The organism is Marinomonas sp. PE14-40, assembly GCF_051623805.1.
Lineage (GTDB): Bacteria > Pseudomonadota > Gammaproteobacteria > Pseudomonadales > Marinomonadaceae > Marinomonas.
In genome coordinates this window covers 2,759,545-2,814,956 of record NZ_CP130700.1, presented here as the reverse complement: position 1 = coordinate 2,814,956, position 55,412 = coordinate 2,759,545, and the positions used below count along the sequence as shown (strand labels likewise).

Here is a 55,412-nt window from a genome sequence, read left to right as displayed (position 1 = left end):
TGCTAATAAATATAAAACAATAATGAGGTTGGCAATGGCCGCCTCAGCAAATGTATGAGATAGGAGAAAGAGTATGGCAATGCCAACTATGGCAGATAGAGATGGTTTCATCTGGTTAGACGGTGAAATGGTTGATTGGCGTGATGCTAAAATACATGTGTTAACACATACTTTGCATTATGGTATGGGTGTGTTTGAAGGTGTCCGTGCCTATGAAACACCAAAAGGTCCTGCCATTTTTAGACTAGAAGAGCATACTGATCGTTTGTTCCGCTCAGCTCATATTCTTAACATGCCTATGCCTTGCACTAAGGAAGAGGTTAACCAAGCTCACGTCAAATCTATTCAAGAGAATAAATTGGCTTCTGCTTATATTCGCCCTATGTGTTTTTACGGTTCTGAAGGCATGGGTTTACGTGCAGATAATTTGCAAACTCATACCATGGTTGCCGCTTGGGAGTGGCCTTCTTATATGGGCGAAGAGAATCTAGCGAAAGGTATTCGCATCCGTACTTCTTCTTATACCCGTCACCATGTCAACATTACCATGTGTAAAGCAAAAGCAAATGGTAACTACATGAACTCTATGTTGGCTTTGCAAGAAGCATTGCAGTCTGGTTGTGAAGAAGCCTTGTTGCTTGATAACGAAGGTTATGTGGCTGAAGGCTCGGGTGAAAATATCTTCGTTATTCGTGAAGGTATTATTTACACGCCTGAACTGACATCTTGCCTAGACGGTATTACACGTCGCACCATAATGCAGTTGGCTGAAGAGCTAGGTTATACGGTTAAAGAAAAACGTTTAACTCGTGACGAAGTTTATGTGGCGGATGAAGCCTTCTTTACTGGCACAGCAGCAGAAGTTATGCCAATTAGAGAGCTAGATAACCGTCAGATTGGTAGTGGTGCCCGTGGCCCTATTACTGAGAAATTACAAACCTTGTACTTTGATATCGTAAAAGGTCGTAACAGTAAATATGAGCACTGGTTAACTTACTGTTAATTAAGCTAAAAGCGAGTCTATGACGGGCTGGCTTAAAATGATGCGTATGAAGAAACCAGCCAACAGGCTGGTTTTTTTTGTGCCAAGCAAAAGTGCTGAGATTAAGGGGTGTATAAAAAACATACAAAAAATAAAGTGAATACCTTTCAGTTTTTTAGTTTATGAATCATATTTAGGGAGTTTGCAAAAAAATATAAGCAGGTTCAGCTTTCCTTTTAGCTGACAATCAGGATGTCTCTATGCAATGGAATCGCAATAAGCGTCAGTCTTATGTGGAATTTCGCTTATGAATGCGGTGATGTTGCGATTAAAAGAGCGTCATATATTCGACTTCGATGCTTTTCAGAAAATCGTTCGTCAATGGCTACCTAATGCCGTTTCCTCCATTGGCTTGCAAAGCCTCACCCTAGTAGACCTTTTGATTATTAGTTCTTTGGGAGCAGAAGCCCTGGGTGCAGCCTCTAGCATGAGCTTTGTCTTCCTACTGCTGCAATCTATCTTTATTGGTTTTTTTATTGTGGTGAGAACGGAATGTTCTCAAGCCATGGGAGCTAAAAACCTAAAAAAAGCCCATATTTGTTTTTCTACCTCAGTGCTGACTTGTACCTGTATTAGCTTGGTTCTAATGACTCTGTTACTTAGCTTAGCTAGCTATATTGCCCAAGGTTATGTGTCTGATATTTCTCACTCAGGCTTTGCTGAAGATTATCTTGTTTCTCGTATTTGGGGCTTACCTTTTATGGCATTAGGCTTGTGCTTATCTGGTTATCTGGTTTCTTGCGGCCTTTCCTCTGTAAACATGTATCGCAATATTTCGATTAACTTGTTTAATCTAGTTACCACTTACATGGCTGTTGATATGGGCTATGGCGTAGCAGGTGCCGGATTTGCTACTGCCTTTAGTCATATTCTGGGCAACGTTATCTTTGCTCTGTATTCCGTGATGCGCTTTATCCGCTTAGAAAAAATTCAGCTTGAAGGGGTCAAGCCCATGCTAATGAAGGCTGTCATGGTGGGGTTAAGCCAATTTCTATTTATTGGCTACAGTGTAGTGTTACTTGCTATGTTTGCCAATATCTCTGCCACAAGCCTATTAATCGCAAGTTTGGTTATGCGCATCTCACGTATTTATGTGATTCCGATTAGAGGGTTAGGAAGCGTTACGGGAGCGGTAACAGGTAAGGCAGTAGGTGCTGGTGATACTCATGCAATACGCAGTATATTATATACGGCGCTAACCACAGGCGTTCTCACATACTTTTTATTAGCCTTAGTTCTTTGGCCTTTTCTAGGCACAATTTCTATTTTATTTGTTGAGAGTATTAGCTTGGCAGATGAAATACGACAGTTGTTGTTATTAGTTTTATTAGAAGCTCCGCTAGCTGTATTTATGTCACTTTTTACTCAAACTTTGTTTGGGATGGGGTTACATCAAACCGTATTGAAATACACAGGGGTTTATCACTGGCTGATTCTATTGCCTATTATGGGATTTTTTATTTATTTAGGCGTGGAAGATTTAGTCTTACTTTGGAGTGTGCAGCTGGTGGCGGGTGTGGGCTATTGCGTTTATCTATTTTCGCGAATTAAAGGGCATATTTTTGCTCAATCGCACGATTGATCTACTCATTTATTATCTCATTGATAGATGAATATTGAGTAGATCAAGCATGCAAAACGAGAAACTAACTGTTGTCAGCGGCTTTTGTAGGTCGACGACGTCGAGGCTTACGTTTTGGTGCTAAAGGTTGTGTTCTAAGGCCTGGTTCAAGCTTGATAGGACCTTGGCTTTTTGCTGCCGGCTTCTTACCTGAATCATTTGCATGTTGAGGATGATCTTTTTTTGGTTTTTTGGGTTTCTTCGCTTTAATCGGTCTTGTATCCAATTGTGTTTCTGGCACCACATGGTTGGGATCAAAGCCGACTAAGGTTTCTCTTGGAATAAGCTTTTTAATGAGGCGCTCAATGTCTCTTAATTGATCTACTTCATCTGCACTTACTAAAGAGACCGCTTTACCCGTCGCGCCAGCACGGCCAGTACGGCCAATACGGTGGACATAATCTTCGGCAACATTAGGCAGGTCAAAGTTTACAACTTGTGGAAGTTGCTCAATATCTATGCCTCGAGCCGCAATATCCGTCGCTACTAGAATCTTAATATCGCTATTTTTAAAGTCTGCTAAGGCTTTTGTTCTTGCCCCCTGGCTTTTATTACCATGGATAGCAGCGGCGCTGATGCCTGCATCATTTAGTTTTTGGACAATTTTATTAGCACCATGTTTAGTGCGGCTAAAGACTAAAGCTTGTTGCCAATTTTGGCTCATAATTAAATGAATAAGTAAGGCCGTTTTTTCTTTTTTATCAACTGGGTGAAGTAGGTGATGTACCGTTGGTGTTGCTGCATTCGCCGGTGAAACAGAGACTTCAACAGGGTTGTTCATTAAGCCTTTTGCGAGCTTTCTAATATCATCAGAAAAAGTTGCTGAGAATAATAAGCTTTGGCGGCGTTTAGGCAATAATGCCAACACCTTTTTAATATCGTGAATAAAGCCCATATCCAGCATACGGTCTGCTTCATCAAGCACTAATACTTCAAGTTGATCAAAACGAATGGCTTTTTGATTATAAAGATCAAGCAAGCGTCCTGGGGTTGCCACAAGGATGTCCGTACCTTTACGAAGGCGCATCATTTGTGGGTTAATTTTTACACCACCAAAAACAACATCAGACCTTAGATTAAGGTTTTTGCCATAGGTTGCCACACTGTCTGCTACTTGAGCTGCCAATTCCCTTGTAGGGGTCAATACGAGAGCTCTAACTTGGTTTGGATTTGCCTTAGCGCCACGGCTTAATATCTCAAGCAGGGGTAAGGTAAAGCCTGCCGTCTTGCCTGTGCCGGTTTGTGCAGCCGCCATGATGTCATTGTTCTCTAGAATGGCAGGGATAGCTTGCTTCTGAATTGGAGAAGGCTTGCTATAACCTGAATCTTTGATGGCAGAGAGAATCGGTTTGGAAAGGCCAAGTTCGGCAAAACTCATAGTGCTTACTCGTAATGATTGATATGGATTACTAACGCTTATGTTAGAAAGCGCGGAGCTTAACTTATAAGTGGCTATAGTGCCATGGAAACTAGAGCCACTAGTGTGAAAAGAGTAAGACAGAGTGGCGCTTTTACAGCTTAGACAATGTTTGTTGTGGGAAGGGGTGAATCACTTAAACGTTACTCTTTCTGATTCATTGTTATCTTTATCTTTTAATTCAGTTGGGATATTAATCGTAAAACAGGTCCCTTGGTCTAATTCGCTGCTGACAGCGATTCTACCATTTAGCGTTTGTGTCACAATATTGAAGACGATGTTAAGACCCAAACCTGTGCCTCCTTTTCCTTGTTTCGTGGTAAAAAAAGGATCGAATATTTTACTCAGAGTAACTTGGTCTATCCCCACACCATCATCTTTTACCTTTATTTCGACATTTTTATCTATGGCAGTGACTGTAATTGTAATCTGCCCTGTTTGTTTATCTTCGTAAGCGTGAAGAATGGCATTTAATACAAGGTTAGTCATAACCTGAGATAACGCGCCAGGATAAGAGTTCATTGGGATGACTGCGGTACAATTAAACTCAACTTGAATCGGTGTTATTTTAATTTTGGGGTTTAGACTGTGAAGTACTTCTTTTAAATAATCACACAAGAAAAACTCTCGCTTAATTTGACTGGATTGGTCCACTGCAATTTGTTTAAAACTTTGAATTAGCTCAGATGCTCGTTGTGTATTGGAGAAAATAAGGCCACTAGATTCAGTGGCAAGCTCCAAATATTCATCTAAATCACTTTTTTTGAGGGCATTACCACTTACTTTTTTATCAAGTTTAGTTGTTTCAACATCTAAATGAGAGGCAACCGTTAGGGCGATGCCAATAGGCGTATTGATTTCATGGGCTATCCCCGCAACTAACCTTCCAAGAGCCGCCATTTTCTCTGTTTGAACGAGAGAGTTTTTAGTTTTCACAAGTTCGTTGTATGCAGTTTCAGCATTGTTTTTTTCTAATAAAGCATCAATTTCGGCAAATTGCCGGTTATGAAGTTCTTGAATGATCTTATTAATAATGGCATTTACCCTATCGACTAATGCATTCCACTCTAGATAATTTGATGTCGGTAAATCGTAATCTTTGTTCTCATCATCGGATTCAAAATCGAGGTTGTTTGCTTTTGCTAAAGCAGATTCTAATGAGTTGATCGGGGTGAAAATGTAACGGTTCATTGCAAAGAAAAGGATGGAACCAATGGTGAAAATAGTAATAAATTCGATTAAAAGTAAAGTAATTAAAAATGCTTCGATACGTTGTATAAAAGGACTATCTGTGAAGAAGATTTCGACAACCCCAATGGCTAGGTCTTCGTGAGTAAAGTTGATGGTTAGTTTATCGTTATGATTGGGTTGAAAGTCAGGCTGTAACTCAACAAGCGTGCCATCTTCGGCTTTAAGAATGCCGACAGACAGATTTCCTTGGTCTTGTGCTCTAATAGCGACGATGAATTCATTTTGCATATTAGATTTAATAACCGCATTGATATATTTGCTATCGAGTTGCCAAAAGCCATTTAAGAGAGAGATTTCTAACTGCTTTTTAAGAGAAATTGTGCTTTTTTGATAATGCTCGTATTCATACTCTTTTTTATCTTTATATAAGAAGAAGCTTGATGTTGAAAGAATGACGAATAATGTTCCAGTAATCCAAATTATGAGTTTAAAACGAATACTGTTCTTCATATATTTTTTTACTCTTTAATGTCTTTAATCATCCACTCTTCAAGCTGCCTTAGTGATAGCGGTTGAGATAAAAAATACCCTTGATATTCATTGCAGCCATAGCTGCTTAGCTTTTTATGTTGCTCCAACGTTTCAATGCCTTCTGCTAGCACCTGCATACCTAAATGACTTCCTAGATCAATAATCATCTTGATGATGCTTTTACCTGACTTTGTATCGATTTTATTAACAAAGGATCGATCGATCTTCAAACAGTCAGCATTTAAATTATCGATAGAAGATAAGTTTGAGTAACCTGTACCAAAGTCATCAATTGAAATTGTGATGCCTAACATTCTTAGCTTTTGCAGTTTTGTTTTGATCTCTTCGCTGTCTACTACACCAACGGATTCAGTGATTTCTATGTTCAGGTTTTTGCCATCAACCCCTTGCTCTTTTAGCGCTGATTCCACGATTTCAATAAAATTATCTTGTTCAAACTGAATAGGAGAGACATTAACGCCAACTCTAAAATGCGGGTGGTCTTGGAAGAACTGCTTAGTTTCATTCAGGGCTTTTCTTAATATCCATTCACCTAGCTTTATAATGAGGCCTGAGTTTTCTGCTAATTCGATAAAAACTTCAGGTGAAATCATATGTCCCGAAGGATCTTGCCAACGAATTAATGACTCAACGCCTATCATACGGTGAGTGTTGATATCTACTTGGGGCTGATAAACGAGGAAGAGTTTGTCTTTGAGAAAGTCCTGCTGTAAAGATGTTAGCATTTCAGAGCGTGCATGCAGTGCTTTAAGCATAATCTCACTAAAGGCTACTGCCTCATATGAATTGGAATCTTTAGCCTTTTTCAAGGCTATGGTGGAATGGGTGAGGTGCTCAAGCGCTGTCGCTCTTGGGTTCCAGCTGGAGTAGCCCGCGTGAAATTGAATTTGATGAATAGTGCCATTCACTTCAAGCTCACATTTAAGTGCTACTAATTTTTCTAATAACTCTGCTTCTGTGATTTCAAGGAATAAAGCAAACTGATCTGCTCCAAGCCTTGCCAGCGAAATCATATTTAAATTTTCTTTTAATAAGAATGAGAAGTTGATTAGAAAATCATCGCCATGTTTGGTGCCAAAGTGATCATTGAGTAAAGCAAATTGATCTATATTAATGAGGACTAAATAATTTCCTTTCTCTCTGTTTATTTCATGTTGCCCAATAGACTTTAAAAAACCATTTCTATTGTAGAGCTTGGTAAGTTCATCATGAAATGCTAGTTTTTCTAACTTTTCCAATTGATGGTGGCTTCTTAAGGCTGTCATGATACAGCCATAGAGTCTCTCTCTTGTTAGTTCTGTTTTAACCCTATAATCGTTTATATCGTATTGCTCTATCGTTTCTAATTCAGGTGCGTAACCTGCCTGGCCTGTACGTAATATAATTCTGACTTTATCAAAAAAGAGTTCATTACGGATTTTTCTAACGAGTTCTAATCCTGCAAACTCACTTTCCATCACCACATCAAGCAAAATAACGGCAATATCACTTTGCTCTTCTAGTGTTTTATATGCTTCTACCCCTGAGTAAGCGTGAATGATTTCTAATTGGTATTTTTCAAATGATAGGCCTTTAAGTGCAAGTTTAGTCATAGCATGCATATCATCATCGTCATCAACAATGAGTACTTTACGCTTTGTTTTTTCTATATGGGGTACGAACTCTCCATGGTCTTCATCCATAAAAACGAGTAAATCATCTGACATGGTATTTTCCTGATGAGAAAGTCAATTTGTTCACATTCAGTTTAGATGACAAGTGACTCTTTTATCTGGGGGGTCGTTTGAGTTTGCGTATATTTTGTTGGCAAATGTGCTTCTAAAGAAAAAATAAGCAGACCATATACAAAAGTTTAAGTAACAGATTAAAGCGCTAGCTAGTTGATCTAAATGTGCTTTATGAAAGAAATTAACTAGCTCAAAGGCTTTTTATGTCGTTCTTATGTATCTCTTTTATAATTTGTATTGAAAAGTAAACACTTGATAACTAAGTGTTTTTGTTCTCTTTTTTATGCAGTAGCAAGAGATTTATCTCTATTAAGATAGATAAAAAGGATAATTAAAAATCAAAATTATTTATGATAATGATTCTCATTTGTTTTTATGTTTGATATTATGACCTCCATCAACTCATAAGTGATGGTTAACGAGAAAAATGTCTAATTACTCTGTCTCTATACCTGAAAATAAACTCGCTTTACGTTCATGTTTATTGTCTTTATTACAGGGCGTGAATGATCTCGATGAGCAAGAGAATTTGGTTTATTACGGTTTGGGTTCTTTGCAGATTATGAATTTAAGTATCTATTGGCGAAATGCAGGCTTAGCCGTTAATTTCATCGATTTAGTGAAAACGCCCACCTTAGCTGCTTGGTGGCAATTGATCGAAGAAAAGCATTAACCCAATTTTGTTTTTGTCAGGCCCCCTGTGTTCTATCTGCCGATAGGGGGGCGTGGCACTTTTAATAACTCTCCCGACAAGACTTAAGTCTTCTGTCTTTTATTTCTTTATCTTAGATCTTGCTTTTAAATCTCTGCTTGGATTGTGTATCTGCTCAAGATCAGCGAAAATAGCGCCCATTCAAATTTAATGCTCAGATGGCCTACTTAATACAGCCCTCTTGAAACCAAAGAAGATACTTATTCATGTCTAATGCCGAGTTTATAAAGGAAGTCGATCAAAGACGTACCTTTGCGATTATTTCCCACCCCGATATAGGTATATAAACCATCCTCGGCGACCTGACCCCATAAAACGGCCTGAAACCCTCTAAATTACTGCTTCTAGGTTAGTAGCGTAAAAATACCACACGACATCACTAGCCATCATATGCCATCTTATGTCAGACTTTTGTGTACAGTGGCTTGTACAAAAAACGTGATTTTTGTTGGGTCAAAAAATATGTACACAAATTGCGGGGGCTAGGTATGGCGCTGTCTGAGGCGTGGTTGAAATCAAAGCACAAGAAGTTAAGCGAGAAGTCAGAAGAAAAGACAGACCGTGATGGTATGAGTGTTCGTGTTTCACCAAAGGGTAAGATCACCTTTCAAATGCGCTTTAGGTACGAAGGCAAAGCCGCCCGTTTAGATTTAGGTTCCTATCCGCTGATCAGCTTAAAAGAGGCTAGAGAAAAAGCCTTAGAAATGCGAGCCAAGCTTGAACAAGGCTATGATCCACGCATAGTGAAAAAGATAGAGCGCCAATCTATTTCTCAGGCGGTATCTTTAGAAGGGCTTTTTACTCAGTGGTACAACTCATACTGCATTAAAAATAAAAAGAACCATCATGAGATAAAGCGTTCTTTTGAGCTATACGTATTTAAAGAAATCGGCATGCTACCACTTGGTGATATAAGTATTCACCAGTGGCTAACCATCTTAGAAAAATTAGTGGAATCGGGTAGGCCTTCAATCTCTGCCAGAATACTGACCAATACAAAACAAATGACTAATTGGGGGATTCGCCGCCAGCTTGTTGTAAGTAATGTACTTGCAAATATTAATGCCAAGCAAGACTTGCAAATTACTAAAAACAAAACCGATAGAACCCTATCAGATGAAGAAATACACTATGTGCTAAAAGCCATAGATCATTCACGTATGGCGCCTAAAAACAAAATCTTCCTTAAGCTCTGCCTTTGCTTTGCCTGTCGTAATGGTGAATTAAGGTTAAGTAAAAAAGAGCACTTTGATTTTGATAAGCGTATTTGGACAGTCCCACCAGAAAATCACAAGTCAGGTCAAAGCACAGGGAAACCATTATTAAGGCCCATCATTCCAGAGTTTGAACCACTAATAAAAGAAGCCTTCGACCTAAGTGGTAAAAGCCAATATCTATTTAATAACTCAGGTACTAACGAACCAATGGGCACGTCTTCACCTCTAGCTTTGCCTTACAACGTGATGCAGTGGCTTAGGAAGAACGAAGGTTACGATATGATGCATTGGACAGTACACGACCTTAGACGAACAGCCAGAACCAATTTATCAACCCTAGCGCCACCGCATATCGCAGAAATCATATTGGGCCATAAGCTCCCAGGTGAATGGGCGACATATGATAGACACGATTATTTAGAAGAGCAGGCAGAGGCCTATAGGAAATGGTGGGATAGATTAGAGGGGATTATTGTCAAATGAGTATCTGTACCTTTAACGGTTGTTGCAACTGTACCCGTAACTACTATTAAGAAAATGAATGCGATAGATTTTTACAATTAGATGTCAAGGTAGTTTGACACGATAATGAGGCTTGCAATAACTTAAAAAATATTTAGCCCTATTTAGTCAGGGAAGTGAGTCTCAAAATGGCAACAGTATCATTCGATAAAAACTTTGTTGTAGAGGATAAGGAATCTTCTGATATGTTTTTACGCGCCATGTCTGCACCTCGTAAAGTAGTGATTGTAGATAAGGATCTTAAGGCTGAAAACTCTAAAGGATTATCACTATTAGCACGACGCTTCTCCAACTCTCAGAAATCTTAGCAGAAGAAAACGGAGAAGCTAACGCTTCTAGTTTAATATCTGATTTCACAAGCCCGCTAAACAACGATGTCGAAAACTTCTTAAAGAAAAACGCTATACGTTTCGAAAAAGAAGATAAAGCTCGTACCTACTTTATTATTGATGATGATGCCAATCTATTGGCTTATTTTACTTTGTCTTTTAAAGATGTTGTGTTGCATGAAAACGCAACAAAAAGTCAAAAAAGAAAGCTTAAGGTCAATAATAATACTGTCAGTGCTCATCTAATTGGTCAAATTGGGAAGAATCAGTCTATCCAAGATAACCCATTAAACCTAGAGTTAATTTTGATTGAAATTTATACTATTATCAATAAGGCAAAAGCTTTGATGGGTGGTAGAGCAATTATTCTAGAGTGTGAAAACAGTGAACGACTGATGAAGCTATATAATGAGCATGGCTTTAATTATCTCAAAATTGCTAATGATGATCATGAGTTAGTAACAATGTTTACCATCATTAAATAAGCGAGTACTAATAGACTTAAATTTTGAAGTTTATATAGCCAGATTTATGATTAACTAATTACTAAGAAGCCGCTTTTGAATAAGAGCGGTTTTTTTATGTCTTAAACTCATTAATGCAAGGAAGTAATTTACAAGTGAAAAACTTAATACCTAAGTGGGATACTCTTAGAATTATAGGGAAATCGAAGGTTGCAAACCTGACAATACTAATGCCATTTATTGGTTATTTAATATTGTTTAATCAGGAACTTGTTAACTATTTGGAGCTGTCTAAAGCTGTATTAAATATTGCTGATGATAATGTTGAAGTCTCAAATACATCAATATCAAGGCTATACTATTTATACTTTGGTTTAACGTTTGTTGGAGCAAGCTCAATACTGTTTTCACTCGTATGTCCTTCCATAATAAAAGCTAACAGTACTGAATATGAGTTTAGTGATCATGAGCTTAAGGTAATGACACACGAAAGACTATTTATGTTGATTAGATCATTTGAATATAAGTTGGTTAGAGAATCGGATCTTATTAAATCTTTGGAAAAATCATATAGTAATTTTATAGATGCAAGAAACATAGCAGCAATTGAAGCGACTAAAACTGGAGTAGATGTTGATGAGAGAGAAAAAGATATTGAACTGGTAGAAAGTAAAAATATTCTTCGTAAAGCTTGGAGGTATCATAGGTATAGTAGTCCCACTTGGAGGTTTATTATATCAATCGGTTATTTAGTTGGTTTTGCTTTGGTTTTAATACCTTCTGCACAAGTATTTATAAAAGTAATCAATATTATAGTATTGAAGTTTTAACCAAACCCTAAAAAGGGGCTTAAGCCCCTTTTTAGTGTTGTGTTTCCAATTCTTTATGCATTGCCTCTTCCCACCTGTCTATCTCTTCCTTTGAGTACAAATAGAATTGGCCGCTTGGTCTCATCTTTGGCGCTGGCATAGGGTTTACTTTTCTTTCCTGCCACCTTTTTAGTGTTCTAGGTGTGCATCTAAAATAAGCACAAAGCTCAACTGTGGTTGTGTATGGTGATTCTTCGTTAAGCATGTTTGATTCTCCCTAAAGTGCTATAGCTTTAATCTGTTAACCTTGAGTGATAACTTTTGACAACTCTAGTGATAAAAAAATATTCTGTCAACTCGGGTTAACAAAATATCTTTAATAAAGTTATCAATTTGATGTTAAAGCTTAAGCTTTAGTTCGGTTACAACGCCAATAATTTGGCAATTGTCACCTATTTCTATTGCTCTATAGGAAGGATTTAGTGGTTTAAGGTATTTTTGGCCAGCATCAATTGCTAGCTTTTTGAATGTAACTTCTTCTGTTCCATCTAGCTTAGCTATGACAAATTTACCGCTTTCAGGTGTGATGTCTGGATCAACAAGAATGAGCATTCCTTCGGTGATGCTTAGGCCTATTGGTGCGGCCATGCTATCACCAGCAACTCTAAGCCAAAAGCCATTTGAGCTGGTTGAATATGGCGCATCTTCCCATTCTGTGGTGTTTCCATCGGTATAAAGCTCTATTGAATTCTCCCAGTTGCCAGCGTGTAAGTTGCTGATAATAGGTAGTTTTCTGGTATCTGGTTGTTTTGCTGTTGGTTCTGAATTGTAGAGGTGTTTGCTTTCCCTGACACCTTGTCCGTGTTGTAGCCATTCGGGCGTAGTGCTTAATGCCTTTGCTAGCTTAAGAAGGTTTTCACCGTTGGGGTAGTTCCTGTCGGATTCCCATAGAGATATTGTCGCGCCGGATATGGTTAAGCGTCTGCCTAATTCCCGTTGTGACATTTTCAATTCTTTCCTTCTATGAAGGATTCTGTCTGCAATAGTTTTCATTTGATAAATGTTAATTCCTATTGACATAGGTTTACTTGGCAATTAAGGTTGTCAAAAGTTAACACTACGGAGCAAAAAAATGCTTAAAGCAAATGTTATTGAGTTTTTTAAGTCAAAAGACATAAACCAAACCCGTGTAGCAAAAATGTTAGGTATGGGTCGTGCGTCTGTTTCGGCATGGGGTGATGTCATTCCCGAAGTTCACGCATTGAAGCTTGAACGCCTAACCGAAGGCGCGTTGAAGTACGACCCTTCACTTTATGAATCTAAGAATAGTTCACAGACCAAACACTAAAAACGGTTAAGTATAAGGAGATAAAACGGATGGACAGTTTAGATCAAGCAATATACGACATCGTTCATAAGTCAGATATCAAAGCCAAAGGGATTGCAGATAGATTAGGGATGACACACCAAATCTTAATCAACAAAGCCAACCCCAATAGCGACTACCACAAAATGACAGTGCGAGAAGCGCACGCCATTCAACTAATCACGGGTAACCATGCTGTGGTTCGTGCAATGCAAACCGAGCTAAACCTACATGAACGTAAAACAGCCCCAGCCAGTGTGCTTGCTTCGGTACTTAATGCCGGAAAAGAACACGGTGATGTACTCGCCACCATTCAAGATGCCATGGCGGATGGAAAAATTACTGAAAGAGAAAAGTCCCAGGTATTCAAAGAGATTGATGAAGCAGAAGCCGCGCTAAAGCTATTACGCGAATCAGTCATGTCTCACGGGAAAGACTTAGGCCTATCAACTCACTAGTGGTTTTAGTTCGTTCATCGAAAGGGAGATAAATCATGGTTGCCTGTAAAAAAATGCACTGTACAGAATGCGGATGGGGTGGCACAGAATGTGAGCTAAAAAGAGATGATTTCTCTAATGCTTATTGTCCTGAGTGTTGTCACTTTGATTTTCTGATTGATGATGCCGAGCTGATCAGGAAGAAAATAATTAAGCCTGTATATAACCGCCAAGCAATGGCTGAATCTCTTAAATCTAAGCACGCCCAATACCTTGAAACCCTAAGAGGACTATTAAAAAACGTATCTGATAGTCATGCCAGAACAAGGTTAGAACGTCTAATTGAAAAAGAAGCTTCTGTCTCAATTGAGCCGATTATTTTGGAGCAAAGTGATTGGGGATTGAAATGCTTTTTAGACTCTTTTGACTCTTCCGCCATTGCTGCGGTTAAAGCTATTGAAAGTCGTTTTAGTTCGTTCATCGAAAGGGAGAGTTAACCATGTGCAATTCAAACCAAACACAATGCATTAACTGCAACTGGAAAGGGCACGTTCATGAGCTGGGGAAATCGAGGTCTCATATTTCAGATGCTTATGAAACCTATTGCCCTAACTGCGGCTTGTTCGACTTTCTCATAAATGATGACGAACTAGACCAGATGATATTAGACGAACCCTTGCCCTCTCTGGGCGAGTTGTTGAGGTTGTCATGTCTGGGTTAGCGCTGTCTTACCAGCAGCTAAAAGCCATTTTAAACCACATGCCGCCACCGCCTCTGCGTTACCAAATTTGGGACGCATGGAAAGAAGAAAAGAAAGTAATAGAGGGAGCTAACCACAATGACTGCCCAGCCTGTAAAAGTGAAAGTACCACAAACGTTTCTCTTCACATTCACCACCACTGATCTAAACCTAATGACAGAAATTGCTAACCATTGGATGAAGATGTACGCATGCCATGAAATAGAACGTGGTGAAGTAGTCGGTTATCACTTTCTCACGGTTTGGAACCCTATTGTTACCCTGCAAAAGCTAAGAGAAAAACCCACCTTCAAAACCGACTCAATCCAAAAGGGCGGTTATGAATGGGGGATAGGCGCGCAACATGATGTGCCTTTATGCGTTTACGAAATACAAATGCTGTGCGAGATGGTAAAGGCGGCGATTGAATGCAGGCTTAACAAGTTCTTGCTGATCGACAAAGGGGTAATGGCCGAAGTAGTAGAGCGCCGGTTAACTTGGTCTTGGGCGAATAGTGCCGTGACTATCGCGCTTTCTCGAAAACTGGAACTACTCGAAAACTTTGCGGGTTTATTTGCTGGCCATAGCGCTTATCAAACAAGTTGCTTAACCCTTGAAAGGCTAAGTGGGGTGGCATATGCATAAGCCTACTGAGCAGTGTATAGAATGGCGCAATGATTTACTTAGCAATGTGAGCAATGAAGACGATACTTTCTTGCGAATAAAGCTCGTTGAGTTAGACCAAAGCGAAGGTTATGTAAAAGCCAATTCTTGGTTACGTGGCGTGATTGAGCGTTACGAGCTTTTAGCTAAGGTTTCCGTTTTACGCCCCCTTGTTGGTAAAGAAGCAACCCGTCTTGCCAAGTATGAAGGCCAAGCCGCCGCGCTTGATTGGATGCGTGGCGTGGTAGAGCGTTTGCAGTTCTGCGACAAGATGATAACTGAGTTAGACGGCCAAGAGCTTTCCCAATGGGCATGGCAAAAGAGCAATGATTTCGAAGTAAAGCTCTATGCCATTGGCACACAGCACAACCCACAAGCAGTAAAAGACTTCATTAAATTAGAGTTAATGAATATTGGCCAAACGTTCGGTGATTGGAAAGATAATGACAAGGTGGTTGGCCTTGCCGCTAGGATGATCACAACCGAATGGTGGATAAGACAAGCAAAGCGACAATGGGTAGTGGTCGAGCAAATATTAAGAGAGTGTGGCCAAGTAAACCGCTTTGCTTCACCTTATCTTTCTGACTGGGCACTCCGTAAAGAAGAACAGAAACAAGAGAATAACAAGGCCTTTCTTGAAGGTTGGGAAGCCACCAACGACAAAGGCCAAACTTACACTTTGGCTCAATTATCTGATTTGGGTATTTCTAACCCTGATCACCGTTTTGCAGAGCTGATAGTGAGAATCAAAGGCCTAGAAGAAGTGGCCGAAGAGCAAGGGCATGAAGGCTGGTTTATTACTTTAACGTGTCCGTCTAAATTTCATGCTTATTCTGGGAGTCGCCGAAATAACAAATGGTGGAAAGAAGGGTGTCCAACCATTCAAGATGCTCATAACCACCTTAACCATGTTTGGGGGTTGTTTCGTGCTTGGTGCAACAATCACGGAATCCAATTTTACGGCCTGCGAACGGTTGAACCCCATCATGATGGTGCACCTCACTGGCACCTCATGCTTTTTCTAAAACCTGAAGATTCCAAAGCATTCTTGGCCAAATTTGAAGCTTATGCGCTTCAAGTAGACGGTAAAGAAAGGGGCGCTAAAAAGCACCGTTTTGTAACAAGGAAAATTGACCGTGAGATAGGATCGGCCACGGGCTATATCGTCAAATACATTTCCAAAAACGTACACGGTAAAAATATTGATACCGACCACGAGACAGGCCGAAGCGGAACAGATGCCGCCAAGCGCATAGTGGGCTGGGCCAGACTAAACCGCATAAGACAATTTCAATTTATAGGTGGGGCATCCGTTACCGTTTGGCGCGAACTAAGGCGCTTGGGTATGGATGCCGCCCCCAAAGCTTTTGCTGATATTTACCATGCTGCCAACCGTGCCGACTTTAGCGGCTTTGTTAAATTAATGGGTGGTGTTTTCGCGGGTAAAGACCAGACACTCAAAACCTATTACAGCGAACCAGAAGAAAACCAATATGGTGAACTCGTTAAATCAGTAAAGGGCGTGGCTAATGGTATAGAAGTTGTCATTACCCGCATTTACGAATGGACAATACAGCGCAAAGGGGCTGGCTCTAAAGAGGACGGCGAAGCCGCTCCTCCTTGGACTCGTGTCAATAACTGTACGCCAGCTCATTTGCTGGAAGAAATACCCATTGAAAGTTATCAGGATGAAAGAGGTGGTGCCAATGTCTTTTAGAGTGGAATGTCCAAACTGTGGCAGTAAGGCGGTTATCCATAATAACGCCAATGTGGGCAAGGAAATTGAAGGTGTTTTTATGAAAGACCTGTATTGCCGTTGTACCAATTTAAAAGACTGCGGTTGCACCTTTGTTGTGTCTGCCTCTTTTTCTCATTACCTAAACCCACCACAACGGGACGTAGTGGATTTGGCAAAAGAAATACTCAGGAAAGAAAACCAACTTACGTTAGGGGGTATGGGGTCATGAAAGAATTAATCGTTGATAACTTCGCAGGTGGTGGCGGTGCCAGCACAGGTTTAGAGCTTGGCTTAGGTCGTCATATTGATATTGCTATTAATCATGATCCTGCGGCCATTGATATGCATAAGCTTAACCATCCTGAAACAGAGCATTATTGTGAATCTGTTTGGGATGTTGACCCAGTAAGCGCCTGCAAAGGCCATCCTGTTGGCTTCGCTTGGTTCTCACCTGACTGTAAATATTTCTCAAAAGCAAAAGGTGGTAAACCTGTAGACAATAATATTAGAGGCCTTGCTTGGGTCGCGGTGCGCTGGGCGGCTTTGGTGCCTGTGCGCATGTTTGCCCTAGAAAATGTTGAAGAGTTTAAAGACTGGGGGCCACTCGTAGATGGAAGGCCATGTAAAAAGCGCAAAGGGGAAACTTTTAAAGCCTTTATTGATGCACTTACCACGGGCTTGTCATTAGATCACCCAGCCATTGAAGATGTTAAAAATGCACTAGGTGAAGGCTTTGATTTAGGTGCCATTGAAAAAGGGCTTGGGTACCAGGTGGAATGGAAAATATTAAAAGCCAGTGACTATGGTGTGCCAACAATCCGTAAACGCCTTTTCTTAATTGCTCGTAAAGATGGTGAGCCAATCGTATGGCCAAAGCCAACCCATGGGGAAGGCTTGCAACCCTTCAAAACCGTGGCCGATATTATAGATTGGAGTCAGCCGGTTAAATCCATTTTTAATAGAAAAAAGCCAATAGCAAAAAGCACATTAAAGCGTTTGGGCATGGGCCTAGATAAATATGCTTTTATTGATAACCCATACATGGTGCCTGATCAGCAATCCATTAGTTTTATCACTGAGTTTGCTAATGCGAGTAATGCTAGAAACATGCCGATTGATGAGCCAATGCGTACATTATGCGCCCAAGTAAAAGGGGGGCATTTTGGCTTAGTGACTAGCCACATAGTGAAGTTTCGCGGGGATAATGTCGGCCATGGTGTTGATGAGCCATTGCATACTATTTCATCCGGTGGCAACCACCTTGGGGAAGTTCGCGCCTTCCTCGTTGAATACTACGGAAACGGCGTGGCCCATTCTCTAGAAAAGCCTTTGCACACACTCACCACAAGAGACCGTTTTGCCTTAGTCATGGTAAAAGGCGTGGCTTATCAAATCGTCGATATCGGCATAAGAATGTTACAACCTCATGAGCTTTTCTTAGCCATGGGCTTTCCGGCTGATTACAAAATATCTCATGACTCACAAGGCAAAAAACTATCGAAAGCCAGCCAAGTTGCCCGTTGTGGTAATGCGGTTTGTCCACCACTGGCCGAAGCTTTGGTGATTGCCAATTATCAAGAACCAAGCCAAGTGCAAGTGGCAGCATGACCGCCAAATCTAAGTGGGCTGAATCTGTGTTCAGTTTTAGATTGCTGATAGGATGCGGGGTTGTATATAGATCAATGGATTAGAGCTTAAGTGTTGGTTTTAACTTAGGTGAGGAAGTAGTTTATAAGACGTCTTTTTTTAAGTATGTGCAACGTGTTTCTTGTAGAAAGTCTATCTTACAACATAACTATGGCACTTTAAAATTGTCAGCTTACATTTAAAATTTAAGGAGCGCGTGTGAAAATATTTACTCAAATGGTAGTTGTAATCGGTCGAGTTAGAGCAGGAGTTGTTAATATGTTGGGAACAGGCTTTTGTGTACAAAACGATGGATTAATAGCTACGCCTAGACATGTTGTTGGTGATAGTGATGAAGGTCTGGTTATTATAATGCCACATATTAATGATTTTTCTCAGTATCAAGATGTAAGTGATAACCGTTGCCAAAGTATCCCCGTAACTATTATTGAGAGTGATCCAATAAAAGATATTGCTGTGCTAAAAATTCAAATGCCATTTCAAGGTTTAAATTTCATTAATGAAACTCTTCCAAAATTGGGAAGTTTTGATTCATTGGATGTTTCTGAAAATGTACATGTTTATGGTTACCCTCATTGTGTTCAAGGACGAAGGGTTTTAACTTATCAAGGGGCTGAAATTGGATCTAAAGTTTTACTAGAATCAAATGGAATTAAAAGTAAATATGCAGTTATAAATATTCAATCACGCCCTGGGCAGTCAGGGTCAGTTATATATTCACCTAAGAGTCAGGAAATTGTTGGTATGTTAAATGGAGCTTATGTACCTGAAGGTGCTGGAGCCTCAATTGCAGGAATTAATCCTCATGAATTAAATCAAACAACACAATGCATATCAGCTCACTATATTAAGGAAATGCTTTAATGAACATTGAAAACGCTTCATTTGAAGAGTGGCTAGAGCCACTAAAATCTTATCAAAAAAATACAATTTTAGAACTATCAAGCAAGCATGGTGTGGAAGAAGCGGTTAAGCTCTGGATATCTGCCCAAGGGCCAAAGTCTACAGTTGGTTTCGGCGGAGGTTCCAGCCCAGAGCCATTTTACGATAGGTTTTTAGAAGAGTTTCGAAAATTTATGTGCGGTGATTCTTCGTATGAAGAAGTTCGTCAACAACTTGGAATGGAATCTAACTTAGTAAAAAATGTTTGTATTATTACAATATCAGCTGCAATTGGGGCTACTTTAGGTTTTGCCGCTACGATACTGGCACCAGCAGTTGCGGCTTTACTTTTTTTAGTCGGTCAAATGGGTGTCAATGCTTGGTGTGCAGTGTAAGTCTACAAACAAGAATTTCATATCCTTGATTGACACAATGAGAAAACAACCGCTACCATTACTGTGCGCTGGCAAAATCCAGCGTCGGGATTCTCACCCCGTTTTACCGTAGCGGCCTAAAACACGCACCGCGTGTTTTTTTGTGGCCGAGATTCGCCTGTTATGGTGGATCTTTATTAGGCTAGCCTTGGCTAGGCCGTTCCTACGGGCGGTTGTGAGAACCTAGTTTAGATCCGCCACCCTTTATGATATCTCACAGTCATATGGTGGTTTTTAACAGACCGTAGGAGGCCAATGATGGCTATGCAATCCGAAAACCAAGTAGAACGCTTGAACTCAAACGAAATCCTTTCTCTACATTCTCATGTAATCAATGAACAAACTTGCGATGCCGTTAATGCCAAAGATCTTCATATCTTTTTAGAAGTTGGTCGTCACTTTGCTGCATGGATTAAAGCTAGAATTACTCAGTATCAATTCGTTGAAAATGAAGACTTTATTTTGATTACCCCAAACGGGGTAACCAAAAGTCAGGGTGGTGATAGACGCTCTTTGAACTATTTCATTACCTTAGACATGGCGAAAGAACTGGCCATGGTCGAACGGAACGATAAAGGCAGACAAGCAAGACGCTACTTTATCGACTGCGAACGCCAACTTAAAAACAATACCTCGCCAGCCATAACAGGCACCCAAGATACCGACAAACTCCAACTTTTAAATACCATGGTCCGCTCTATGAAGTTGCGCCAGCCCGTTGTCATCATCCCCCAAGCAGACGCCATGGACATGGTAAGACTCATCCGAGGCTATCAAAACCAAATCAGCCAACTACAACGGCACCCAGTCTGGGTAGACGGCGTCATCAACAACATAAAACAAGCCACTGGACTGACACTAGGTGAGTAAACAAAAACGCCCCTAAGCTGGGGCGTTAGTTGTTGATACAAATACAAAAGTACGTAGAATCAAGCGAAATAGCCAAGGAAGGGCACAGTAGATATGTAACCCTTCCTTATGTAATTAATCAAATGTGATGTTCTTAATGCGGTGATAAACTGGATAAAAGAACGAGGTGGTTCGTGAATATGGATAGACAGTTTTGGGCTTTAAGTATTGGTCATTTTATAATCTCTATGAACGAAATCGATCATCTAACTAGTATTATCCGTTTAGATATTCTCGAAGAAGATCTTAGTAAAAACTGGAACAAAACGGCCTTAACCGTAAAGCTTAAAAAACAGATTACAGCTCTTTCTGAAGCTGATAACAATTACCCAGAACTCATTAAATTACTTAATGAGGCTCTAGAGTTATGTGGTATGAGAAATTTAGCTGCCCATGGGACTTTTGCTTTGGATGGTCGACTCCCTCCAACGGAAGGAAAAGAGTCTCAATATAGTTTGTATTCGATCAAGCATGAGCATCCAGTAACAAAAGAAGAGATCGAAATGATTACCAAAAAAGCTATTCAGTTGTCTGATAGTATTGCTGAAAGAATAGCTTTGATCTCAATGAGTAAGAATAGAGAGAAACGAGCTAGTAAGGGGGCAGCCTAGGAACATATAACCTGTAACTTAAATTGCTTACGTTGCATAAGAGCAAGGTTGAAGGCGTGGATCTTGGGTTAACTCGCAGCTAAAATTGAACCATTATAAAAAATCACTATACTGTGTATATGTACAGTTGTTATTTTTATGGTTTAAATATGAACGTTACCTTTATCAATCCCCCAGACCCAACCAAGCCAGATTACAAAATCCCTTTCATGGCTGATTTGGTGCCTGCTGGCTTTCCTTCCCCCGCTCAAGACTTTGTTGAAAAGCGCCTAGACGTGAATGACCTATGTATCCCTGATCCGCCTAATACCTTCTTGGTGACAGTGGATGGGGAATCCATGGTAAACGCAGGCATTCATGATGGTGATACGTTAGTGGTTAACCGTGCCTTAAAACCTCGCCATGGTGATTTCGTGGTGGCAACGATATACGGAGAGCAAACCGTAAAAGAGCTACACACAAAGCCAAGAGTGAGATTGATGCCACACAACAAAGCATTCAAACCAATTTACATCAATGCAGAGTCAGAGCTGATCATAAACGGCGTCGTCACCAGCGTGGTGAGGGTGTTGAAGTGAGAAAACTATAGATACAAAAGCCGCTCATATAGAGCGGCTTTTGTATTGCAAAGGCTAAGTTACCAGAAACGGTTTATTAGCCAGTTAACCAAAAGTAGAACAACAGATTGCGCTATCTTTTTGGCTAACTCCTTGATGAAATTCATCATGACAATATCCTATAAAATTTGGATTAAATACCCCTTAGAAAAGGGGAGGAATTCTCATCAATAAAAATCAATTCATTTGATGATGTAGACGATAGGGCGCATAAAAGCGGTAATCAAGGTTAGAAAATGAAAATAATCACAAAAAATTATTTTTTAGATGTATATCTATAAAGTTAAACATTTTCTATTGAAGTGATTTTGCCCGATACTCCAATGCCTGATTAAGCTCTTCTTGCAACTGCTCAAGGCGCAACGCCACATTGTGTTGATTTTCATCAGGTAGGTCAGAAAGGTCTTTCAATGACACCGCTTTTAGATCCATTAATAGCAGTAAAATTTGTTCCATCGTAACGCTCCTTGTTGATGGTTGATCAGTAACCCATTCCTTGGGTACACATAAGTTAGTTGATCTGGCAAGTTATGCAAATATTTCTTTTAAATTACCTATAGGACAATGACATAACTAGTATTGATTATTGCGCCAGAAATAAAATGTTGTAAAATTAATATAGTACACTGCATGGGATAATAACGAATTTTGTATCTTGACAACGAAGGTGGTGGTTAAATTTTCTTCCCCTTTTTTAGTAATAAAAATTTGTCGTTTTTTGCCGTGAATAAATCCAACAATATGTTCGTAATTTTTAGAAGAAGTGGAGAGTGAAAGTTGTTCAGCCAAGTAATTAAGCATCCATTAACGATATTTCTTGCAGGTACATTAATTGCCATAATTCTATATTTTTTGGCTAAATCGGAAGCTGAGCCAAAATATTCGGTTCAAGTACCGAGGTTGTTAGCTGAAGTGACAGATAAAGCTGAAGATCTAACTCTTCTTTGGAAGAAACGTGAAATTGCTAATTTATATACCACAGACATATTAATTTGGAATGATGGAAATGACTTTATTGATAAGTTGATGCTTTCAGAAACAGATAGGTTAAGAATATGTCCAAATGAAAATACAAATATTCTTCAAGCAAGGTTTACAAAAACATCCAGAGAAAATTTGAAATTTACTTTGGATAAAAGTGAAACAGGAAATTGTTTATATATTAATATAGTGGGTGATGAGGCTATAGAATCAGGAGGTTTAATTAATGTGTTATTTAGCGGAAATCAGGACAGTGAATTTACTATTTATGGTCGAATAAAAGGTTATAAGGATGGGTTTCAAGCAGTCCAATGGGTTAATAGTTCAAAAAATGAATTTTTATATAATTATGGTTTATATATAAACATATTTTTGGTTGGTTTAGTGTTAATTTATGGATTTTCTATTATTGTAAGATTGTATAGAAAACTAAGGAGATCATCAAATATACACAATAAATTTAAGTTTTATATTTTGAATTTTATGAGTTTAATTATTGGAGTGTTTTTTATTACAATGGGACTCTATTCAACGTATGAAATATATAATTTTATTTTAATGGATATCGATTGGGCTAAGGGTTAGCAAGTTTTTTAAAGCATTTTTAAGCGTAGCCTTTTTACTCAATTTTAATTAAATGTAACATGTTGTTGTACTTATAAATTATTAAAATAACTCCACCAAATCCCCCATCTCAAAATGACTCAATAGCACTTGGGTGATTTCTGGGTTAGCCAAACCCACTAAAAACGGCCTGACACAATCATCATCTAGTAAGGCACTAAACCCCATCGACTTAGCCATTTGCATGTGTTGTTTGTACATCTTATCAAGCATCATGACTTCGTTCGAAATCATCCCCACTATCCCTGCCAAGCTGCTGGCCAGTTCTGCGGTGACTCTATCAAGCAAGGCTTCAAACGCTTCAAGGGTTATGGTGTCTGCATCATAGTTAGTTATGCCTTGGTCTAGTTCATCCATGCTAGTGCTGGCGGCTTCTAAAAGCGAATCCGTGGCACCATCCAAGGTACCTGCTATGGTGTTGATATTGGTACAAGATGCGGGAACGTTACTTATATAACTATCAACCTCTTTAACGGCTGATGCCACTTGCATATCGTTGATTAAATTATCTAATCGTGCGCTTACGTGAGCGTTTAAATTGTTGGCCCCTTGGCCGTAATTACCTAAAGCGGTTTGGCAGTTTTTAACCTTGGTTTCATCCGGCAAAATCTCAGTACTTGGAATGGCTGGCGGTGGGTCAGGTGGCAAGTAATTATTTAACCTAAGTATCAATTGATTGGCTTGGCTGTTGGCGGCGGTTGCTTTGCTCATGGTCGCACTCTGAAAGCCCGACCCAGCACCAAAAGCATCAAATAACCCTTTGTTAAAATTTAAGCTCATTAGGATGCTCCCTTATTCAGTAACCAACGAGGTTCATTAAAAGAAATCTTGCCCCTGCTTGGGAGTCTGTCGTTTAGCTCTTTCCAAATGGCTTGGGCGGGTAAGGTTTCGCAGTCGTAATAGACTTCTCGAATATTTTTTAAATCCCCATGCCCTGCGGCATTGAGTGGCATTATTGACGATAATGCAGCGGGTACCCTGTGCATGTTGAGTATGTCTTGCTGGGTGACTTCTTTAATTTTGTCGTACTCATCTTTATTGCCAAAGTCCCCCACGGGGATTAATTGAATGCGGTCTTTGGTGTAGCCCGGTTTACCCCCGATTGTGGATTCCATATTTAAATACAGGCTTCGGTGGTTACCAGGTCCTTTTGTTTGTTTAATGGAATCTTCTAAGTCCTGTGCTTCTTCATCATCTAAATCAAAGGTCACTAAAATATAACCAGAATGGGCGCCATTAAGGTAATAACGGCGGCGGTAAAGGGTGGCGGCTTCGCCCAATAGAATGCTTTGAATACCACTAAAGTAAGTGGGTATGCCATAAATGCTTTGGCGTATATCGCCCCCGTTTAGGTGTAAAACATCATTAGCTTTGTATTCGAGTTCGTCACCTTGCTTAGTGAGTAAGAAGAAGTTGTTATCTGTGCCCACGCGCATATTAATGGCAGGCAAACGAACATAGCGATTAATGCCGCCTAAGCGGTTTCGAATCGCGAAGAAGTAAGCATTTTTAAAGACTTGATAATCCGCAATAGCGAGCCTTGCTTCTGTCCTAGATATTAAGGGGTTGTCTTTCCAATTACCTAAAAGCTGTAATTGCTTAAACTCTACAGCGGTTGCATGGGTGCCATTGGCATACAGAGTTTTGGCTAGGCCAGATAAACTGACAGGCGGCACATAATAACGTTCGTTACTGCTGGCAAATACACCTAGATAATCTGTTATGTTGCTACCTAGCGCGGGTTCTGGCTCGCCAAAAGTAAAGGCGCGTGCTGATGATTTAGGCTTTTCTATTGGTACCAATGCTTGTGCATTATGGTCTAGCCGAACACGTGGTTTATCTAATGCTGTACTCATTGTATTTTCCTTTTATCCAGACATGGCCATGCGGGTTTTAGACTTGGCTTTTTCTGGTTTTTTAGATTTGGTGTGTTGTTTCTCTGCTGCCATAGCGTGGAAAATAGCCCAAGCTAAATCAGCGTGACCCACGCTATCTTTTCGACTGGCCCCATAAGTAATGGTGCCAGCATGAGTGGTAATTTGATTGATCATCATGAGTGACTGGGTAAGGTCTTTATTGCCCATGTCATATTCAAAGCGGCCCCCGTCAATAAGGCGTTTAGCGCGGGTTACCATGTCCACTTTGATGGCGACGGTGTACCAGATAGGGGTTAGGTTTTTTAGTTTTAAATCAAGGCAACATTGGAAGGTATCGTGCCCAATACCTGTGGTATCTATGCCACACCAAACCACATTAAAACGGTCGTAAACTTCTTTGATTCGGCTGGCTTGGTATTCAGACGTTAAGCCTTTGAATTGTTGGGTTTCTATCACTCGCCATTTTTGACCAGCGTGTAAGGGAACTTCTAGAACCACTAAGGCGGCATTGTCTTTTACTCGGCTTGGATCGTAACCAATGGCCACGGGGCGGTTTTCAGATGGGGTATCACTTTCAAAATCAACATCTGTCCATTTGCTGTAGGCGTCAACCATGCACTTAGTGAGCGTTTTAAATGGAAAGACGCTTTCATTATCATCAACAAACTGACAACCAAATAGGTTTTCATAATCGGCTTTGCTGTACTCTGCTTTGAGTTCGTCTATATCGAATAAATCACAGCCCATGCGTTCTGCATCTTCAACTGTTACGAGATGTCGCCAAACCTTATCTGCACCTAATGAACCTTGTTTTAAGGTGTTATCTGTTAGGTCTATCTCAACTTTATTCTTGCGGTTTTTATTAAATTTCTTACCACTCCACTGATCATAAGCGGGGTGTTGCAGTGATGATGGGGTGGAGAAATACGTGCGTCGCCATTTCTTCTGGGATGCCATGCCGCTGGCAAGTTTTTGTAACTTGTCATAGCCATGAATCCAGAATACTTCGTCAACATATAAGTGGCCGTGGTAACCCTGCGCAGTGCTTGAGTTGGTTGATAAGAAATAGAGTGTTGCCCAAAGTTTGCCATCTTTATAAAGCTCGATTTTATCCGAGCCTTTTAACTCAATGTCTAAATGCTCACGGGCGAAGGCTTGAATATAGCCTTTAAATATTTGTGCTTGCGGTTTGGATGCAGAAAGGAATATTTGGTTTTCACCTTTCTTAACGGCATCTTCGAAAGCTTCCCAGGCGAAATAATAAGTGGCCCCAATTTGTCGGCTTTTCAGGATAAAGCGATTACGTTTTAAGGCTGGGTCTTGTGAGATTTCACGCCAGAGCTTTTGATATACAAAAAGGTTATTTGCGGCCCAAGTGTCAAATACGCCTAGATTGACATTGCTGATGTCGTTCTTTGTCGATTTTTTCTTATTGCGACTATTACGGCGATTGTTTTTCGTTTGGGCGCCTGCCACGGCTTCTGGCTCGCCTCTGTCTATGGCTCTGGCTTCGGCCATGATCTTTTCTGCTTTGGCTAAATCTTGTTGCATGCTGCCAAAGAATTTACAGAGAGAACCTAGCTCTAATACTTCCTCTTTGGTTTTGTTGTCTCTGTCTGTTAGTACCCCAATTCGACGTGCGATTTTCATTTCTGGGGTTTCTTTTATGACTAACGATTCCCACTCAAACTTATTAATCCAGTTAAAGATAGTGCGTTCAGAAACCTTGAGGCGTGCGGCTATCTCGTCCGGTTTGTGGGCGTTTATAAAAAGCTCTTTTGCGAGTTCGATTGTTTCTTTTGAGTGGGCCATGTCGCAATACTAGCGGCCAAGGCAATGAGGAATAACTTTAATAAATACAAATACTTGGGATAACTTAATTATCCCAAAATGTTGGATTTTACCTGCTGGAAACAGTTTGTTTTCAGGCTTATCTTTTTGGTTATTAGATACATATTAATCAATAGCAGGGAATTGAAATGGCGGCAAAATCAGGTTGGTTTAAGGTAGCAACGGCAGGGCCAACAATAGACGGCCGTATCATTGAAGAGCAATGGCTTTTTGACATTGTTGAAACTTACGACCTTGAAGAGTACATAGCCAATATCTTTCCTGATCACTACTCATGGTTGGGCAATCATGGGCAAGTTTTAGAAGTCAAAAAAGAAAAAGATAAAAAGAAGCGTTGGTGCTTATTTGCCCGTGTGAAACCAAACCGCTTACTTCTTAATTTAAATAAGGCTGGTCAAAAGCTCTTTACCAGTATTCGAGTTGAGCCTGACTTTGCAACGACTGGCAAAGCTTATTTATCCCACCTTGCTATCACAGATACCCCAGCCAGTTTAGGTACTAGCCAACTTGAATTTAGCAAAGAAGAAAATCAGAAATTTAGCCATGTCTTTGGTATGGAAGAACCCATTGAGCTGACTTTTGATGACTCAGACGAATTAGATAATTTAGCTAAAGAGGTCGTTAAAAATGAAGGCTTAAGTGATCGTTTAAAAAGAATGTTTAGCAAACAAAACTCTCAAGAACAGGATGACGAACCCATGAGTAAAGCAGATAGAGAAAGGCTAGAAAAACTTGAAGGCCAGATAGGTGAATTTTCAACAAGGCTAGAAAATTTAGTTGAAGGTCAAATTAATGAATTTAAAACCCAGTTAAATGGGTTGATCAGTAAAAAAGGTGAATCTAACGGCGAGGGCGAATCTGAATTTAGCCAAAAAATGAAAGATTTGGAAAGTCAGGTGGCCAGTTTAAAAGAAGAAAACCAGTCCTATAGCACGCTGAAAACAGACTTTGAAAAGCTACAAGGTGACTTTGCCGACGCTATGAAAGATGTAGGTGAAGAACCACCAAAAGGGACGGGTGAAGCTGGGGAAAAATTTGAAATTGTGTAACCCAAGTTGGCTTAGGTCTTAAAGATTGGAATTTATTAAAAGGTATTAAAAATGGGTAAGTCATCATTATCTTCAAAAGGTAAAGAGAATTTAAATAATTACATTAGCCGTGTTTATGAATCGGTTGGTGAAGAAGTCGGTGAAGAATTCGCCGTTGAGCCTTCTATTGTTCAACGCTTGTATGAAAAACAAGTTGAAAGCGGTTCTTGGTTTTTGGGCATGATTAACGTGCAGTTAGTTGCTTCTATCAAGGGTGAAAAGATCGGGCTAAGTGTGCCAGGTCTTGTTACTTCTCGAACTGAAATTACCGATACCAGCGAAAGAACGCCTAAAAGCATTCGTGGTGAAGATAAAAGAGGCTATGAATGCCAATTTACTGAATCTGATATTTATCTACCTTATAGCCTGATTGATACATGGCGACATCATGGACCAGAAAAGTATGCGGAAATTTACGCCAGTGCTTACCGTAAAGCGTTAACTAATGACCGTGTTCGTATTGGCTTACACGGTGTCTCTATTGCTAAAACCACTGACCGAGAAGCTAACCCGAATGGTGAAGACGTAAACAAAGGTTGGTTGCAAAAATTACGTGAAGAAGCGCCAGAGCAGATTGATGAAGATGCTTTAACGTTTGGCCATGCGTCGGCTAATTTCCGTAATTTAGATATGTTGGTCGAAGCAGTTAAACAGATGATTCCTAGCCACTTTAGGGAAGACTCTGAGCTGGTTGTTTTAATGTCGTCTGATTTGATGGGGTCTCAGAACCTTAAAAATTATGAATCTAATGGCGATGAAGCCACTAACAAAGTCTTGATGAATGACAACCGCGTGACTGGCATTTTTGCTGGCCTGCCTGCTTATATTCCACCATTTATGCCAGATGGTGTGATTATCGTTACTTACGTTAAGAACCTTTCAATTTATCTGCAAGAAGATACGGCGCGCCGCCATATTGAAAACAACCCTAAGAAAAACCGTGTTGAAGATTACAACTCTGAAAACGTGGATTACGTGATTGAAGAAACTGAGGCTATTGCTGCTGTTACCAATGTTTCTTTGTATGTAGAGCCAGAACCAGAAGCCTAAGTAGGTTTAACAAGTGGTATTTAACTTGGGTTAAGTGCCACTAATTAAGCTCACTATTAATTACCTTAAATGGAAGTTAGATGAATATTTTAAAGCGCCGCCAATTAGAGAAACAGAACCGAGATAAAGCGATTAGACAAGCTGCTAAAAACATAGGTGCTGTGGCTAATGGGCTTTCTAAACCTGTTTCTAAGCTTCGTCAAAATCTCGAAAAAAAGCAGGTTAAGGCACAAGCTAAACCCGCTATTAAAGATGCTGATCAGCTTGATGAATTAGGTAATGAGTTGGCATCTGTTCAAGGTGATATTGGCCACTTAGAAAACCGCGTTGATGAGCATGAAGACGATATTCAAGCGCTTAAATCTCAGTTTGATGATGTTGAAAGCTCTGGTAACCCAGACCTAGAAACCCATAAAGCGATTGTCGAAGCCTGCATTAAAGAAATGAGCAGCATTGAAGATATTGAAGACCGCTTACCGTTCAAGGCCGAAGCGTGTAAACGCCTTGAGGCCTTTGTTAATGGCTATTTTCAAAGTGGCGCTAAGTACCCAAATAGCGTGGCTGTTTGGTTCATGATTTGGCTGTTTGATTTAGGTGATATTGCTAAAGCGGTGCCGCTAGCTCTGCATTTGGCCGCTCAAAAAGTTCATAAAATGCCAAGCCGTTTTAGTGGCGATATTGAGTGTTTTATCTGTGATCAGGTTTATGACTGGGCCTCAGCTCAGTTAGAAACTCATAAATCTGCAGGGCCTTATTTAGACGATGTTGTAAAAGCTTCTGAGGCTGCTAAATGGAAACTGCCTGCATTGGTTGAGGGCAAGATGTATGTCATGCGGGGTAAGCATTTAGAAGTATTAGCAGAAGATAAAGCGGCCCTTGCTGACTTTGAAAAAGCCATGACTATCAACAGTCGCGCAGGGGTGAAAAAGAAAATTGAAAAGCTTAAAACCAAGCTAGCTATTGAGTAAAAAGAATCCGCCAGCCGGTCACAGACAATAGCTGAGGCGTAGTGATTTATCGCAATGACCACACGCTAATTGTTCTGTGTTTATTTGAAGATATCAGGAGAAATGACAGTGAGTTTAAACGGAATTTCTAACCCAGTTGAGACGACTACTAGCGTGATTAATCCAAACGCTTTTTTTCCTGATATCGAATTACAGGTGTTTATTGATATTTACCGCCTACCTAATGAATACAAAGAGCCTACTTTGGCGCATGTGCTTAAAAATGCCATGCACCAGGTGAATGACAAAATTTATGATTTTGTCTTGATACTACAAAGCGCCATTGTGGCGGAAACCTTAGACGCTTTTAACGCTGGCTTGGTTGATGTGTATAAAGCGGCGGTTATGCACAGCGCTAGGGATGGCTTGCTTAAGTATTTTGAAACGGCTAATCGACAAAAAGCCGCAGATATTCAAGCGGAAAGAGCAGAAGCAGTTAAGACACCATGGATAGATGAAGCCAATACTTTTATTGATGCAATCACTAAAGAAATGCTGGCCACTGCAAAAGAATATGAAGTGGTTGCAGAAGGGCGTTATGCAGGTGGTTTTAGAGTGGCGGCGATATGAAAAAGCTAGGATTTTTACGCACCTTTTTGGAACTTCAAAAATATAAAAAGTTTGATGCTTGGGTGGAGAATATCGAACTTAAAAGTCGGGGTTCGAATGAAGGTAATAAGGTGCTTTTACACACCATGGAATACAGAGCTGTTTTTTCGATTGAGGGTTACGCCTATCAAAAATACCCAATTGAGCTTTTTAATGCGCGTTTGCTCACTTGGTTGGCTGATAACGATGATAGGCAAGATTTAGAGGATAGCTCACCTAATATCACCATTGATCTTTTAGACAATGAAACAGCGGATATTGAGTTAACCCTGCAATTTGAAGAAGACGTTTACATAACTGAAAGCGAAGGTGGCCCCATTGAATATGCGGGGCGAACTTGGACATTAGAAGAGCCTGAACATGATGTGGCTGAGTCGTTTGAATTGATTGTGGCGAATGGCGATTGATAGCGGTGTTCGTGCAAGTTGGGCGGGTGAAAGCGCTTTAGTTGCAGAGCTTAAATTGATGATGCTTCCCCCTGAAAGGCGCAAACGGGCCTTGGGTCAAATGGGGCGAGAAGTTAAGAAACAGGCAAGGAAAAACGTTAAGACTCAGCGCAGTGTACGCGGTGAAGGATTTAAGGAAAGAAAGAAGCAAAGAACGCGAAATGGCGAGATGTTAAGTGGCTTTGTGAAAGGGGCCAATATTCGCCAAAGGACAAAGGGAAACTCTGTTTCTATCGGCTTTAAAAACACCGTCATGGGGAAAATGGCCAGAGCACACCAAGAAGGTCAATCCATGACAATGCGTGCCAAGCCTATGAGTAAGCAGCTTAAGGAAAAGTGGCACGGTGAAGAAGCGTCCATGGCTCAAGCGGATGCAATGATAAGGCTAGGTTTTAAGAGAAAAACGAGTAGCGGAATAGAGAAGCCTGTAAGCCGTATTTGGATTGTTGAGAACTACACCAAATGGCGTGCATTAGGGATTCTTTACACCTTGAACAATAAGCGACAAGGAAAGAAGTCTTGGCAAGTCGAATTGCCTGCTCGTGAGTTCTTTCCTAATGATTCGCAATGGGTAAAAGCAATGGCATTTGATGTCGTTAAAACAGAATTAGCAAAAGGCAGGAAATAACATGGCTTTAGGTAGTGTAAGCGTCAACAAAGAAGATAACAGCAATGGTGATTTTACCTCACCTGAATGCCAGTTTTTGTTTATTGGCTATGCGGGTAAAAACCACGGTGCAGTTTTATACATTGACCAAACGACTGATTTAGATGACGCGCTGGGTGTGAATGCTAGCAAGATGAAAACCTGTATTGAAGCGGCTAAAGCGAACGCGGGTACCAATTGGACAGCGGTTGTTATGCCTCGTGGTTCTGCTGGTGAATGGAAAACTGCCTTTGATATTGCCATGGCACAAAACATTGTTTGTGAAGCGGTGGTGGTAACCGATGAGGTAACCGCTCAAACCGATTTAGATGATTTTGCCACGGCCATTGCGACAACAGAAAACGAGTTTGGCCGTTCATTGTTTTTTATGGCGGCCAATGCAGCCCCGAGTGCTGAAAGTTGGGGTGATTTCATTGCTGAGTTTGAAACTCTACAAAACGGTGTAGCCAGTGACGGCATTCTATTTGTACCAGAAGTGTTTTCAGGCTGGATGGGTACTGTATGTGGTCGTTTATGTGATGAAAGCGTGTCTATTGCGGATACACCTATGCGCACTCAAACAGGTGCCATTGTTGGGCTTTCTACTCTGCCAAATGATAAAGACGGTGTGCCTTTTAATATGAGCCACGCCAAAGCGCTAAATGATGCCCGTGGAACCGTGCCCCAAGTTTACCCAGATTATGACGGTATTTATTGCAGTGACGGCATGACCTTAGCCCCCGAAGCCAGTGATTACAGTGTGATTGAAAACCTGCGAGTGGTGAACAAGGTTAAGCGCCAAGTGCGCATTCTCGCCATTAAAAAAGTGGGTAATCGTGAACTAAACAGTACGCCTATTTCTATTAGTGCTCATGAAACTTATTTCATGCGTCCAATGATTGATATGAGCAAAAGCCTTACCTCTAACGGCATTTTTAAACCAAGTGAAGTAAAGCCGCCCTTGGATGGTGATGTAACAATCAATTGGACAAGTAAAACGAATGTAAAAATCGCTTTGCTTGTTCGCCCTTATAACTGCCCTAAAGCGATTCAAGCTTATATTGGCCTTAACCTGAATGACGGGGTATAGCATGCAACATATTTCAGGCGCAGATATCAATATTTCAATTGGTACTCAAATTATCAGCGTTAAGCAATACACGCTAAACATTGAAGACGGCATTAAACCAACGACCACACGTGGCGTGCCTGATGGTTTTGTACGTGGTGCGGTGTCGGCAAGTGGTGAGCTCACTTTAGATACGGATAGCTATAGCAAGTTGATAGATGCAGCCAAAGCCGCTGGCTCTTGGCAACAGCTTGGTGTGTTTGATATTTCCGGCTTGGGTAAAACCTTAGATCAAGAATTTAAAACCAAGGCGTATGGCTGCAAATTACGACTAAGTAAAGTGCTTGATGCAGGTTCAGACGGCGGGGACAAACTAGAACACACCATTGCTTATGACGTTACAGATAAGCGCTTTGTAGAAATTAACGGTGTGCCTTATCTAGACCAAAGCTTTGTAAGCACGGTGGTGTAGTTATGAAGATTACTAAGATTGTTGTGCATTGTTCGGATACACCGAATGGGCGCGAAACCAGCGCCGAAGATATCCACCGTTGGCACAGTGAACAGGGGTGGGACGGTATCGGTTACCACCATGTGGTGAAGCTGGATGGTGAAATTGAAGCGGGCCGTCCTATGTATTGGCAAGGTGCCCACGCTGACCCATTTAATAAAAACTCTATTGGTATTTGTTTGGTGGGCCGTGATGAATTTAACGCTGATCAGATGCGAGCGTTAGAAGGGTTGGTTTTGTCTTATAAAGCAGAATATCCAGACGCTCAAGTGCTTGGACATTGTGATCTTAACCCCGCTAAAACCTGCCCTAATTTTGATGTGAAAGCGTGGTGGGCTGGGGTGAAGAATAGGAGTTTAGATTGATGGCTATTGTAACGGCATTAACGTCATTAACGTCATTTTTTGGCGCTTTAGTTAAACCTGTTGCCAAGGTTTATCAGGCCAAGCAAGAACGAAAACAAGCGGCTGAAACGGGGAATGCCAAGCTTAAATTGGCTGATAAACAAGGTGAGAATGAATTGAAGCTTAAGACCTCTGAATGGGAAGCCATGGCAAAACATAATGAGGCGGGTTCTTGGAAAGATGAGTATGTGACCGTCATTATCACCTCGCCTTTTGTGCTTTTGTTTTTTGCCGCCATAGTGAGTGGTTTTACTGGTGATATGCGTTATTTGGATGCGGTTAATTTGGGCTTAGAAAGTCTAAAGAATCTTGGTGTTGAACTGGGTGAATTATTAACCATTGTGGTGCTGGCGGCTGTCAGCATCAAGGGAATAGGAATGATCAGAAGGTAGGGATTAAGCATGGAAAAATCCACGGTTGTTACTGCCTATGGTGCGTCTTTTACGGCTACTTTCATGGGCTATTCAATCAACGAATGGGTGGCAATCGGTGGGTTGGTTATCGGTCTGGCTACTTTTTTAACAAATTTATGGTTTAAACGTGAGCATTTAAAACTGGCTCAAAAACAAGCGCAAGGGGAATGAACATGGCACAGCTAATTGAAATCACCATAGGTGATACGGATTTTGAATTTAATGTCACAGACAAAGCTTACAACAAGTTTGTGGATTCTATGGCCAAAGGGCAAACCGTTTTACCTGCTTATAACTTGCTTTCATCCACGGTAAAAAGTGAACAGCACGGCGCTTTAAAAAGCTTGATGGTCAATGATGATTCACAACCTAAAGCCAAATTGGTGATGGATGTAATGGGAATCTTAACCGACGAATTTAGCAGTGATTTACCCGCTGTTGTAAAGCTGCGCAGGCGTTCAGCGAATACATCGAAAGAAACAGCTTCGAGCAACTCTTAACGCTAAGACGCCGTTGGCTCCCTCATGATGACGATGAGCCAGAAAACCTAGGCCGTGCCCTCTGGTTAGAAGGGCGCGACCTAGAAAGAAATACCGCCGCCATTGCTAATGGTATTGCTAAAGCCTTTTCAGGGAAATGATATGAAGTCACTTGAAAAATTGATGTTAACTGTTGGTTTATTAGACCGCATTACTGGGCCGCTTAAGGGCATCCAGAAAACAGTTGATCAAGTGACTAGGCATAGCCGAAAAGCATTTATGAATACGGCGGCGGGTGTTACCGCGCTAATTGCTGCTAGTACCACTTTTGCCAGCACCATCAACCCAGCTAATGATATGAATATGGCACTGGGTGAGGTGCGTTCATTAGGTGGAGTAGCTGAAAAAACCTTATCCTCACTTAATCAAGCAGGCCTTAAATACTCTATTCAGTTTGGGGAAAACGCTCAAGGCTATGTGCGTTCTGCCTATGATATTCAAAGCGCCATTGATGGTTTAGCGGGTAATGATTTACCGCGCTTTACTACTGCGGGTGGCATCTTAGCCAAAGCGACTATAGCGAACGTTTCAGATATTACTTCTTATTTTGGCTCTATGTATGGGCTATTTAAAAACCAAGCTAAAGAAATGGGTAAAGGCACTTGGGTTGAAATGCTCGCTGGTCAGACTGCAACGGCGGTACAAATGTTTAAAACCACTGGGCCTGCCATGGCTGAAGCGTTTAAATCATTAGGTGCTGTTGATGATAGGTTTGGTGTTGGAATTAGTGAACAAATGGCTGTTTTGGGCAATCTTCAATCCGTGTATGAAGGTTCAGAGGCAGGAACGAAATACAGTGCTTTTCTTCAAGGTTTAGAGGGAGCTCAAGAAAAATTAGGCCTTAAATTTACTGATCAGAGTGGGGCGCTTTTACCTGTAGTTGAAATACTTGAAAAAATCAAAAAACAAACTGGTGGAATTACTGATTCCTTAGAGTTTCAGGGGGCTTTAAAAAGTGCTTTTGGCTCAGATGAAGCCGTTGATTTTGTTACTTTCATGTCAAAAGATATTAATAAATTAAATGGTGATATAGCCAATCTATCTAAGCAAAAAGGCATGGAAAAAGCCATTTGGATGGCTGAACAAATGCAAGACCCTTGGGCGCGTTTAGCCTCTGGAATAAAAGCGGTTTCAATTGCTGTTTGGCAAAAAGCGTTACCCGCTATTAACCCTTTTATTGATGCTATGACGCAAGTGAGTTTGGTGTTAGTTGAATGGTCTGATAAGTACCCGCACTTAACCAAAGCCATTGGCTTAGGTATCACTTTTATAATGGGATTTATTGCAATTTCTGGCGCATTTTTGGCTGTGCTTGGCATGTTTAAGTTTGCGTCCATTGGCTTGACGATAGCGTTAAAAATGACGGGCTTAGGCTTCATTGCTACCAAAGCTAAAGCGCTTTTGTTTGCAGGTGGAATAAAAATAGCGAGAACGGCTATGTGGGCCTTTGTTTTAAATGGCCCTGCCATTGCTGCTTTTTTCGCGACCATGAAAGCCAGTTTCTTAACTACCTTGCCTGCTGTCTGGGCTTTTACCTCTGCATTACTGGCTAATCCGATAACTTGGATTGTGGTTGGAATTGCTGCGCTTATTGCTGCTTTGGTTGCAGTGGTTGTCTATTGGGATGAGGTGACAGAGGCAATTAACCGTTTTACTGATTATGTGTTTGAAGGCTTAGCGGCTGGATGGAACTGGATTAAGAATCTGTTTGCTGAAAACGCATGGCTTAAGCTCGCATTCTGGCCAATCTTTTTAGCGATTGAATTTGTTGAAAGTTTGGTGGCTTCTTTTGATTTGATCTCGCAATGGTGGGGTGACTTTAGTGTTTGGTTTGCTGGCTTAACCTTGTTTCCAAACTTCAATATCAGTACAGACCTTTTCGAACCTTTAAAAGCGTGGTGGATGGATTTTAAAAACTGGCTAAGTGAATTAGACCCGTTTGCTTTTTTGGGTGATTCAGTCGATTGGATGAAAGACAAACTTAGCTGGATACCAGGTATTGAGTTAGACAGCACTACCGAAGTGAAACAGAAGGTAGAAAGCGAGCAAACAAACATGAATGGCTTGGTAACTTTGCCGGGCAATGAATCCACAAAAGCAGAGAATGAAGGTGGCTTGTTCCAGACAATTAGTAACCTTTTTGGTGGTTCATCTAAGAGCACTCATATAGAAAAGATTGAAGTAAATAACTCTGGCCAGCCAATGCGCGGTGATGAACTGGCCCACGAAATGGAGATGCAGGTGGGCTAATGGATATGATCGATTTACGCATTGAAAATGATGATTTGGTTTTAAATTCGAATGGTGAGCCTGAATTAGTCTATGGCGTTGATTGTATTGCGCAAGACTTAGTGCACATGATCCGCGAAAAAGGCTATGGCTTCGCGCTGATAGGTGAACGTAACCAAGTAAATATTAATACTGTTTGCTTAGGTATCGAAATTGAAATGGAAAATGACTCTCGCATTTACCCAGGTACTGCAAATGCGGAATTAATTGGTGGTGATCTGATTTGTACAGCACGTACCCTTGATAACGAAAGTATTAAGGTGACCTTATGAGTGACTTTGAAAAAGTACTGACTGATTCGGGTGTGCCGACTACTGAGGAAACAATCACAGCAGAGTTTAAAACCGCGTTGCAAGAATCGGGCTCTACTATTTCGAATGATTCTATTTACAGCCCTTTTTGGCGTTTGATCAGTGCGCTAATTACTAAGCCTGTGCTTTGGTTGATTAATGAGCTTTTAATTAAACAAGTGATGCCTCAGTTTTATTTAAAAACGGTAGGTGAAGGATTAATTGAATGGTGGGGTGATAACCGCGATTGTGTGCGTAAACAGGCACAAACTTTAAAAGGAAATGTTTTATTTTCGCGCCTTGATACGAGTAATGCATTACTCATTCCGGCGGGTACTAAGGTTTATACCGAGTCGATTAATAACACGGTTTATAATCTATTTACGCTTGAAGATAGCACGCTGGCAAGTGGTGAAGGTGCTTTGTTGATTAAGGCAAAAGCTGAGATGAACGGGGAAGCTTATAACTTAGAATCTGGTTATTTTAACAAGTGTGATATTGAAGGTGTCGCCGTTGTTAACCCTGAAAACTGGATAAGTGTTTTGGGGGCAGATTTAGAAGATATTGAAGATTATCGCCTGCGTATCAGGAATATGATTCATAGGCTAAGCCACTTTCACACGGATGGTGTTTATAAGTCGTTAATTAGTGAATTTGGTGGTGTGCAAGAAGACGCGGTGTGGTTTGAGCATAATGCGCCACGGGGTGCGGGTACCGCCAATGCTTATATTTTATTTGATTTAGATGCACCGGCTAACAGCTACCTAGAAACTATAAATCGCCGCATTTCTGATGAAGGTTACCATGGCCACGGGGATGATTTGTTAGTGTTGGCCATGCCTGAAACCTTCCATTCAATCAGCGTGAAAACCTATTTACCCATTAGTTTGTTAGACGTTGAGATTGATGAAATTCATCAAGGTGTAGAGGGCATGATAAGGGCGGCGTTTCGTGAGAATAAAGCTTATGCCAATGTGACTTTAACCTTACCTCAAAGCCGCTTTTCTTTCTCAAAACTAGCCCGTGAAATTTACGCAGAATTCCCAGAATTAGAGGACTTGGTTTTTTCACTTGATGGCATTGAGTCTGGGTTAACAATTCCAAGAATTAATACTTTAACTGTGGAGCGTGGCGAATGAGTGAGAAGTATTCGTTACCCGTTTGGATTAAGGGCGGGGCTCAGGTTCAGGCCTTAAAAACAAGCATTGAAACTATGTGGGCTAAGGTCGAAGGCTGGCTAAAAATTCCACTAGATCAAATGGACGCGACCACTTGCCACCCTTATGTGTTGGGGTTGATTGCTTATCAAAGAGATGTGACCCGCTTTGAAAATGAAAGTGAAAGTATTTATCGAAAGCGGGTAGATGTAGCCCATAAAAATTTAATTGATGCAGGCAGTAAACAAGGTTTTGAGCGTATTTTTGAGCGCTTAGGGATTGGTTATTTAGAGCTTGATGAAAGGTTAGACAGTGTTGAATGGGATGTGATTTCGCTCAAGGTGTCTGACTCTCAAATCTCAACTAATACAAAGCTTCTGGATAACATCATTAGGCAGTATGGACGCACTTGCAGGCGATATGAATTAACCGTTTTAACCCCTGTTTCTATTGGGGTGGCTGTTAGTGAAGTTGGCCATGTTTGGGCGCTGGATGTGGCGAGAGAGGTTATCTCGCCTTGGCAGGCTGATATCAATATTAATAGCAATGAAAGTGGGCATGTTTGGGCATTGGATGTGGCCAGCGTTAGTTAATCAATTTAATTGAGAGAAGAAATTATGGCATTTATTACCATAGAGGGTGAGAACCAGATTGCTAAAAAACAGGGTGAGAATAGCACGCTGAATATTACCAAATTTGTGTTGGCTTATATCGATGGATTAGCAGGTGAGCCATCTACCCGCATTGAGTCTGTGCCCACTGCTGAATACGTGGTTGATCAGTTGGACATTACTAAAGCTGGTTATGTGAATACGAATCAAGTGGTTTACTCATTAGTGATGGGGGCTAACCTTGGTGATTATGATTTTAATTGGGTTGGCTTGGTTGATGATGAGGGTGTGCTGATTGCGACTTCTTATATTCCAACGATTCCAAAACGTAAAAATAATGGGCCTGTGGCAGGCAATACCTTAACCCGTAATTTTTTACTCGCTTATACGGGAATACAGCAAACAAGCGCTATTACAGTACCTGCTGAAACGTGGCAGTTAGATTTTACAGATAGATTATTTGGTATTGATGAGCGAGCGCGGAAAGCGAATTTAGATATTTATGGTAATCAGGCTTTTTTAGATGATGGCTTCAAGGTTTCTGGCGCTGCGGGTACTTATGGTGTGGCGGCGGGTGTTGGTTATGTGGGCGGTGTTCGTATTGAAAACACAGTGTCTCAAGAACTAACAACAAGCATTTTTCCGAATGAAATCTGGCTTAATGTGAGTTTACAAGGTGACATTTCAGACTTTAGTGCTGTTAATGAATTTGTTATTGATGTTGGGCCATTTGCTGATTATATCGATGCTAATAATGTGACTCATTATCTAGCTAAAATCGCTGATATTGACGCTGGCGGAAATATTACTGATACAAGGCCAATTGGCTTTAAAGAAGACATTAAGCAATATATTGATAAAAGAGTTAATTCAAAAAATATTCTAGAAAGTTCAGGTTCTGAAAATGACTTAGTACTGACAAGTAAAGAGGGGGTTAGCCTCATTTATGAGCTAAGAGATCATTACGAATTTTCGTTTATTGTTTCTGCTACAAATACCGCCCCTGTGACCCTTAAAATTGATGATTTAAGTGCAATATCAATTGTCAATATCTCGTCTGGCAATCAACTGATTAAGAGCGCATTAGCAACGGTTATGTACATAGATAAGGCGTTCTATTTAATCAGACAGATAAACCCCAAAACGGGCAGCTCTGTTTTAGATATTGCCAAGCTTTATACCGATACCGTTGATATTTTGCGCCCAGGTGAATATGCATTAGACGGCGCGGCTTTGAGTCGTGCGGCTCACCCTATTGCGTTTGCAATCGTCAGCGCGTCAAGCAACTACATAGACCAAGCCACGAAAGACGCTAGCCCAATTGAATATGGTGGTTTTTATGGTGATGGTGATGGTTCAACCACCTTCACCTTACCCATAGTAGGGGGCGAATTTATCCGTATGTTTGATGATGGGCGGGGTATTGATAATGGGCGGGGATTCGGTAGTTATCAAGAGGATGCTATTCGAAATCTTGAGGGCGTTATTAATGCAAATTATGCTGTTTTCAACGAAGGGCTGAGCGGTGTTTTTAAAGAAGCGGGGCTTGATAATGATTTCTCTATAACTACGTCAGGTACTGCTTTGACGTCAAATGGTAGGGTTAACTTTGATGCTTCACTAGTAGTACCCACTGCCGATGAAAACAGGCCACGAAGCATTGCATACTACGGCAAAACACGACTTTAAATGGAGTTTTAAATGAAATTATATGCATTTAAATTAGGCACTGAATATCAAGTTTTCACAAGAGAAGTTGAAGCAAAAAAGGACTCTGTTTCTAATAAATATATGATTCCCGCTTTTGCCACTGATGTTGAATTGATTGAAGAAAAAGAAGGCTTTCAGCGTTACTTCAAAAATGGTAGTTGGCATTATGTAGAAGATAATGTTGGTGTTGAATATTTTGATAGTGAAGGCAAATATCACAAGCTTGAAAGACTTGGTGAAGTATTGCCAGAGTGGGCATTAAGTGAAAAGCCCATAGCGCCACCTTTGACACAAGAGCAGTTAAAAGAGAGTTTAATCAATCAGCGAAAATCTGCTTATGCTATTGAATCAGATCCTTTGTACATGGAGTGGCAATTCGATCAAACTGCGGAATCTGAACAAGCATGGCGTGACAAGGTAACGGAAATTAAAGCTCGTTACCCTTTAACAGATGAATCATGATTGTTCTTGCCTTAGATAAAACCAAAATCACGGGGTACGGCTTAAAAGTAACTTGTGAACTAGCTTTGCCGGATGAGGATTTATCCGGCCAAAGTTCGTCCTCTGCTACGGCTGAAAAAGGCTTTAAGCCTAAACGTTTGCGTGTCTCATTGAATATCAAATATGAAGATGCAGCGGTGCTTTCTGACATCGTTTTATTAAGTACGGCAACACATGAAACTAAGGGTACGCGCAAGGTTTACAACATTGAGAACCAAACGGCTAAAGCCTTTTCTGTTCGCCAAGTTCGCTTTACTGAGCGAGTATCCGCGCAAGAATTAGATGATTCTCAAGCATGGTCTGTGTCATTTGTGTTGGTTGAACATCTATCAATCCCTGAAAAAGTAGAAGCCATGGCTATTGAAACAAATGAACCCACTGTGGCACCTGCTGATAATAAAGTGGTGTCTGATGTGGCGGTTAGTAATGATGAGCCAATGAGCTGGTTAGAAAATACCGTGGCTTATTTAGACTCTGCACTGAGTAACGAGGATACGGCCTCAGATGAAATATGAATTTATTCTTAAGGTTAATGGTGAACGGGTTAACCTAGTTAAACATGATATAGCGTTAGATGCTTCGGCAAGTGGTCGGGCATCGTTTTTAGTGCAATCAGATAAGCCCTTATCGGGTACTGTCTTCTTCTCATTCTCAATCAATAATGGCCAACAACATGGCCATTTTTTTGGCTACATAGAGCGCTCAACTCCTGCAAGTAATAACTCTCAAACACTCTTTTGTCGTGAAAAATCCAATGTATTAGAAATGCGCGTGCCCGTGGCTTTGCGTAATAAAACACTGAAAGACCTATTAACCGAAGTAAAAGCCATTACGGGCTGTGGTTTTACGTTGCCTCAGACTGCTTATGCTTCAAAACTTGTGCCTTATTTTTTTAATACGGGTTCAGGGCTTCATCTAGTTAGGTCTATTGCTCAAGTATTTGGGATTGATGATTTTACATGGCAACAAAGGCGGGACGGCCTAATTTATGTGGGGGCATGGTCTGATGGTCATTGGCCTGATTCACCCGTTGATATTCCGGCGGCAACATTAGATAAGCAACTGTCCACACAAACCGCAGAGCTAATGGCATTGCCCGGATTAAGGCCGAGTTATGTATTAAATGGAAAGCGCCTTTATAGCGTGCGATTAATTGAAAATAAAATGGTGGTCTCATGGAAAAAGCCGTAACTAGGGTATTAATACGTAAATATCCAGAATTGCAAAGTGGGTGGCATTTGCCCATGTGGGCCAAGGTAACGGATATTCTCACACCCTTAGCTGCTGAGACCGTTACAGAAGAAACGCCTGTTTACTCTGTGTCTGTACAGTTACTTAAGGCAAACGGTGAAGAAGATAAAGACGTGCCTATTTTAGAAGATGTGTTGTTGCCTGTGCCTGCGGGTGGGGTACAGCGTGGCTTTTGGTCAAAGCCAAGCATTGGCACTATCGTTGAAATCGCGTTTGCTTATGGGTCACCTGCTAACCCGTTTATTCGTTCTATCCTGCCGCACGGTTTAAAACTGCCTAACATGGCTGAAACTGATCAGCGGTGGCAGCAATCAGAGCAAGCCTACATTCAAGTTAACAAGGATGATGAGTGGGAAAGTAAAGGCAAGAACAGCACCTTAACCATAGAAGAAAACCTGACAGAACAGATTGGTAAAGTAAGAGAAATCATTGCCACTAAGCATCATGTGGGTGACGACTCAACTAACATTTATAGCCTGTTACATGACCTCATGAATACGGTTTCAGACCTTGCAAAAGTTGCAGGAACTCATAACCATTCATATTCATGGAGTGACCCAGGTGGAGCGGGTACAACGTCACCACCCTTGCAAACTTCTAGCTATACCCAAAAAGGCGCGGAGGCCACAGAACAAGCGGCCCAGCTCCAACCACTGATTAAATAAACTAAGACTAAACCAACAAAGAAAGGGCGCTTAATGCGCCCTTTCTTGTGTCTGCCTGTCTGTGTCTCTCCCTGTCTCTAGGCTAGTAAAAGCACTCCTCCCCACGCCTGCACGCTTTACACATTTTTTATTTACTGCAACTTTAAAAGTGCAATTTAAAAGCCCTAGACCCCGTATGACGGGCGTTTCTAGTAAAAATGAAATTGCAGTGAATTGAAATAAATTGCAATTCTAGCGCGTTCTCAGAGCGTCTAAAAAACGCTGAATCTCTTTAAAGTTGCGTTCTAAGCAAGTTTTAACTCTTTTGGAACCTCTAAAAGTTGGCTTAGTCGTTCTAGAGTGTCAGTTAGTGCCCATAAGGCGTTATCCATAATGACTGGGCTAAGTTTTGTGTAGGCTTGATCTGTAAAAATAAGAAGGGCAATGGCTTGTGCTTGGTTTGCGTGTTTGCTGGCTTCGTCTTGAAAGTTTTCAAAATCCATGGCTTGCATAGGTTAACTCCTTGTTTAAATTCCATTGGCTGTGTTCACAAGAATTTTTTACATTATGAAAGGTGGTGTAATAAATGTAATAAGAGAAGGTCTACACGGTTTAATGAAATGTCTATCTGTTTACATTCAAAAGTGGATAGACACCTGACCACCTTAAAAAGTTACAATTCACCCACGGTGAAAAAGTGAGCAGATTGTATTTTTAATTTTAGTGATATTAATTGGTAAAGGTGCAAATGATCTTCGCAAAAAAACTGAGCGAAGCAAGGAAAGCCAAGAGTATGACTAGGAAAGAGCTTGCAGATAAAGTAATGCGTTCACAAAGTGCTATTAAGTCGTGGGAGCTTGGGCGACACGTTCCGCCTGAAAACATACAAAGAAAAATTGAACAAATTTTAGAGTTACCATTTGGTGCTTTATCAACTAATTATGATCAAGGTGCGAGTGATATCATGCTAAGGCTTAATCAGGCGGTAAACACGCTTGAAGGTATGGAGAAAAAAAGGTGCTTGTCTTGCTTGAGTCCTTAATTGATATATTGGAAGAGTAATTTAATTTTTTATTTGTCAGTGTCCTTTTGTTGCTCATTTTTTGATAGAATCCCCGCCATTAAATAATCAAATTTTCATACTGTTTGTACAAATATCTTTGTGTACAAATGTGTGTACAAATATTAGTAGAGAACAATGGCTAACCAAGAATTCCTCAATGAAATCAGTAAGCGAAGGACGTTTGCGATTATTTCCCACCCCGATGCAGGTAAAACCACCATTACTGAAAAGCTATTGTTGTTGGGTCAATTGATTCAAACAGCAGGTAGTGTGAAAGGCCGTAAGGGCGATAAACACGCAACCTCAGACTGGATGACAATGGAGCAGCAGCGTGGTATTTCCATTACCTCATCTGTGATGCAGTTCCCTTATCGTGATCGCATGGTTAATCTTTTGGATACACCTGGGCACGAAGACTTCTCGGAAGATACTTATCGTACTCTAACGGCGGTTGACTCAGTATTGATGGTGATTGACGGTGCGAAAGGTGTCGAGGATCGTACCATTAAGCTGATGGAAGTATGTCGTTTGCGAGATACACCTATTCTTACCTTTATCAACAAAATGGACCGAGATATTCGTGATCCGATTGAATTGTTGGATGAAGTGGAGGAAGTGTTAAAAATTAAGGCAGCACCTGTTACTTGGCCAATTGGTATGAGTACCTTCTTTAAAGGGGTTTATAACCTTTACACAGATACGATTCATGTTTATGAAGGCGGTCGTGGTCATAAATTAACGGATGATGTACAAATTCAAGGTATCGAGTCTGACGAAGCTAAAGCGCATCTAGGTGACTTGTATGATGACTTCTTAGAGGAGATTGAATTGGTTCGTGGTGCTAGCCATGAATTTGATCATGATGAATACCTAGCTGGTCGTATCACTCCTGTTTTCTTTGGTACTGCCTTGTCTAACTTCGGTGTGCGTGAAATGTTGGATGGCTTTGTAAAATGGGCGCCAGCGCCTAGCCATCGTGCGGCTAAAACGCGTGATGTCGATGCCCGTGAAGAGAAGTTCTCAGGATTTGTTTTTAAAATCCAAGCCAATATGGACCCGAAACACAGAGACCGTGTTGCTTTTATGCGTATCTGTTCTGGTACTTATAATCGCGGCATGAAGATGAAGCACTGCCGTTTAGGGAAAGATGTTAAGGTGACGGATGCGGTATCTTTCACTGCAGGCGATAGGGAAGGGGTGGAAGAAGCTTTCTCTGGCGACATTATTGGTTTACATAACCATGGTACGATTCAGATAGGTGATACCTTTACTTCGGGTGAAGAGCTTAAGTTTACTGGTATTCCTCACTTTGCGCCTGAACTGTTTCGTCGAGTGCGTTTGAAAGATCCTCTCAAGATGAAAGCCTTGCAAAAAGGTTTGCAGCAGTTATCAGAAGAAGGCTCAACCCAATTGTTTATGCCACAAATTAACAATGACTTAATTGTGGGTGCGGTAGGTCAACTTCAATATGAAGTGGTCGCTTATCGTTTGAAAGACGAGTATAAAGTTGAATGTATCTATGAGCCTGTTAATGTGGCGACTGCACGTTGGGTTGATAGTGAAGATGAGAAAAAGTTTGAAGAGTTCAAGCGTAAAAACGCCGCTAACTTGGCCATTGATGGTGGCGGGCATTTAACATATATTGCTCCTACAAGAGTTAACCTTATGATGGCCGAAGAAAAATGGCCAGAAGTGCGCTTTAGATCGACACGTGAACATTAATTGAAGTGATTGGTCTGTTTAATATGCATTCAGGCTGATCGAATTGCTTCACTGGAGTAGTAATGACAGTACAATCTGTAGAACCATTTGAGTTTACTCTCGCTGCGGCGGCGAAGCTTAAAAACCTAATTGAAGAAGAAGAGAATAATCGTTTGATGTTACGTGTTTATGTGACAGGCGGTGGTTGCTCTGGGTTTCAGTATGGTTTTACCTTTGATGAAGAGTTTCAAGAAGATGATACTACCGTTGAACGTGAAGGCGTTAAAATGGTGGTAGATCCTCTGAGCTTTCAATACCTTGTTGGTTCTGAAGTGGACTATCAAGAAGGGCTTGAAGGGTCTCGCTTCACGGTGAAAAATCCAAATGCTAGCTCAACTTGTGGTTGTGGTTCATCTTTTAGTATTTAACCTAACAGACCTTAATCACAATTTTTAAAAAAGCCGTATTTAATGACGGCTTTTTTTGTTTTTAAACTCAGGTGAAAATGTTTAGGGTGAGAAAATGAATGTTGGTGAAAGGCTCTATCAACTAAGAAAGACTAAAAAGATATCTCAGCGTGAACTTGCTAAGCGGGCGGGTATGACTAATAGTGCTATTTCTATGATAGAGACGAATAAAGTGAGCCCAAGTATTAGCTCGCTAGAGAAAATTCTAGCTGCGCTAGCTGTGCCTTTATCTGGTTTTTTTGATACTTCTCAATCGGATGAGCTGGATTATCAAGTGGTTTATAAAGAAAAAGACTTACTTGATGTGACAGTTGGTGAGGTTAATAGTCAACTTGTAGGAAAGTACTTTATAAAAGAGCGTTCAATGGGGGCAACTGTACAGCGCTATCTTGCTGGCGCAGTGACTAATATCGAAGGAAGCGCTAAGTTAGGTGAAAAAACAGGTTACTTAATAAAAGGAAGACTGATTTTAGAAATAAAAGGGAAAAAATATTTTCTTGAAGCTGGAGATAGCTTTTATTTCGAGTCTCATTTGCCTCATAAAATTACTAATCAGACCCATATTGAAGCATTAATGTTCTGTGCTACAACTTCTGGAGAAGATTAGCTTCATTGTTTTAGCTCTTAATGCCTCCCTTTATCATTAAAAGCGGGTGTGATTTAGGCTTTAATATTAGCGATATAGATTGCTCCCAGATTTGGTTCGCCTAATAAGATGATTTTGAGTATGTTGTCATTACAGCGCCAGACTCTTAATCCGCTAAAAAAATGATTTTCAGGGAAATCTTTGAATTTTGTTTTATCACGCATATTGGACAAAATAGGGAGTGTTTGACTCTCGTCCCCATCTTGATCAAGAAAATAATGATTGTCCGTATTAACGCTCTCTAAAAAACGTCCATTATAAGGACTGGGGATAACTTCAAGCTGGATCGGCTCTATCTCTGGCAAAGGCCAGTGGTTTGCTGCTTGGGTGAACCTTGCCACTCTTAGCTCTAAATAAAATTCAAACTGCCTTCCTGCAGTGCTGGTAACTGGCATGACAAATTTATAGTTTAGGATATCCGTCGGACAAGGCTTTACCCCAAGGCCATAATGATTCTTGTGGCGCGGTACTGTATTGGGTGGCTGCTGTAAGGCAAGGTGCCATTTGTTGCGACCGAGATCTAACTCATCAAGAGAGTAAATAGGTACGAGGGTTTTATTAAGATGTTGGATTGCCGCTTGTAGTAAGCTAGCTTCAATACTCATGTTGGCATCAAGTTTGGTGTAGGCCTCACTTGTGATATTAACTTCGACAGCATGGTTCGCCGCATCGCTTAAAAAAACGCTATCAACATCTGGTTTGATGGCGTGTTGGTTTGAGCGGGCTCTAATTTTAACCTTGTCATTTGCTTTTGCATGCATTTTTTCAAGGGCTTGAATAAATATCACGACATTAATCCTAATAAAAGCTAATGGGTAATATGGTTATCGGCACTTGTTGGTTGAAGTTTAATCAGGTGTGTTTTTTTGAGGGTAAGACTGGTGAATGTTTTCACCAGTCTTAATAAACCTAGCGTAGTAAGTTTGAAAGCTTAGGATTTGGCTCTAATGCTTTGCGGTAAAAAAGGGCTACTTTACCAATAGTTTGAACGACTTCACATTTCATGATTTTGCTTGTTTCAGCAATAAGATCACTGCGAACTTCACGATCCATGATGCTAAAACGTACTTTAATTAGTTCGTGATCTTCAAGGGCACGATCAACTTCTGTTAATACGGCTTCTGTTAAACCATTACCTGCAATCATAACAACAGGGTTTAAGGCGTGACCAATAAGTCTATATTGCTTTTTTTGAACGTTGGATATGCTCATATTTTAATTTTCTCATGTTTAGTTACTCCTCTTTGATGGAGGCTTTAGAGGTTAAGATATATTATAACGGAATATTGTTGGATTTAGGTATGAAGAAACCGTGGCAAGATCAAAAAGTAGTGAAAGCTGGATGAAAGAGCATTTTGATGACGTTTATGTAAGGCGTTCTCAGCAAGATGGTTATCGCTCGCGTGCTAGTTACAAGTTAATTGAGATAAATGATAAGGATAAATTGCTAAAATCTGGCATGAAGGTGGTAGATTTAGGGGCAGCGCCTGGTGGTTGGTCTCAAATAGCGGGGAGATTGATTGGTGACAAAGGTAAAGTTGTTGCGTCAGATATTTTAGAGATGGCACCTTTGCCAAGTGTAACCTTTGTTCAAGGGGACTTTACAGAGGATGATGTTTATCAAGAAATCCTAAAAGCGATAGGAGATGAGCATGCAGATCTTGTAATTTCAGATATGGCCCCCAATATGAGTGGTAATAGCGCTGTTGATCAGCCGCAATCCATGTATTTAGTGGAATTGGCTTTGGATATGGCCTCTCAAGTCTTACGACCTGGCGGAAACTTTTTAGTAAAAGTTTTTCAAGGGGAGGGCTTTGATGAATATTTAAAGACAATGCGCGGCATGTTTACTAGCGTTGTAACACGTAAACCTGATGCTTCTCGTGCGAGAAGTAGAGAAGTTTATTTGTTAGGTAGACAATTTAAAGGGTAAATTAGGGATGAGCTTAGAGCTGGTATATACTTGCTGAAGGTCATTTATTCAAACGTTAAGAGGTGTGCTCTTGAACGATATGCTTAAAAATATTCTGTTGTGGTTAGTAATCGCAGCCGTTTTATTAACTGTATTCAAAAATTTTAATACCACGACTGAAACAAGCCGTATGACATACTCGTCATTCGTAAACTCAGTGCAGGACGGCAATATTGCGCGTGTTGTAATTGATGGTTATACCATCAGTGGTTCCGACAAAAATGGTGTGCCGTTTGAAACAGTGCGCCCAGCAGCAGCTGATCCAAAAATTATGGATGATCTGTTGAGTAATAATGTCGTTGTTGAAGGGCGCATGCCTGAACAGCAAAGCATTTGGACTCAACTGCTTGTTGCGAGTTTCCCTATTTTGCTTATTTTGGCCATTTTTATGTTCTTCATGCGCCAAATGCAAGGTGGCGGTGGCGGCAAAGGCGGCCCAATGGCATTTGGTAAGTCTAAGGCGAGGTTGTTGCCTGAAGATCAGATCAAAACAACCTTTGCTGATGTGGCTGGTTGTGATGAGGCGAAAGAAGATACTAAAGAGTTAGTTGACTTCTTACGTGAGCCAAGCAAATTTCAACGCCTTGGCGGTAAGATTCCTCGTGGTATCTTGATGTGTGGACCACCTGGTACAGGTAAAACTTTGTTAGCTAAAGCGATTGCTGGTGAAGCCAAAGTACCTTTCTTTACTATTTCCGGTTCAGACTTTGTTGAAATGTTTGTAGGTGTAGGTGCTTCTCGTGTTCGTGATATGTTCGAACAGGCTAAGAAGCATGCACCTTGCATCATCTTTATTGATGAGATTGATGCTGTTGGTCGTAATCGTGGCTCAGGTATGGGTGGCGGTAATGATGAACGTGAACAAACATTGAACCAATTATTGGTTGAGATGGATGGCTTTGAAGGTAATGAAGGTATTATCGTTATTGCTGCAACTAACCGTCCGGATGTATTGGACCCTGCTTTACTGCGTCCTGGTCGTTTTGATCGCCAAGTTCAAGTTGGTTTGCCAGACATTCGTGGCCGTGAACAGATTCTTAAAGTACATTTGCGTAAAGTGCCTTGTGATGAAGATGTGAATCCAAAAAACATTGCTCGTGGTACCCCTGGTTTCTCTGGTGCTGACCTTGCTAACTTGGTTAACGAAGCGGCATTGTTTGCTGCGCGATCTAACCGCCGCTTGGTTAATATGGAGCAGTTAGAGCTAGCTAAAGATAAAATTCTCATGGGTGCTGAACGTAAGACCATGGTGATGAAGGAAGATGAAAAGCTAAATACGGCTTATCATGAAGCTGGTCACGCTATCATTGGTTACCTGATGCCAGAGCATGACCCTGTGTATAAGGTGACTATTATTCCTCGTGGACGCGCACTAGGTGTGACCATGTATCTTCCAGAAGAAGATAAGTACAGTATCAGTAAACGTGGTTTAGAATCACAAATCTGTAGCTTGTATGGTGGTCGAATTGCCGAAGAGATGATTCACGGTTTTGACGGTGTATCAACTGGCGCCTCTAATGACATTGAACGAGCAACAAGCATTGCCCGTAACATGGTAACTAAATGGGGTTTATCTGCGGAGTTAGGTCCGTTTGCATATGAAGAAGATGATAATAACGGTGGTTTTATCGCGACTTCAACTGGCAGCAAAGCTAACTACTTCTCACCTGAAACAGGTATGCGTATTGATGCAGAAGTAAAAGATATTATTAGTACTTGCTATCAGAAAGCGACACAAATTCTAGAAGATAACCGTTCTAAGCTAGATGTTATGGCTGACGCTTTGATGCAGTACGAAACGATCGATGCGAAGCAAATTAAAGAGATTATGGATGGTAATAAGCCGTCTGCACCAGAAGGTTGGTCTGACTCTAGTGGTGATGAGCCAACTGCTGGCGGAGATGCGCCAAAAGAAACTGTTGATCTAAATACGGGTGAAATTAAAGATGAAAATGGTTTTACGGATGCGCCTGATGCGGCTAACCCTAAAACCAGTGGAGAGAGCTAAGCTCTCTCTGTTTATCTATATAAATAAGCTTTTTATTAAGAGAGATAGGGAGCCTGATGGCTGTTACTATTTTTGGGGATAAGTCGCTTGACTTATCCCGTCCTCAGATCATGGGTATCTTAAATGTTACCCCTGATTCTTTTTTCGATGGCGGATCATTCTCCAATCTAGATGATGCTCTTTTTCAGACGCAAAAAATGCTGTCTGAAGGTGCGTCCATTATAGATGTTGGTGGTGAGTCAACAAGGCCCGGTGCATCAGCTGTTTCATTAGAAGAAGAGATGAATCGGGTTATTCCTGTTGTTGCTGCTATAAAGTCTCGATTTGATGTTGTTGTATCTTTAGATACTAGCTCTGCTCAGATAATGACTGAAGGTGCTAAGCAGGGCGCTGGATTGATTAATGATGTACGAGCTTTAACGCGTGATGGTGCGCTGGATGCTGCTATAGCGACAGGTTTGCCTGTTTGTCTTATGCATATGCAAGGTAATCCTGAATCTATGCAGGCAAATCCAAACTATTCCGCAGTATATAACGAAGTTCTCAGTTTTTTGTTAGAGAGAGCAAAGGCTTGTCAGGCGCTGGGAATGAAGTCTGAGCAGATACTATTAGATCCAGGTATTGGGTTTGGTAAAACACTGGAGCACAATCTTGAATTGCTAAATAATCTCGATCAAATTCTAAGTCATGGTTTCGAAGTGCTTATTGGTGCCTCACGAAAAAGCATGATAGGTCAGGTGTTGAATGCAGAAGTTCAAGATAGAGTATTTGGCACCTTAGGTGCTCATGCTGCAGCCTTTGCAAAAGGTGCAAGTATTTTTAGAGTGCATGATGTGAAGCCTCACTATGACATGTTAGAACTCATGTATCGAATTAAGAGAGAAAAATAAATGCGTAAATATTTTGGCACAGATGGTATTCGCGGTAGAGTCGGTGAAGGTGCAATTACTCCTGAGTTTATGTTGAAGCTTGGTTGGGCAGCAGGACAAGTATTTAAAGAACACGGCAAAAAAGTTGTGATTGGTAAGGATACGCGTATTTCTGGCTATATGTTTGAGTCTGCTTTAGAGGCAGGCCTTGTTGCAGCTGGTGTTGATGTTCGTCTAGTGGGGCCTATGCCAACACCTGCTATTGCATACCTTACACGTACTTTTCGTGCTAGTGCGGGTATTGTTATTAGTGCATCTCATAATCCTTATACCGATAACGGCATTAAGTTTTTCTCAGCGGAAGGTACTAAGTTATCTGATGAGATAGAAGAGAAAATAGAATATTACGTGGATCAGCCTTTAGTTGTAGTTCCATCTGACCAAATTGGTCGTGCTAAGCGTATAGATGATGCGGCTGGTCGTTATATTGAGTACTGTAAGGGTACTTTCCCAATTGGGTTGCAGCTCAATGGCCTTAAAATAGTGGTTGATTGCGCTGATGGTGCAACCTATCACATTGCGCCGAGAGTTTTTACTGAGCTTGGTGCAGATGTCATCGTTCTTGGTGATAAGCCTGATGGTCTAAATATTAATGAAAATAGTGGTGCAACTAAACCAGAGTTAATGCGTGAAAGAGTGTTGGCAGAAAAAGCAGATATCGGCATTGCGTTAGATGGTGATGGCGATCGTTTGATCATGGTTGATGCTGATGGCGAAGTACGTGATGGTGATGATGTGCTCTACGTCATTGCAAACCATTTAAGAAACATTGGTAAGTTTAGTGGTGGTGTAGTTGGCACCCTGATGAGTAATTTTGGCCTGGAGCTTGCTTTTTCAGAACAGGGAATGGGTTTTGGGCGTGCTTCTGTTGGTGATAGGTACGTAAATGAAAAATTAACTCAGCTTGGTTGGGTGTTGGGTGGTGAGCCTTCCGGTCACATTGTTTGTCGTTCAATTACAACTACTGGTGATGGTATCGTTGCTGCTCTGCAAGTTTTGCAAGCAATGGTTGAAGAAGAGAAGACTTTGACCGAGCTCTTGCAAGGTTTTAGTAAGTTTCCTCAAAGGCTTAAAAATATCCGTGTAAAAACACGCTTTTCACCTGCTGAAGTGCCACAGTTACAGCAGGCGATTGCTCAGGCTAATGAGAAACTTAACGGCTCTGGGCGTGTTTTGTTGAGAGCGTCAGGTACTGAGCCTTTGGTTCGCGTTATGGTAGAAGGTGATGACTCTGAGTTGGTTGATGAACTGGTTGAGTCTTTAGCGAATGAAGTAGAAACTTACTCAAAAGCACTTTAATTCGTTAATTTGCTGACACTTCTTGGTTAAAAAATAAATCATATTAAACAAATACTTGAAAACAAGGCGGCATTTCATTAGAATTGCCGCCTCAAAATAAGAGGTGCAAGAATGGCTCGCCAGAAAATTGTTGCAGGAAATTGGAAGATGAATGGTTCTTCGGAATCAATTAATCAACTTGTTGTTGGCTTAAATGCTGCAATAGATGATACTCCTGTGGAAGTTGTGGTTGCCCCATCTTTCCCTTATTTAGCGCAAGTGGATAACTTGCTAGAGAAAAGTCTAATTAAAATGGCTGCCCAAAACGTATCTGAACAAAGTTCTGGTGCATTTACAGGTGAAGTTAGTATCTCAATGTTGCAAGACTTTGCGGTAGATTATGTTTTAGTTGGACACTCTGAGCGTCGTTCGATCTACGGTGAAATAGATCAGGTTATTGCTGAAAAAACGAAAGCGCTTTTAGCATCTGAACTAACACCGGTTCTTTGTATTGGAGAAAGTCTCGAACAACGTGAGCAGAATATCACTTTAGATGTGTGTTTCTCTCAAATTGACGCTGTACTAAATCTTGTTGGTGTTAATGCTTTTGAGCAAATTGTCATTGCATATGAGCCAGTTTGGGCGATAGGTACAGGGCTTTCTGCTTCAGCTGAGCAGGCTCAAGAAGTGCATAAAGCAATTCGTGAGCATATTGCTAAATCTGATGAAGTAGTTAGTGAGAAAGTAAGAATTATTTATGGTGGTAGCGTAAAAGCGAGCTCTAGCTCTGGCTTGTTCGCTATGCCAGATATAGATGGGGCCCTTGTTGGGGGCGCATCTTTAAAAGTTGAAGAATTTATTGGTATTGTGAAATCTGCAGGTTAAATGATGGAAGCTTTGGTTTTAGTTGTACACGTGTTAGCTGCTATTGCGATTATTGGTTTGGTGTTACTACAGCAAGGTAAAGGTGCTGATGCCGGAGCTTCTTTCGGTGGTGGTGCTTCGCAAACTGTGTTTGGTAGTCAAGGTAGCGGTAGCTTCTTTGGTAAACTGACAGCTTTATTTGCATTAGTGTTTTTCTTAACAAGTTTTGGTCTTGCTTATGTGGCAAGTCAACAAGCTAAGCAAGTTTCTGGTCAATTAGACTTTGTACCTGCTGTTGAAGAAATTCAAGATACAGTAACTGTTCCTGATTTGGCTGAGCCTCAAGCTGGCAATTCAGATGTTCCTGTAGTTGAGTAAACTTACCTTTTAATAGGTTAAGTTTTTGGTATGCCGATGTGGTGGAATTGGTAGACACGCCACCTTGAGGGGGTGGTGGCCTAAGGCTGTGCCGGTTCGAGTCCGGCCATCGGTACCAATGTTGATTTGTAGTAAGATTGTGTGTATGATGTGCACACTTTGACGCGGGGTGGAGCAGTTTGGTAGCTCGTCGGGCTCATAACCCGAAGGCCGTAGGTTCGAATCCTGCCCCCGCAACCATTGTGTATTGATCTTTCTAAAGGGGTCTGTTTACACAAAAGAATTCCAACTTGCTTGAAGCTAAATCTCAAGTAAGACAATGAGTTAGATTATTCTGATTCATTTGAAGAACCCCTTTATGGGGTTTTTTGTTATCTGGATATAATAAAATGGGCCTTGAGCCCGTTTTTTGTTTCTGAACTTTGACATTTGTTAAATCGGAGAAAGTGATTGTCTAGCAAAGATACTATATTAGAGGGCTTTATTCGTCCTGTAGTAGAAGGACTTGGCTACCGTTTTTGGGGATTGGAATATATCTCTCAAGGTAAAGATTCGGTGTTAAGAGTGTTTATAGAGAGTGACTCTGAAAATGGCACTGATATCGAGGATTGTGCCAAAGTTAGTCGACAAGTGAGTTCTATCTTGGATGTTGAGGACCCAATTACTGGTGAGTATAGCCTTGAGGTTTCTTCGCCTGGTCTTGATCGTCCACTATTTGATCTAACTCAATTTGAGGAATACATCGGAGCGATAGTGTCGCTGCGTTTACGTGTGCCATTTGATGGAAGACGTAAGTTCAAAGGTCAGTTGACAGCCGTTGAAGGGGAAGACGTTGTGTTGCGTGTAGATCAAGAAGAGTACTTGTTACCAATTGATCTAATTGATAAAGCCA

65 protein-coding genes and 2 tRNA genes (1 of these 67 running past the window's edge) are annotated in these 55,412 nt (G+C 40.9%); 55 read left to right on the top strand and 12 right to left on the bottom strand.

What is annotated here, in order from left to right:
- Positions 1-73: 73 nt before the first annotated feature.
- Together Q0A08_RS13100 and Q0A08_RS13095 are read left to right on the top strand one after the other, a co-directional pair.
- On the top strand, positions 74-1,003 hold the full coding sequence (locus tag Q0A08_RS13100; protein WP_438461992.1) for a branched-chain amino acid transaminase: 930 nt from the start codon (positions 74-76) through the stop codon (positions 1,001-1,003).
- 286 nt (positions 1,004-1,289) lie between these two features.
- Positions 1,290-2,624, top strand: a complete 1,335-nt coding sequence (locus Q0A08_RS13095) for an MATE family efflux transporter (protein WP_438461991.1) — start codon at positions 1,290-1,292, stop codon at positions 2,622-2,624.
- Between the two features lie 64 nt (positions 2,625-2,688).
- Here the strand turns inward: Q0A08_RS13095 and Q0A08_RS13090 are convergent, their stop codons facing one another.
- The 3 genes from Q0A08_RS13090 to Q0A08_RS13080 form a co-directional block, all read right to left on the bottom strand.
- Positions 2,689-4,041, bottom strand: a complete 1,353-nt coding sequence (locus Q0A08_RS13090) for a DEAD/DEAH box helicase (protein WP_438461990.1) — start codon at positions 4,039-4,041, stop codon at positions 2,689-2,691.
- Between the two features lie 171 nt (positions 4,042-4,212).
- Positions 4,213-5,781: a sensor histidine kinase gene (locus Q0A08_RS13085; RefSeq protein ID WP_438461989.1), complete on the bottom strand. Its 1,569-nt coding sequence runs from the start codon at positions 5,779-5,781 to the stop codon at positions 4,213-4,215.
- Between the two features lie 8 nt (positions 5,782-5,789).
- Positions 5,790-7,529 (bottom strand): EAL domain-containing response regulator, encoded by a 1,740-nt coding sequence (locus Q0A08_RS13080; RefSeq protein ID WP_438461988.1) that lies wholly within the window; start codon positions 7,527-7,529, stop codon positions 5,790-5,792.
- 448 nt (positions 7,530-7,977) lie between these two features.
- Between Q0A08_RS13080 and Q0A08_RS13075 the strand changes: the two genes are divergently transcribed.
- The 5 genes from Q0A08_RS13075 to Q0A08_RS13055 all read left to right on the top strand — a co-directional run bounded on the left by Q0A08_RS13075 (position 7,978) and on the right by Q0A08_RS13055 (position 11,624).
- Positions 7,978-8,223: a hypothetical protein gene (locus Q0A08_RS13075; protein ID WP_438461987.1), complete on the top strand. Its 246-nt coding sequence runs from the start codon at positions 7,978-7,980 to the stop codon at positions 8,221-8,223.
- A 527-nt stretch (positions 8,224-8,750) separates the two neighbouring features.
- Entirely contained in the window at positions 8,751-9,962 is a 1,212-nt protein-coding gene (locus Q0A08_RS13070) for a tyrosine-type recombinase/integrase (RefSeq protein ID WP_438461986.1), read from the top strand.
- 167 nt (positions 9,963-10,129) lie between these two features.
- Entirely contained in the window at positions 10,130-10,309 is a 180-nt protein-coding gene (locus Q0A08_RS13065) for a hypothetical protein (protein WP_438461985.1), read from the top strand.
- Positions 10,310-10,467: 158 nt separating this feature from the next.
- The gene (locus Q0A08_RS13060) at positions 10,468-10,815 is read left to right on the top strand and encodes a hypothetical protein (RefSeq protein WP_438461984.1); all 348 of its coding nucleotides are present in this window, start codon (positions 10,468-10,470) and stop codon (positions 10,813-10,815) included.
- A 134-nt stretch (positions 10,816-10,949) separates the two neighbouring features.
- Positions 10,950-11,624 (top strand): hypothetical protein, encoded by a 675-nt coding sequence (locus tag Q0A08_RS13055; RefSeq protein ID WP_438461983.1) that lies wholly within the window; start codon positions 10,950-10,952, stop codon positions 11,622-11,624.
- 31 nt (positions 11,625-11,655) lie between these two features.
- Here the strand turns inward: Q0A08_RS13055 and Q0A08_RS13050 are convergent, their stop codons facing one another.
- Positions 11,656-11,868, bottom strand: coding sequence for a MerR family transcriptional regulator (locus Q0A08_RS13050; RefSeq protein ID WP_438461982.1), 213 nt, complete (start codon positions 11,866-11,868; stop codon positions 11,656-11,658).
- Positions 11,869-12,002: 134 nt separating this feature from the next.
- Positions 12,003-12,656 carry a LexA family protein gene (locus Q0A08_RS13045; protein WP_438467635.1) on the bottom strand — a complete coding sequence of 218 codons (654 nt, stop codon included), beginning with the start codon at positions 12,654-12,656 and terminating at the stop codon, positions 12,003-12,005.
- A gap of 79 nt (positions 12,657-12,735) precedes the next feature.
- Between Q0A08_RS13045 and Q0A08_RS13040 the strand changes: the two genes are divergently transcribed.
- From Q0A08_RS13040 to Q0A08_RS12985, 12 genes are all read left to right on the top strand, one after another.
- Positions 12,736-12,951 carry a Cro/CI family transcriptional regulator gene (locus Q0A08_RS13040; RefSeq protein ID WP_438461981.1) on the top strand — a complete coding sequence of 72 codons (216 nt, stop codon included), beginning with the start codon at positions 12,736-12,738 and terminating at the stop codon, positions 12,949-12,951.
- A 29-nt stretch (positions 12,952-12,980) separates the two neighbouring features.
- Entirely contained in the window at positions 12,981-13,427 is a 447-nt protein-coding gene (locus Q0A08_RS13035) for a phage regulatory CII family protein (protein WP_438461980.1), read from the top strand.
- A gap of 35 nt (positions 13,428-13,462) precedes the next feature.
- Positions 13,463-13,903, top strand: a complete 441-nt coding sequence (locus tag Q0A08_RS13030) for a hypothetical protein (protein WP_438461979.1) — start codon at positions 13,463-13,465, stop codon at positions 13,901-13,903.
- 341 nt (positions 13,904-14,244) lie between these two features.
- Positions 14,245-14,790, top strand: a complete 546-nt coding sequence (locus Q0A08_RS13025; protein WP_438461978.1) for a hypothetical protein — start codon at positions 14,245-14,247, stop codon at positions 14,788-14,790.
- Complete coding sequence (locus tag Q0A08_RS13020; protein WP_438461977.1) at positions 14,783-16,525, top strand: replication endonuclease; 1,743 nt, start codon at positions 14,783-14,785, stop codon at positions 16,523-16,525. The genes Q0A08_RS13025 and Q0A08_RS13020 overlap by 8 nt, the downstream gene beginning before the upstream one ends.
- A complete protein-coding gene (locus Q0A08_RS13015; RefSeq protein WP_438461976.1) occupies positions 16,515-16,775 on the top strand; it encodes an ogr/Delta-like zinc finger family protein in 261 nt (86 codons plus the stop codon). The genes Q0A08_RS13020 and Q0A08_RS13015 overlap by 11 nt, the downstream gene beginning before the upstream one ends.
- Positions 16,772-18,154 carry a DNA cytosine methyltransferase gene (locus tag Q0A08_RS13010; protein ID WP_438461975.1) on the top strand — a complete coding sequence of 461 codons (1,383 nt, stop codon included), beginning with the start codon at positions 16,772-16,774 and terminating at the stop codon, positions 18,152-18,154. The genes Q0A08_RS13015 and Q0A08_RS13010 overlap by 4 nt, the downstream gene beginning before the upstream one ends.
- A 237-nt stretch (positions 18,155-18,391) precedes the next feature.
- Entirely contained in the window at positions 18,392-19,057 is a 666-nt protein-coding gene (locus tag Q0A08_RS13005) for a S1 family peptidase (RefSeq protein ID WP_438461974.1), read from the top strand.
- On the top strand, positions 19,057-19,470 hold the full coding sequence (locus Q0A08_RS13000; protein ID WP_438461973.1) for a hypothetical protein: 414 nt from the start codon (positions 19,057-19,059) through the stop codon (positions 19,468-19,470). The genes Q0A08_RS13005 and Q0A08_RS13000 overlap by 1 nt, the downstream gene beginning before the upstream one ends.
- A 297-nt stretch (positions 19,471-19,767) precedes the next feature.
- Positions 19,768-20,379: an antA/AntB antirepressor family protein gene (locus Q0A08_RS12995; RefSeq protein WP_438461972.1), complete on the top strand. Its 612-nt coding sequence runs from the start codon at positions 19,768-19,770 to the stop codon at positions 20,377-20,379.
- Positions 20,380-20,558: 179 nt separating this feature from the next.
- Positions 20,559-21,029: a hypothetical protein gene (locus Q0A08_RS12990; protein WP_438461971.1), complete on the top strand. Its 471-nt coding sequence runs from the start codon at positions 20,559-20,561 to the stop codon at positions 21,027-21,029.
- Positions 21,030-21,178: 149 nt separating this feature from the next.
- Positions 21,179-21,607 carry a LexA family protein gene (locus tag Q0A08_RS12985; RefSeq protein ID WP_438461970.1) on the top strand — a complete coding sequence of 143 codons (429 nt, stop codon included), beginning with the start codon at positions 21,179-21,181 and terminating at the stop codon, positions 21,605-21,607.
- Between the two features lie 333 nt (positions 21,608-21,940).
- On the opposite strand, the gene Q0A08_RS12980 is transcribed toward Q0A08_RS12985, so the two are convergent.
- Entirely contained in the window at positions 21,941-22,102 is a 162-nt protein-coding gene (locus Q0A08_RS12980) for a hypothetical protein (RefSeq protein ID WP_438461969.1), read from the bottom strand.
- 321 nt (positions 22,103-22,423) lie between these two features.
- Between Q0A08_RS12980 and Q0A08_RS12975 the strand changes: the two genes are divergently transcribed.
- Complete coding sequence (locus Q0A08_RS12975; RefSeq protein WP_438461968.1) at positions 22,424-23,212, top strand: hypothetical protein; 789 nt, start codon at positions 22,424-22,426, stop codon at positions 23,210-23,212.
- An 81-nt stretch (positions 23,213-23,293) separates the two neighbouring features.
- Here Q0A08_RS12975 and Q0A08_RS12970 read toward each other — a convergent pair whose 3' ends face one another.
- Genes Q0A08_RS12970 through Q0A08_RS12960 form a run of 3 tightly spaced genes read right to left on the bottom strand, consistent with a single transcriptional unit; the run spans position 23,294 to position 26,940 of the window.
- A complete protein-coding gene (locus Q0A08_RS12970; RefSeq protein WP_438461967.1) occupies positions 23,294-24,031 on the bottom strand; it encodes a DUF7217 family protein in 738 nt (245 codons plus the stop codon).
- A complete protein-coding gene (locus Q0A08_RS12965; protein ID WP_438461966.1) occupies positions 24,031-25,107 on the bottom strand; it encodes a phage portal protein in 1,077 nt (358 codons plus the stop codon). The genes Q0A08_RS12970 and Q0A08_RS12965 overlap by 1 nt, the downstream gene beginning before the upstream one ends.
- 12 nt (positions 25,108-25,119) lie before the next feature.
- On the bottom strand, positions 25,120-26,940 hold the full coding sequence (locus tag Q0A08_RS12960) for a terminase large subunit domain-containing protein (protein ID WP_438461965.1): 1,821 nt from the start codon (positions 26,938-26,940) through the stop codon (positions 25,120-25,122).
- Between the two features lie 167 nt (positions 26,941-27,107).
- Here Q0A08_RS12960 and Q0A08_RS12955 point away from each other — a divergent pair, with 167 nt between their 5' ends.
- From Q0A08_RS12955 to Q0A08_RS12850, 22 genes are all read left to right on the top strand, one after another.
- Positions 27,108-28,028 (top strand): GPO family capsid scaffolding protein, encoded by a 921-nt coding sequence (locus Q0A08_RS12955; RefSeq protein WP_438461964.1) that lies wholly within the window; start codon positions 27,108-27,110, stop codon positions 28,026-28,028.
- Between the two features lie 51 nt (positions 28,029-28,079).
- A complete protein-coding gene (locus Q0A08_RS12950; protein ID WP_438461963.1) occupies positions 28,080-29,117 on the top strand; it encodes a phage major capsid protein, P2 family in 1,038 nt (345 codons plus the stop codon).
- Between the two features lie 80 nt (positions 29,118-29,197).
- Complete coding sequence (gene gpM, locus Q0A08_RS12945) at positions 29,198-30,085, top strand: phage terminase small subunit (RefSeq protein ID WP_438461962.1); 888 nt, start codon at positions 29,198-29,200, stop codon at positions 30,083-30,085.
- Positions 30,086-30,193: 108 nt separating this feature from the next.
- The gene (locus Q0A08_RS12940; RefSeq protein WP_438461961.1) at positions 30,194-30,694 is read left to right on the top strand and encodes a head completion/stabilization protein; all 501 of its coding nucleotides are present in this window, start codon (positions 30,194-30,196) and stop codon (positions 30,692-30,694) included.
- Positions 30,691-31,140 (top strand): phage tail protein, encoded by a 450-nt coding sequence (locus Q0A08_RS12935; RefSeq protein WP_438461960.1) that lies wholly within the window; start codon positions 30,691-30,693, stop codon positions 31,138-31,140. The genes Q0A08_RS12940 and Q0A08_RS12935 overlap by 4 nt, the downstream gene beginning before the upstream one ends.
- Entirely contained in the window at positions 31,130-31,807 is a 678-nt protein-coding gene (locus tag Q0A08_RS12930) for a phage virion morphogenesis protein (protein ID WP_438461959.1), read from the top strand. Before Q0A08_RS12935 ends, Q0A08_RS12930 begins: the two co-directional genes overlap by 11 nt.
- 1 nt (position 31,808) lies before the next feature.
- Positions 31,809-32,915, top strand: a complete 1,107-nt coding sequence (locus Q0A08_RS12925; RefSeq protein WP_438461958.1) for a DUF2586 domain-containing protein — start codon at positions 31,809-31,811, stop codon at positions 32,913-32,915.
- Between the two features lies 1 nt (position 32,916).
- Positions 32,917-33,366 (top strand): phage protein, encoded by a 450-nt coding sequence (locus Q0A08_RS12920; protein ID WP_438461957.1) that lies wholly within the window; start codon positions 32,917-32,919, stop codon positions 33,364-33,366.
- A 2-nt stretch (positions 33,367-33,368) separates the two neighbouring features.
- Positions 33,369-33,770, top strand: a complete 402-nt coding sequence (locus tag Q0A08_RS12915; RefSeq protein WP_438461956.1) for an N-acetylmuramoyl-L-alanine amidase — start codon at positions 33,369-33,371, stop codon at positions 33,768-33,770.
- Positions 33,770-34,201 carry a hypothetical protein gene (locus tag Q0A08_RS12910; protein ID WP_438461955.1) on the top strand — a complete coding sequence of 144 codons (432 nt, stop codon included), beginning with the start codon at positions 33,770-33,772 and terminating at the stop codon, positions 34,199-34,201. Before Q0A08_RS12915 ends, Q0A08_RS12910 begins: the two co-directional genes overlap by 1 nt.
- Before the next feature lie 9 nt (positions 34,202-34,210).
- Positions 34,211-34,393, top strand: coding sequence for a phage holin (locus Q0A08_RS12905; protein ID WP_438461954.1), 183 nt, complete (start codon positions 34,211-34,213; stop codon positions 34,391-34,393).
- A 2-nt stretch (positions 34,394-34,395) separates the two neighbouring features.
- Complete coding sequence (locus Q0A08_RS12900) at positions 34,396-34,722, top strand: putative phage tail assembly chaperone (protein ID WP_438461953.1); 327 nt, start codon at positions 34,396-34,398, stop codon at positions 34,720-34,722.
- Entirely contained in the window at positions 34,692-34,862 is a 171-nt protein-coding gene (locus Q0A08_RS12895) for a DUF6890 family protein (protein WP_438467633.1), read from the top strand. Before Q0A08_RS12900 ends, Q0A08_RS12895 begins: the two co-directional genes overlap by 31 nt.
- 1 nt (position 34,863) lies before the next feature.
- On the top strand, positions 34,864-37,011 hold the full coding sequence (locus tag Q0A08_RS12890; RefSeq protein WP_438461952.1) for a phage tail tape measure protein: 2,148 nt from the start codon (positions 34,864-34,866) through the stop codon (positions 37,009-37,011).
- Positions 37,011-37,322 (top strand): DUF2590 family protein, encoded by a 312-nt coding sequence (locus Q0A08_RS12885; protein ID WP_438461951.1) that lies wholly within the window; start codon positions 37,011-37,013, stop codon positions 37,320-37,322. Before Q0A08_RS12890 ends, Q0A08_RS12885 begins: the two co-directional genes overlap by 1 nt.
- A complete protein-coding gene (locus Q0A08_RS12880) occupies positions 37,319-38,479 on the top strand; it encodes a baseplate J/gp47 family protein (RefSeq protein ID WP_438461950.1) in 1,161 nt (386 codons plus the stop codon). The genes Q0A08_RS12885 and Q0A08_RS12880 overlap by 4 nt, the downstream gene beginning before the upstream one ends.
- Complete coding sequence (locus Q0A08_RS12875) at positions 38,476-39,090, top strand: phage tail protein (RefSeq protein ID WP_438461949.1); 615 nt, start codon at positions 38,476-38,478, stop codon at positions 39,088-39,090. The genes Q0A08_RS12880 and Q0A08_RS12875 overlap by 4 nt, the downstream gene beginning before the upstream one ends.
- Positions 39,091-39,114: 24 nt before the next feature.
- A complete protein-coding gene (locus Q0A08_RS12870) occupies positions 39,115-40,797 on the top strand; it encodes a phage tail-collar fiber domain-containing protein (protein ID WP_438461948.1) in 1,683 nt (560 codons plus the stop codon).
- Positions 40,798-40,809: 12 nt separating this feature from the next.
- Positions 40,810-41,280, top strand: coding sequence for a hypothetical protein (locus Q0A08_RS12865; RefSeq protein WP_438461947.1), 471 nt, complete (start codon positions 40,810-40,812; stop codon positions 41,278-41,280).
- On the top strand, positions 41,277-41,834 hold the full coding sequence (locus Q0A08_RS12860) for a hypothetical protein (RefSeq protein ID WP_438461946.1): 558 nt from the start codon (positions 41,277-41,279) through the stop codon (positions 41,832-41,834). The genes Q0A08_RS12865 and Q0A08_RS12860 overlap by 4 nt, the downstream gene beginning before the upstream one ends.
- Positions 41,824-42,510 carry a hypothetical protein gene (locus Q0A08_RS12855; RefSeq protein ID WP_438461945.1) on the top strand — a complete coding sequence of 229 codons (687 nt, stop codon included), beginning with the start codon at positions 41,824-41,826 and terminating at the stop codon, positions 42,508-42,510. Before Q0A08_RS12860 ends, Q0A08_RS12855 begins: the two co-directional genes overlap by 11 nt.
- A complete protein-coding gene (locus tag Q0A08_RS12850; protein ID WP_438461944.1) occupies positions 42,495-43,235 on the top strand; it encodes a hypothetical protein in 741 nt (246 codons plus the stop codon). Before Q0A08_RS12855 ends, Q0A08_RS12850 begins: the two co-directional genes overlap by 16 nt.
- 284 nt (positions 43,236-43,519) lie before the next feature.
- On the opposite strand, the gene Q0A08_RS12845 is transcribed toward Q0A08_RS12850, so the two are convergent.
- Positions 43,520-43,726 (bottom strand): hypothetical protein, encoded by a 207-nt coding sequence (locus Q0A08_RS12845; RefSeq protein WP_438461943.1) that lies wholly within the window; start codon positions 43,724-43,726, stop codon positions 43,520-43,522.
- 236 nt (positions 43,727-43,962) lie between these two features.
- On the opposite strand from Q0A08_RS12845, the gene Q0A08_RS12840 reads away from it, so the two are divergent.
- The 4 genes from Q0A08_RS12840 (at position 43,963) to Q0A08_RS12825 (ending at position 47,052) form a co-directional block, all read left to right on the top strand.
- A complete protein-coding gene (locus Q0A08_RS12840; protein ID WP_438461942.1) occupies positions 43,963-44,256 on the top strand; it encodes a helix-turn-helix domain-containing protein in 294 nt (97 codons plus the stop codon).
- A 156-nt stretch (positions 44,257-44,412) separates the two neighbouring features.
- Positions 44,413-45,999, top strand: coding sequence for a peptide chain release factor 3 (locus Q0A08_RS12835; protein ID WP_438461941.1), 1,587 nt, complete (start codon positions 44,413-44,415; stop codon positions 45,997-45,999).
- 62 nt (positions 46,000-46,061) lie between these two features.
- Complete coding sequence (gene erpA / locus Q0A08_RS12830) at positions 46,062-46,406, top strand: iron-sulfur cluster insertion protein ErpA (RefSeq protein WP_438461940.1); 345 nt, start codon at positions 46,062-46,064, stop codon at positions 46,404-46,406.
- A 94-nt stretch (positions 46,407-46,500) separates the two neighbouring features.
- A complete protein-coding gene (locus tag Q0A08_RS12825) occupies positions 46,501-47,052 on the top strand; it encodes a helix-turn-helix domain-containing protein (RefSeq protein WP_438461939.1) in 552 nt (183 codons plus the stop codon).
- Positions 47,053-47,105: 53 nt separating this feature from the next.
- On the opposite strand, the gene Q0A08_RS12820 is transcribed toward Q0A08_RS12825, so the two are convergent.
- Positions 47,106-47,879 carry a hypothetical protein gene (locus Q0A08_RS12820; protein WP_438461938.1) on the bottom strand — a complete coding sequence of 258 codons (774 nt, stop codon included), beginning with the start codon at positions 47,877-47,879 and terminating at the stop codon, positions 47,106-47,108.
- Between the two features lie 121 nt (positions 47,880-48,000).
- A complete protein-coding gene (locus Q0A08_RS12815) occupies positions 48,001-48,303 on the bottom strand; it encodes a YhbY family RNA-binding protein (RefSeq protein ID WP_046016689.1) in 303 nt (100 codons plus the stop codon).
- Between the two features lie 100 nt (positions 48,304-48,403).
- On the opposite strand from Q0A08_RS12815, the gene rlmE reads away from it, so the two are divergent.
- From rlmE to rimP, 9 genes are all read left to right on the top strand, one after another.
- A complete protein-coding gene (gene rlmE, locus Q0A08_RS12810) occupies positions 48,404-49,024 on the top strand; it encodes a 23S rRNA (uridine(2552)-2'-O)-methyltransferase RlmE (protein WP_438461937.1) in 621 nt (206 codons plus the stop codon).
- Between the two features lie 70 nt (positions 49,025-49,094).
- Positions 49,095-51,071, top strand: a complete 1,977-nt coding sequence (gene ftsH / locus Q0A08_RS12805) for an ATP-dependent zinc metalloprotease FtsH (RefSeq protein ID WP_438461936.1) — start codon at positions 49,095-49,097, stop codon at positions 51,069-51,071.
- Between the two features lie 56 nt (positions 51,072-51,127).
- Entirely contained in the window at positions 51,128-51,961 is an 834-nt protein-coding gene (gene folP, locus Q0A08_RS12800; RefSeq protein ID WP_438461935.1) for a dihydropteroate synthase, read from the top strand.
- Positions 51,962-53,299 (top strand): phosphoglucosamine mutase, encoded by a 1,338-nt coding sequence (gene glmM / locus Q0A08_RS12795; protein WP_438461934.1) that lies wholly within the window; start codon positions 51,962-51,964, stop codon positions 53,297-53,299.
- 111 nt (positions 53,300-53,410) lie between these two features.
- Entirely contained in the window at positions 53,411-54,163 is a 753-nt protein-coding gene (gene tpiA, locus Q0A08_RS12790; protein ID WP_438461933.1) for a triose-phosphate isomerase, read from the top strand.
- Between the two features lie 3 nt (positions 54,164-54,166).
- Positions 54,167-54,520, top strand: a complete 354-nt coding sequence (gene secG / locus Q0A08_RS12785) for a preprotein translocase subunit SecG (protein WP_438461932.1) — start codon at positions 54,167-54,169, stop codon at positions 54,518-54,520.
- Between the two features lie 32 nt (positions 54,521-54,552).
- Positions 54,553-54,638: transfer RNA gene (locus Q0A08_RS12780), tRNA-Leu, on the top strand.
- A gap of 45 nt (positions 54,639-54,683) precedes the next feature.
- Positions 54,684-54,760 (top strand) — tRNA-Met (locus Q0A08_RS12775).
- Positions 54,761-54,970: 210 nt separating this feature from the next.
- Positions 54,971-55,412: the 5' portion of a ribosome maturation factor RimP gene (rimP, locus tag Q0A08_RS12770; protein ID WP_046016682.1), read on the top strand. The gene runs 20 nt beyond the window's last position; the window shows 442 of its 462 coding nt (coding positions 1-442); it begins with the start codon at positions 54,971-54,973; the stop codon falls past the right edge of the window.

Excerpts from the sequence above, each read along its gene's own strand:
- Q0A08_RS12955 (WP_438461964.1), top strand. The coding sequence starts at position 27,108 with ATGGCGGCAAAATCAGGTTGGTTTAAGGTAGCAACGGCAGGGCCAACA.
- Q0A08_RS12910 (WP_438461955.1), top strand. The coding sequence starts at position 33,770 with ATGGCTATTGTAACGGCATTAACGTCATTAACGTCATTTTTTGGCGCT.
- Q0A08_RS12875 (WP_438461949.1), top strand. The coding sequence starts at position 38,476 with ATGAGTGAGAAGTATTCGTTACCCGTTTGGATTAAGGGCGGGGCTCAG.
- Q0A08_RS13010 (WP_438461975.1), top strand. The coding sequence starts at position 16,772 with ATGAAAGAATTAATCGTTGATAACTTCGCAGGTGGTGGCGGTGCCAGC.
- Q0A08_RS12970 (WP_438461967.1), bottom strand. The coding sequence starts at position 24,031 with ATGAGCTTAAATTTTAACAAAGGGTTATTTGATGCTTTTGGTGCTGGG.
- Q0A08_RS13050 (WP_438461982.1), bottom strand. The coding sequence starts at position 11,868 with ATGCTTAACGAAGAATCACCATACACAACCACAGTTGAGCTTTGTGCT.
- Q0A08_RS13095 (WP_438461991.1), top strand. The coding sequence starts at position 1,290 with ATGAATGCGGTGATGTTGCGATTAAAAGAGCGTCATATATTCGACTTC.
- Q0A08_RS13040 (WP_438461981.1), top strand. The coding sequence starts at position 12,736 with ATGCTTAAAGCAAATGTTATTGAGTTTTTTAAGTCAAAAGACATAAAC.
- Q0A08_RS12880 (WP_438461950.1), top strand. The coding sequence starts at position 37,319 with ATGAGTGACTTTGAAAAAGTACTGACTGATTCGGGTGTGCCGACTACT.
- folP (WP_438461935.1), top strand. The coding sequence starts at position 51,128 with ATGGCTGTTACTATTTTTGGGGATAAGTCGCTTGACTTATCCCGTCCT.
- Q0A08_RS12980 (WP_438461969.1), bottom strand. The coding sequence starts at position 22,102 with ATGGAACAAATTTTACTGCTATTAATGGATCTAAAAGCGGTGTCATTG.
- Q0A08_RS12845 (WP_438461943.1), bottom strand. The coding sequence starts at position 43,726 with ATGCAAGCCATGGATTTTGAAAACTTTCAAGACGAAGCCAGCAAACAC.
- Q0A08_RS13000 (WP_438461973.1), top strand. The coding sequence starts at position 19,057 with ATGAACATTGAAAACGCTTCATTTGAAGAGTGGCTAGAGCCACTAAAA.
- Q0A08_RS12835 (WP_438461941.1), top strand. The coding sequence starts at position 44,413 with ATGGCTAACCAAGAATTCCTCAATGAAATCAGTAAGCGAAGGACGTTT.
- Q0A08_RS12925 (WP_438461958.1), top strand. The coding sequence starts at position 31,809 with ATGGCTTTAGGTAGTGTAAGCGTCAACAAAGAAGATAACAGCAATGGT.
- Q0A08_RS13015 (WP_438461976.1), top strand. The coding sequence starts at position 16,515 with ATGTCTTTTAGAGTGGAATGTCCAAACTGTGGCAGTAAGGCGGTTATC.
- Q0A08_RS12870 (WP_438461948.1), top strand. The coding sequence starts at position 39,115 with ATGGCATTTATTACCATAGAGGGTGAGAACCAGATTGCTAAAAAACAG.
- gpM (WP_438461962.1), top strand. The coding sequence starts at position 29,198 with ATGAATATTTTAAAGCGCCGCCAATTAGAGAAACAGAACCGAGATAAA.
- Q0A08_RS13065 (WP_438461985.1), top strand. The coding sequence starts at position 10,130 with ATGGCAACAGTATCATTCGATAAAAACTTTGTTGTAGAGGATAAGGAA.
- Q0A08_RS12885 (WP_438461951.1), top strand. The coding sequence starts at position 37,011 with ATGGATATGATCGATTTACGCATTGAAAATGATGATTTGGTTTTAAAT.
- Q0A08_RS12995 (WP_438461972.1), top strand. The coding sequence starts at position 19,768 with ATGGCTATGCAATCCGAAAACCAAGTAGAACGCTTGAACTCAAACGAA.
- Q0A08_RS12990 (WP_438461971.1), top strand. The coding sequence starts at position 20,559 with ATGGATAGACAGTTTTGGGCTTTAAGTATTGGTCATTTTATAATCTCT.
- Q0A08_RS12855 (WP_438461945.1), top strand. The coding sequence starts at position 41,824 with ATGAAATATGAATTTATTCTTAAGGTTAATGGTGAACGGGTTAACCTA.
- Q0A08_RS13075 (WP_438461987.1), top strand. The coding sequence starts at position 7,978 with ATGTCTAATTACTCTGTCTCTATACCTGAAAATAAACTCGCTTTACGT.
- Q0A08_RS13100 (WP_438461992.1), top strand. The coding sequence starts at position 74 with ATGGCAATGCCAACTATGGCAGATAGAGATGGTTTCATCTGGTTAGAC.
- Q0A08_RS12905 (WP_438461954.1), top strand. The coding sequence starts at position 34,211 with ATGGAAAAATCCACGGTTGTTACTGCCTATGGTGCGTCTTTTACGGCT.
- Q0A08_RS12840 (WP_438461942.1), top strand. The coding sequence starts at position 43,963 with ATGATCTTCGCAAAAAAACTGAGCGAAGCAAGGAAAGCCAAGAGTATG.
- tpiA (WP_438461933.1), top strand. The coding sequence starts at position 53,411 with ATGGCTCGCCAGAAAATTGTTGCAGGAAATTGGAAGATGAATGGTTCT.
- glmM (WP_438461934.1), top strand. The coding sequence starts at position 51,962 with ATGCGTAAATATTTTGGCACAGATGGTATTCGCGGTAGAGTCGGTGAA.
- Q0A08_RS12900 (WP_438461953.1), top strand. The coding sequence starts at position 34,396 with ATGGCACAGCTAATTGAAATCACCATAGGTGATACGGATTTTGAATTT.
- Q0A08_RS12960 (WP_438461965.1), bottom strand. The coding sequence starts at position 26,940 with ATGGCCCACTCAAAAGAAACAATCGAACTCGCAAAAGAGCTTTTTATA.
- Q0A08_RS13030 (WP_438461979.1), top strand. The coding sequence starts at position 13,463 with ATGGTTGCCTGTAAAAAAATGCACTGTACAGAATGCGGATGGGGTGGC.
- Q0A08_RS12915 (WP_438461956.1), top strand. The coding sequence starts at position 33,369 with ATGAAGATTACTAAGATTGTTGTGCATTGTTCGGATACACCGAATGGG.
- Q0A08_RS12890 (WP_438461952.1), top strand. The coding sequence starts at position 34,864 with ATGAAGTCACTTGAAAAATTGATGTTAACTGTTGGTTTATTAGACCGC.
- Q0A08_RS13090 (WP_438461990.1), bottom strand. The coding sequence starts at position 4,041 with ATGAGTTTTGCCGAACTTGGCCTTTCCAAACCGATTCTCTCTGCCATC.
- Q0A08_RS12935 (WP_438461960.1), top strand. The coding sequence starts at position 30,691 with ATGAAAAAGCTAGGATTTTTACGCACCTTTTTGGAACTTCAAAAATAT.
- Q0A08_RS13035 (WP_438461980.1), top strand. The coding sequence starts at position 12,981 with ATGGACAGTTTAGATCAAGCAATATACGACATCGTTCATAAGTCAGAT.
- Q0A08_RS12965 (WP_438461966.1), bottom strand. The coding sequence starts at position 25,107 with ATGAGTACAGCATTAGATAAACCACGTGTTCGGCTAGACCATAATGCA.
- Q0A08_RS13080 (WP_438461988.1), bottom strand. The coding sequence starts at position 7,529 with ATGTCAGATGATTTACTCGTTTTTATGGATGAAGACCATGGAGAGTTC.
- secG (WP_438461932.1), top strand. The coding sequence starts at position 54,167 with ATGGAAGCTTTGGTTTTAGTTGTACACGTGTTAGCTGCTATTGCGATT.
- Q0A08_RS12860 (WP_438461946.1), top strand. The coding sequence starts at position 41,277 with ATGATTGTTCTTGCCTTAGATAAAACCAAAATCACGGGGTACGGCTTA.
- Q0A08_RS12825 (WP_438461939.1), top strand. The coding sequence starts at position 46,501 with ATGAATGTTGGTGAAAGGCTCTATCAACTAAGAAAGACTAAAAAGATA.
- Q0A08_RS12930 (WP_438461959.1), top strand. The coding sequence starts at position 31,130 with ATGGCGATTGATAGCGGTGTTCGTGCAAGTTGGGCGGGTGAAAGCGCT.
- Q0A08_RS13045 (WP_438467635.1), bottom strand. The coding sequence starts at position 12,656 with ATGAAAACTATTGCAGACAGAATCCTTCATAGAAGGAAAGAATTGAAA.
- Q0A08_RS13070 (WP_438461986.1), top strand. The coding sequence starts at position 8,751 with ATGGCGCTGTCTGAGGCGTGGTTGAAATCAAAGCACAAGAAGTTAAGC.
- Q0A08_RS12815 (WP_046016689.1), bottom strand. The coding sequence starts at position 48,303 with ATGAGCATATCCAACGTTCAAAAAAAGCAATATAGACTTATTGGTCAC.
- Q0A08_RS13025 (WP_438461978.1), top strand. The coding sequence starts at position 14,245 with ATGACTGCCCAGCCTGTAAAAGTGAAAGTACCACAAACGTTTCTCTTC.
- Q0A08_RS12985 (WP_438461970.1), top strand. The coding sequence starts at position 21,179 with ATGAACGTTACCTTTATCAATCCCCCAGACCCAACCAAGCCAGATTAC.
- Q0A08_RS12920 (WP_438461957.1), top strand. The coding sequence starts at position 32,917 with ATGCAACATATTTCAGGCGCAGATATCAATATTTCAATTGGTACTCAA.
- Q0A08_RS13020 (WP_438461977.1), top strand. The coding sequence starts at position 14,783 with ATGCATAAGCCTACTGAGCAGTGTATAGAATGGCGCAATGATTTACTT.
- Q0A08_RS12950 (WP_438461963.1), top strand. The coding sequence starts at position 28,080 with ATGGGTAAGTCATCATTATCTTCAAAAGGTAAAGAGAATTTAAATAAT.
- erpA (WP_438461940.1), top strand. The coding sequence starts at position 46,062 with ATGACAGTACAATCTGTAGAACCATTTGAGTTTACTCTCGCTGCGGCG.
- Q0A08_RS12865 (WP_438461947.1), top strand. The coding sequence starts at position 40,810 with ATGAAATTATATGCATTTAAATTAGGCACTGAATATCAAGTTTTCACA.
- Q0A08_RS13085 (WP_438461989.1), bottom strand. The coding sequence starts at position 5,781 with ATGAAGAACAGTATTCGTTTTAAACTCATAATTTGGATTACTGGAACA.
- Q0A08_RS12850 (WP_438461944.1), top strand. The coding sequence starts at position 42,495 with ATGGAAAAAGCCGTAACTAGGGTATTAATACGTAAATATCCAGAATTG.